This window comes from Streptomyces sp. NPDC059534 (assembly GCF_042743475.1).
GTDB lineage: Bacteria > Actinomycetota > Actinomycetes > Streptomycetales > Streptomycetaceae > Streptomyces.
Map to the genome: position 1 here is coordinate 1 of NZ_JBHWAQ010000002.1, position 55,103 is coordinate 55,103.

General features: G+C 73.4%; 51 protein-coding genes, 2 pseudogenes and 1 riboswitch (1 of these 54 running past the window's edge). Of the genes and pseudogenes, 25 read left to right on the forward strand and 28 right to left on the reverse strand.

The window, feature by feature from the left end; translation table 11 throughout:
* Positions 1-161 precede the first annotated feature (161 nt).
* Genes ACFVZH_RS02095 through ACFVZH_RS02105 form a run of 3 tightly spaced genes read right to left on the reverse strand, consistent with a single transcriptional unit; the run spans position 162 to position 3,242 of the window.
* A complete protein-coding gene (locus tag ACFVZH_RS02095) occupies positions 162-830 on the reverse strand; it encodes an O-methyltransferase (RefSeq protein ID WP_384891742.1) in 669 nt (222 codons plus the stop codon).
* Positions 827-1,936, reverse strand: a complete 1,110-nt coding sequence (locus ACFVZH_RS02100; RefSeq protein WP_384891745.1) for a DUF2330 domain-containing protein — start codon at positions 1,934-1,936, stop codon at positions 827-829. Before ACFVZH_RS02100 ends, ACFVZH_RS02095 begins: the two co-directional genes overlap by 4 nt.
* Positions 1,937-1,994: 58 nt before the next feature.
* Positions 1,995-3,242, reverse strand: coding sequence for a cytochrome P450 (locus ACFVZH_RS02105; RefSeq protein ID WP_384891747.1), 1,248 nt, complete (start codon positions 3,240-3,242; stop codon positions 1,995-1,997).
* Between the two features lie 229 nt (positions 3,243-3,471).
* Here ACFVZH_RS02105 and ACFVZH_RS02110 point away from each other — a divergent pair, with 229 nt between their 5' ends.
* A complete protein-coding gene (locus tag ACFVZH_RS02110; protein WP_384891750.1) occupies positions 3,472-4,650 on the forward strand; it encodes a steroid 3-ketoacyl-CoA thiolase in 1,179 nt (392 codons plus the stop codon).
* Between the two features lie 164 nt (positions 4,651-4,814).
* Here ACFVZH_RS02110 and ACFVZH_RS02115 read toward each other — a convergent pair.
* The 8 genes and pseudogenes from ACFVZH_RS02115 to ACFVZH_RS02150 form a co-directional block, all read right to left on the reverse strand.
* Positions 4,815-5,747 (reverse strand): annotated as a pseudogene (locus ACFVZH_RS02115) (NAD(P)H-dependent flavin oxidoreductase); the annotation flags it as partial.
* A gap of 178 nt (positions 5,748-5,925) precedes the next feature.
* Positions 5,926-6,327 (reverse strand): transglycosylase SLT domain-containing protein, encoded by a 402-nt coding sequence (locus ACFVZH_RS02120; protein ID WP_384891752.1) that lies wholly within the window; start codon positions 6,325-6,327, stop codon positions 5,926-5,928.
* 286 nt (positions 6,328-6,613) lie between these two features.
* Positions 6,614-7,528: an ECF transporter S component gene (locus tag ACFVZH_RS02125; protein ID WP_384892912.1), complete on the reverse strand. Its 915-nt coding sequence runs from the start codon at positions 7,526-7,528 to the stop codon at positions 6,614-6,616.
* A 23-nt stretch (positions 7,529-7,551) separates the two neighbouring features.
* Positions 7,552-9,279: an ABC transporter ATP-binding protein gene (locus ACFVZH_RS02130; protein WP_384891755.1), complete on the reverse strand. Its 1,728-nt coding sequence runs from the start codon at positions 9,277-9,279 to the stop codon at positions 7,552-7,554.
* Positions 9,276-10,487, reverse strand: a complete 1,212-nt coding sequence (locus tag ACFVZH_RS02135) for an energy-coupling factor transporter transmembrane protein EcfT (protein ID WP_384891758.1) — start codon at positions 10,485-10,487, stop codon at positions 9,276-9,278. Before ACFVZH_RS02135 ends, ACFVZH_RS02130 begins: the two co-directional genes overlap by 4 nt.
* The gene (locus ACFVZH_RS02140; RefSeq protein ID WP_384891761.1) at positions 10,484-11,164 is read right to left on the reverse strand and encodes an SCO2322 family protein; all 681 of its coding nucleotides are present in this window, start codon (positions 11,162-11,164) and stop codon (positions 10,484-10,486) included. The genes ACFVZH_RS02135 and ACFVZH_RS02140 overlap by 4 nt, the downstream gene beginning before the upstream one ends.
* Positions 11,161-12,411 (reverse strand): prenyltransferase/squalene oxidase repeat-containing protein, encoded by a 1,251-nt coding sequence (locus ACFVZH_RS02145; protein WP_384891764.1) that lies wholly within the window; start codon positions 12,409-12,411, stop codon positions 11,161-11,163. Before ACFVZH_RS02145 ends, ACFVZH_RS02140 begins: the two co-directional genes overlap by 4 nt.
* A 73-nt stretch (positions 12,412-12,484) precedes the next feature.
* Positions 12,485-12,624, reverse strand: a riboswitch (cobalamin riboswitch).
* Between the two features lie 65 nt (positions 12,625-12,689).
* Positions 12,690-13,772, reverse strand: coding sequence for an MBL fold metallo-hydrolase (locus tag ACFVZH_RS02150; RefSeq protein WP_384891767.1), 1,083 nt, complete (start codon positions 13,770-13,772; stop codon positions 12,690-12,692).
* Positions 13,773-13,898: 126 nt separating this feature from the next.
* On the opposite strand from ACFVZH_RS02150, the gene ACFVZH_RS02155 reads away from it, so the two are divergent.
* The 4 genes from ACFVZH_RS02155 to ACFVZH_RS02170 all read left to right on the forward strand — a co-directional run bounded on the left by ACFVZH_RS02155 (position 13,899) and on the right by ACFVZH_RS02170 (position 17,020).
* A complete protein-coding gene (locus ACFVZH_RS02155) occupies positions 13,899-15,362 on the forward strand; it encodes an aldehyde dehydrogenase (protein WP_384891769.1) in 1,464 nt (487 codons plus the stop codon).
* On the forward strand, positions 15,362-15,595 hold the full coding sequence (locus ACFVZH_RS02160; protein WP_384891772.1) for a ferredoxin: 234 nt from the start codon (positions 15,362-15,364) through the stop codon (positions 15,593-15,595). Before ACFVZH_RS02155 ends, ACFVZH_RS02160 begins: the two co-directional genes overlap by 1 nt.
* Before the next feature lie 195 nt (positions 15,596-15,790).
* Positions 15,791-16,378 carry a hypothetical protein gene (locus tag ACFVZH_RS02165; protein ID WP_384891775.1) on the forward strand — a complete coding sequence of 196 codons (588 nt, stop codon included), beginning with the start codon at positions 15,791-15,793 and terminating at the stop codon, positions 16,376-16,378.
* A gap of 99 nt (positions 16,379-16,477) precedes the next feature.
* Positions 16,478-17,020 carry a hypothetical protein gene (locus tag ACFVZH_RS02170; protein ID WP_384891778.1) on the forward strand — a complete coding sequence of 181 codons (543 nt, stop codon included), beginning with the start codon at positions 16,478-16,480 and terminating at the stop codon, positions 17,018-17,020.
* Between the two features lie 56 nt (positions 17,021-17,076).
* Here ACFVZH_RS02170 and ACFVZH_RS02175 read toward each other — a convergent pair whose 3' ends face one another.
* On the reverse strand, positions 17,077-17,703 hold the full coding sequence (locus ACFVZH_RS02175) for a TetR family transcriptional regulator (RefSeq protein WP_384891781.1): 627 nt from the start codon (positions 17,701-17,703) through the stop codon (positions 17,077-17,079).
* A 238-nt stretch (positions 17,704-17,941) separates the two neighbouring features.
* Here ACFVZH_RS02175 and ACFVZH_RS02180 point away from each other — a divergent pair, with 238 nt between their 5' ends.
* From ACFVZH_RS02180 to ACFVZH_RS02195, 4 genes are all read left to right on the forward strand, one after another.
* Positions 17,942-19,261, forward strand: coding sequence for a glycosyltransferase family 4 protein (locus ACFVZH_RS02180; protein WP_384891784.1), 1,320 nt, complete (start codon positions 17,942-17,944; stop codon positions 19,259-19,261).
* A gap of 64 nt (positions 19,262-19,325) precedes the next feature.
* Positions 19,326-20,072 (forward strand): class I SAM-dependent methyltransferase, encoded by a 747-nt coding sequence (locus tag ACFVZH_RS02185; protein WP_384891787.1) that lies wholly within the window; start codon positions 19,326-19,328, stop codon positions 20,070-20,072.
* Positions 20,069-21,154, forward strand: a complete 1,086-nt coding sequence (locus ACFVZH_RS02190) for a prenyltransferase (RefSeq protein WP_384891790.1) — start codon at positions 20,069-20,071, stop codon at positions 21,152-21,154. The genes ACFVZH_RS02185 and ACFVZH_RS02190 overlap by 4 nt, the downstream gene beginning before the upstream one ends.
* 99 nt (positions 21,155-21,253) lie before the next feature.
* Positions 21,254-22,072: a DUF2613 family protein gene (locus tag ACFVZH_RS02195; RefSeq protein WP_384891793.1), complete on the forward strand. Its 819-nt coding sequence runs from the start codon at positions 21,254-21,256 to the stop codon at positions 22,070-22,072.
* On the opposite strand, the gene ACFVZH_RS02200 is transcribed toward ACFVZH_RS02195, so the two are convergent.
* The 3 genes from ACFVZH_RS02200 to ACFVZH_RS02210 all read right to left on the reverse strand — a co-directional run bounded on the left by ACFVZH_RS02200 (position 22,047) and on the right by ACFVZH_RS02210 (position 24,534).
* A complete protein-coding gene (locus ACFVZH_RS02200) occupies positions 22,047-22,946 on the reverse strand; it encodes a hypothetical protein (protein WP_384891796.1) in 900 nt (299 codons plus the stop codon). The genes ACFVZH_RS02195 and ACFVZH_RS02200 overlap by 26 nt on opposite strands.
* 167 nt (positions 22,947-23,113) lie before the next feature.
* Positions 23,114-23,569, reverse strand: a complete 456-nt coding sequence (locus tag ACFVZH_RS02205; protein ID WP_384891799.1) for a hypothetical protein — start codon at positions 23,567-23,569, stop codon at positions 23,114-23,116.
* Between the two features lie 113 nt (positions 23,570-23,682).
* The gene (locus ACFVZH_RS02210) at positions 23,683-24,534 is read right to left on the reverse strand and encodes a helix-turn-helix domain-containing protein (RefSeq protein ID WP_384891802.1); all 852 of its coding nucleotides are present in this window, start codon (positions 24,532-24,534) and stop codon (positions 23,683-23,685) included.
* 249 nt (positions 24,535-24,783) lie between these two features.
* On the opposite strand from ACFVZH_RS02210, the gene ACFVZH_RS02215 reads away from it, so the two are divergent.
* A complete protein-coding gene (locus ACFVZH_RS02215; protein ID WP_384891805.1) occupies positions 24,784-25,332 on the forward strand; it encodes a hypothetical protein in 549 nt (182 codons plus the stop codon).
* A 56-nt stretch (positions 25,333-25,388) separates the two neighbouring features.
* On the opposite strand, the gene ACFVZH_RS02220 is transcribed toward ACFVZH_RS02215, so the two are convergent.
* The 3 genes from ACFVZH_RS02220 to ACFVZH_RS02230 form a co-directional block, all read right to left on the reverse strand.
* Positions 25,389-26,399 carry an LLM class F420-dependent oxidoreductase gene (locus ACFVZH_RS02220; protein WP_384891806.1) on the reverse strand — a complete coding sequence of 337 codons (1,011 nt, stop codon included), beginning with the start codon at positions 26,397-26,399 and terminating at the stop codon, positions 25,389-25,391.
* A 153-nt stretch (positions 26,400-26,552) separates the two neighbouring features.
* On the reverse strand, positions 26,553-27,410 hold the full coding sequence (locus ACFVZH_RS02225) for a hypothetical protein (RefSeq protein WP_384891808.1): 858 nt from the start codon (positions 27,408-27,410) through the stop codon (positions 26,553-26,555).
* 106 nt (positions 27,411-27,516) lie between these two features.
* On the reverse strand, positions 27,517-28,443 hold the full coding sequence (locus ACFVZH_RS02230) for an N-acetylmuramoyl-L-alanine amidase (protein WP_384891811.1): 927 nt from the start codon (positions 28,441-28,443) through the stop codon (positions 27,517-27,519).
* A 402-nt stretch (positions 28,444-28,845) separates the two neighbouring features.
* Here ACFVZH_RS02230 and ACFVZH_RS02235 point away from each other — a divergent pair, with 402 nt between their 5' ends.
* Positions 28,846-30,702 carry a hypothetical protein gene (locus ACFVZH_RS02235; protein ID WP_384891814.1) on the forward strand — a complete coding sequence of 619 codons (1,857 nt, stop codon included), beginning with the start codon at positions 28,846-28,848 and terminating at the stop codon, positions 30,700-30,702.
* A 67-nt stretch (positions 30,703-30,769) separates the two neighbouring features.
* Here the strand turns inward: ACFVZH_RS02235 and ACFVZH_RS02240 are convergent, their stop codons facing one another.
* Together ACFVZH_RS02240 and ACFVZH_RS02245 are read right to left on the reverse strand one after the other, a co-directional pair.
* Positions 30,770-31,405, reverse strand: a complete 636-nt coding sequence (locus ACFVZH_RS02240) for a class I SAM-dependent methyltransferase (protein ID WP_384891817.1) — start codon at positions 31,403-31,405, stop codon at positions 30,770-30,772.
* Positions 31,406-31,454: 49 nt separating this feature from the next.
* Positions 31,455-31,862, reverse strand: a complete 408-nt coding sequence (locus ACFVZH_RS02245; protein WP_384891820.1) for an ATP-binding protein — start codon at positions 31,860-31,862, stop codon at positions 31,455-31,457.
* Between the two features lie 84 nt (positions 31,863-31,946).
* Between ACFVZH_RS02245 and ACFVZH_RS02250 the strand changes: the two genes are divergently transcribed.
* Both ACFVZH_RS02250 and ACFVZH_RS02255 read left to right on the forward strand, forming a co-directional pair.
* Positions 31,947-32,795, forward strand: a complete 849-nt coding sequence (locus tag ACFVZH_RS02250) for a Scr1 family TA system antitoxin-like transcriptional regulator (protein ID WP_384891823.1) — start codon at positions 31,947-31,949, stop codon at positions 32,793-32,795.
* Positions 32,755-32,964: a DUF397 domain-containing protein gene (locus tag ACFVZH_RS02255; protein ID WP_384891826.1), complete on the forward strand. Its 210-nt coding sequence runs from the start codon at positions 32,755-32,757 to the stop codon at positions 32,962-32,964. The genes ACFVZH_RS02250 and ACFVZH_RS02255 overlap by 41 nt, the downstream gene beginning before the upstream one ends.
* A gap of 93 nt (positions 32,965-33,057) precedes the next feature.
* Here the strand turns inward: ACFVZH_RS02255 and ACFVZH_RS02260 are convergent, their stop codons facing one another.
* On the reverse strand, positions 33,058-33,462 hold the full coding sequence (locus ACFVZH_RS02260; protein WP_384891828.1) for a DUF4259 domain-containing protein: 405 nt from the start codon (positions 33,460-33,462) through the stop codon (positions 33,058-33,060).
* A gap of 154 nt (positions 33,463-33,616) precedes the next feature.
* Between ACFVZH_RS02260 and ACFVZH_RS02265 the strand changes: the two genes are divergently transcribed.
* Positions 33,617-34,852 (forward strand): hypothetical protein, encoded by a 1,236-nt coding sequence (locus ACFVZH_RS02265; RefSeq protein ID WP_384891830.1) that lies wholly within the window; start codon positions 33,617-33,619, stop codon positions 34,850-34,852.
* Between the two features lie 29 nt (positions 34,853-34,881).
* Here the strand turns inward: ACFVZH_RS02265 and ACFVZH_RS02270 are convergent, their stop codons facing one another.
* Both ACFVZH_RS02270 and ACFVZH_RS02275 read right to left on the reverse strand, forming a co-directional pair.
* A complete protein-coding gene (locus ACFVZH_RS02270) occupies positions 34,882-35,331 on the reverse strand; it encodes a MarR family winged helix-turn-helix transcriptional regulator (RefSeq protein WP_384891833.1) in 450 nt (149 codons plus the stop codon).
* A gap of 38 nt (positions 35,332-35,369) precedes the next feature.
* Positions 35,370-36,296, reverse strand: a complete 927-nt coding sequence (locus ACFVZH_RS02275; RefSeq protein ID WP_384891836.1) for an NmrA/HSCARG family protein — start codon at positions 36,294-36,296, stop codon at positions 35,370-35,372.
* 144 nt (positions 36,297-36,440) lie between these two features.
* On the opposite strand from ACFVZH_RS02275, the gene ACFVZH_RS02280 reads away from it, so the two are divergent.
* From ACFVZH_RS02280 to ACFVZH_RS02295, 4 genes are all read left to right on the forward strand, one after another.
* The gene (locus ACFVZH_RS02280) at positions 36,441-38,693 is read left to right on the forward strand and encodes an acyl-CoA dehydrogenase (protein ID WP_384891839.1); all 2,253 of its coding nucleotides are present in this window, start codon (positions 36,441-36,443) and stop codon (positions 38,691-38,693) included.
* A 26-nt stretch (positions 38,694-38,719) separates the two neighbouring features.
* Positions 38,720-39,931 carry a lipid-transfer protein gene (locus ACFVZH_RS02285; RefSeq protein ID WP_384891841.1) on the forward strand — a complete coding sequence of 404 codons (1,212 nt, stop codon included), beginning with the start codon at positions 38,720-38,722 and terminating at the stop codon, positions 39,929-39,931.
* Positions 39,932-40,014: 83 nt separating this feature from the next.
* Positions 40,015-41,562, forward strand: a complete 1,548-nt coding sequence (locus tag ACFVZH_RS02290; RefSeq protein WP_384891844.1) for an MFS transporter — start codon at positions 40,015-40,017, stop codon at positions 41,560-41,562.
* 10 nt (positions 41,563-41,572) lie between these two features.
* Positions 41,573-42,862 carry a phospholipase D-like domain-containing protein gene (locus ACFVZH_RS02295; RefSeq protein WP_384891847.1) on the forward strand — a complete coding sequence of 430 codons (1,290 nt, stop codon included), beginning with the start codon at positions 41,573-41,575 and terminating at the stop codon, positions 42,860-42,862.
* A 52-nt stretch (positions 42,863-42,914) separates the two neighbouring features.
* Here the strand turns inward: ACFVZH_RS02295 and ACFVZH_RS02300 are convergent, their stop codons facing one another.
* The 4 genes and pseudogenes from ACFVZH_RS02300 to ACFVZH_RS02315 form a co-directional block, all read right to left on the reverse strand.
* Positions 42,915-43,520 (reverse strand): response regulator, encoded by a 606-nt coding sequence (locus ACFVZH_RS02300; protein WP_384891850.1) that lies wholly within the window; start codon positions 43,518-43,520, stop codon positions 42,915-42,917.
* Positions 43,517-44,685, reverse strand: a pseudogene (locus ACFVZH_RS02305) (sensor histidine kinase). Before ACFVZH_RS02305 ends, ACFVZH_RS02300 begins: the two are co-directional and overlap by 4 nt.
* Before the next feature lie 9 nt (positions 44,686-44,694).
* On the reverse strand, positions 44,695-45,414 hold the full coding sequence (locus ACFVZH_RS02310; RefSeq protein WP_384891853.1) for an ABC transporter permease: 720 nt from the start codon (positions 45,412-45,414) through the stop codon (positions 44,695-44,697).
* Positions 45,411-46,343 carry an ATP-binding cassette domain-containing protein gene (locus tag ACFVZH_RS02315; RefSeq protein WP_384891856.1) on the reverse strand — a complete coding sequence of 311 codons (933 nt, stop codon included), beginning with the start codon at positions 46,341-46,343 and terminating at the stop codon, positions 45,411-45,413. Before ACFVZH_RS02315 ends, ACFVZH_RS02310 begins: the two co-directional genes overlap by 4 nt.
* A 289-nt stretch (positions 46,344-46,632) precedes the next feature.
* Between ACFVZH_RS02315 and ACFVZH_RS02320 the strand changes: the two genes are divergently transcribed.
* From ACFVZH_RS02320 to ACFVZH_RS02330, 3 genes are read left to right on the forward strand one after another with little or no spacing between them, the layout of a single operon-like run.
* Complete coding sequence (locus tag ACFVZH_RS02320) at positions 46,633-47,505, forward strand: MaoC/PaaZ C-terminal domain-containing protein (RefSeq protein WP_384891859.1); 873 nt, start codon at positions 46,633-46,635, stop codon at positions 47,503-47,505.
* 51 nt (positions 47,506-47,556) lie between these two features.
* A complete protein-coding gene (locus ACFVZH_RS02325; protein WP_384891862.1) occupies positions 47,557-48,633 on the forward strand; it encodes a Zn-dependent alcohol dehydrogenase in 1,077 nt (358 codons plus the stop codon).
* A gap of 47 nt (positions 48,634-48,680) precedes the next feature.
* The gene (locus ACFVZH_RS02330; RefSeq protein WP_384891865.1) at positions 48,681-49,622 is read left to right on the forward strand and encodes a 3-oxoacyl-ACP reductase; all 942 of its coding nucleotides are present in this window, start codon (positions 48,681-48,683) and stop codon (positions 49,620-49,622) included.
* A 301-nt stretch (positions 49,623-49,923) separates the two neighbouring features.
* On the opposite strand, the gene ACFVZH_RS02335 is transcribed toward ACFVZH_RS02330, so the two are convergent.
* The gene (locus tag ACFVZH_RS02335) at positions 49,924-51,069 is read right to left on the reverse strand and encodes a hypothetical protein (protein WP_384891868.1); all 1,146 of its coding nucleotides are present in this window, start codon (positions 51,067-51,069) and stop codon (positions 49,924-49,926) included.
* 230 nt (positions 51,070-51,299) lie between these two features.
* Between ACFVZH_RS02335 and ACFVZH_RS02340 the strand changes: the two genes are divergently transcribed.
* The 4 genes in view from ACFVZH_RS02340 to ACFVZH_RS02355 are tightly spaced (at most 58 nt apart) and all read left to right on the forward strand, a layout consistent with a single transcriptional unit that may run on beyond the window.
* Complete coding sequence (locus ACFVZH_RS02340) at positions 51,300-52,334, forward strand: ABC transporter substrate-binding protein (protein WP_384891871.1); 1,035 nt, start codon at positions 51,300-51,302, stop codon at positions 52,332-52,334.
* A gap of 58 nt (positions 52,335-52,392) precedes the next feature.
* A complete protein-coding gene (locus ACFVZH_RS02345; RefSeq protein WP_384891873.1) occupies positions 52,393-53,226 on the forward strand; it encodes a Nif3-like dinuclear metal center hexameric protein in 834 nt (277 codons plus the stop codon).
* The gene (locus ACFVZH_RS02350) at positions 53,223-53,966 is read left to right on the forward strand and encodes a zinc ribbon domain-containing protein (protein WP_384892915.1); all 744 of its coding nucleotides are present in this window, start codon (positions 53,223-53,225) and stop codon (positions 53,964-53,966) included. The genes ACFVZH_RS02345 and ACFVZH_RS02350 overlap by 4 nt, the downstream gene beginning before the upstream one ends.
* On the forward strand, positions 53,966-55,103 hold the 5' portion of the coding sequence (locus ACFVZH_RS02355) for a bifunctional RNase H/acid phosphatase (protein ID WP_384891876.1). Its footprint extends 311 nt past the window's final position; 1,138 of the gene's 1,449 nt are visible here — the first part of the coding sequence; its start codon is at positions 53,966-53,968; its stop codon lies off the right edge, out of view. Before ACFVZH_RS02350 ends, ACFVZH_RS02355 begins: the two co-directional genes overlap by 1 nt.

A 55,103-nucleotide genomic window follows, 5' to 3' on the forward strand; every position in this document is an offset into this window, starting at 1 on the left:
GGCCTGACGGTCCCGCTGCTGTTCCAGCGAAGGGGGCATGGCAGATCTCCGTCTGTTCGGAGACCCATGTGTAACCAACGTCCGGCAGTTTTATACCTAGGGCCTGTCGTCACCTTCCCGTCGCCGCCCTTCGGGCGACGACGGGAATCTGACGACAGGCCCTAGCTCACCACGCGGGCCAGGAGCAGGCCGTCGTAGCCCTTGGTGCCGACGGTCTGGAAGGCGGTGGCGTCGAGGCGGGGTTCGCGGGCGACGAGGTCGAACATCGCGCGGGTGCCGGTGATGGCGGGGTCGTCGGGGTGGGCGGTGGCGATCCTGCCGTTGCGCACCACGTTGTCGACGATGATGACCGTGCCGGGGCGGGAGAGCTTGAGGGCCCAGGCCACGTAGTGCGGGTTGTTGACCTTGTCGGCGTCGATGAAGACGAGGTCGAAGGGGCCGGCGCCCTCCTCCTCCAGCCGCGGCAGGGTGTCGAGGGCGGCGCCCGTGCGGACCTCGACGATCTTGTCGAGGCCGGCGTGGGCGAGGTTGGCGCGGGCGACGTCCGCGTGGGCGGGGTCGTATTCGAGGGTGATCAGCCGGCCGTCGGCGGGCAGGGCGCGGGCCAGCCAGATGGTGCTGTAGCCGCCGAGGGTGCCGATCTCCAGGATGTTCCGGGCGCCCTGCATCAGGGCGAGCAGGTGGAGCAGCTTGCCCTGGTTGGGGGCGACGGCGATCTCGGGCAGGCCGGCCGCCGTGGAGGCGGTGAGCGCGGCGGTGAGCGCCTCGTCGGCGGGGGTGATCGTCTCGGCGAAGTAGTGGTCCACTTGGGACCATCGAGGGTTCGTCATGCGGCCGAACGTACACCGGGGTCGCGTCGTGACCGGCGCCTTGTCGCCCGTACGGCCAGGAGCGTCGCGACCGCCGTGAGCAGCAGTCCGCCGCCCACCGTCAGGAGCCAGGCGGGGGTGCCGTCGCCGACCGTCAGCAGGCGGTCGGTGTAGACGACTCGGCGGTACGGGGTGTCGGCGACGGTCCGCAGGTGGTGGTCGTCGTCGATGCGTTCGGGGTGCGGGAAGCTCTGCTCCAGGGCGGTCAGGTGGACGGGGGTGCCGCCGGTGAGCCCGGCGAGGGCGAAGCTCTCGTCGCCGTCGATCCGGCCCGAGAAGGTGATCTCGGGGCGGTCGCCGCCGATGGGGGAGCGGGGCTCCATCCGGTGGTCGGCGAGGATGTACAGGCCGAGTGTCTGCGGCGTCTGCGCGAGGCGGGAGAGCCGCATGGGGTAGACGAGTTCGGCGGAGGCGAAGCTGATCCGCAGCGGGGTGAGCTTGCCGTCGAGGGACGCGCCCTTCTCCAGGGGGGCGAGGCGGACGGCGACGTACTCCCACTTCCGGTCGACGTACGGCCGGAGCGCGCCGGGGAGCCGCTCGGGCAGCTCGAAGCCGTTGGCGTGCAGCCAGTCGCCGAGCGCCTCGGGGTCGGTCGCGGTCAGCCGGGCCACGTCGAAGGGGCCGAGCCGCTCGCGGCCGACGACGCCGACGCCGGAGCCCGTACCGGGCGGGGCGGCGCCGGCCGCCCCGTCCCCCCACGGGTTGTCGAACGGCCAGTCGCCCTCGCGCGGCCAGAAGTGGTACCGGTCGCGCTCCTCGGGCTCGGTGAGGGATTCGAGCGCTTCGAAGAGGGCGGGCTCACCGAGGGTGACCTCGGCCCGGCCCGGCACCGGCATGATCCAGGCGGCCCGCCGGGCGTTCCCGTGGACGTTGAAGCGCATGACGACGGTCTCGGTGCGGCCGTCCCAGCGGACGGCCGACTCCTCGCGGTCGACACCGATGCGCTCGGACCTGGACGGGATCATCGCGCCGCAGCCGCAGGCGTACGCCGGTGCGACGAGCGAGCCGAGCTGGAGCGCCAGCAGCGCGATGACGATGGTCAGGATGTTTCTGTGTGTCCCCCGCATGTGGGGTCGGACGCGCCGGGCGGTGATCCGGTTCCGGTTCCGGTCCCGGGCGCCCGGCTCAGAGGGAGGTCCGGACCCGGAGTTCCTTCACCCCGTTCAGCCAGGCGGCGCGCAGGCGGCGCGGTTCGCCGACGAGCGTGAGGTCGGGCAGGGTGTCGGCGATGGCGTTGAAGATCAGTTCGATCTCCTTGATCGCGAGGGACTTGCCCAGGCAGAAGTGGGGTCCGCCGCCGCCGAAGCCGAGGTGCGGGTTGGGGTCACGGGTGATGTCGAAGCGTTCGGGGTCGGTGAAGACCTCGGGGTCGTTGTTGGCGGAGGAGTAGAAGAGGCCGACCCGGTCGCCCTTGCGGATCTTCTGGCCGCCGATCTCGGTGTCCTGGGTCGCGGTCCGCTGGAAGGAGACGACGGGGGTGGCCCAGCGGACGATCTCCTCGGCGGCGGTCGCGGGGCGCTCGCGTTTGAAGAGCTCCCACTCGTCGGGGTGGGTGAGGAAGGCGTGCATGCCGTGGCTGATGGCGTTGCGGGTGGTCTCGTTGCCGGCGACGGCGAGCAGCAGGACGAAGAAGCCGAACTCGTCGGAGGAGAGGTTGCCCTGTCCTTCGGCGGCGACGAGCTGGCTGACGATGTCGGCGGCGGGGCACTCCTTGCGGGCGGCGGCCATGTTCATCGAGTAGCCGATGAGTTCCATGGCGGCCTCGGCGCCGATCTCCTCGGTGATGGCGTACTCGGGGTCGTCGTACGCGACCATCTTGTTCGACCAGTCGAAGATCCGGGAGCGGTCCTCCTGGGGGACGCCGATGAGTTCGGCGATGGCCTGGAGGGGCAGTTCGACGGCGACGCGGGTGACGAAGTCGAAGGTGCCGTCGGCGTCCACGGAGCGCCCGGCCTCCTCGACGATGGCGCGGGCGCGGTCGCGGAGCGCGGTCTCCAGGTTCCGTATCGCGCGGGGGGTGAAGCCGCGCTGGACGATCTGGCGGACCCGGGTGTGCTCGGGCGGGTCCATGTTGAGCATGATCAGTTTCTGGACCTCGATCTGGTCCCGGGTGATGTGCTCGTTGAAGCGGATGACCGCCGTGTTCTCGTTCGAGGAGAACAACTCGGGGTGGGTCGAGACGTACTTGACGTCCGCGTGGCGCGTGACGGCCCAGTACCCCTCGTCGCCGAAGCCGGTGACGCCGGCCGGCTGGGGGCACCACCAGACGGGCGCGGTCTGCCGCAGGCGGGCGAACTCCGGGAAGGGAATGCGGTCGCGGAGCAGATCGGGGTCGGTGGCGTCGAACCCTTCGGGGAGATGGGGGCAGGGCATCGGCAACACTCTCCATATCTGATGGGCCATCAGAAGTTGCCGGGAAAGTTAGTAACGAGTTCTACAAGTAGCAAGGGGCGGGGCGGGAACTGTTGCGTCCCGGACCCTTGCGTACCGGCGGTAGCAGTCATAAGACTGCTCTCAGAACTAGAACGCGTACTAGTTCCCCCGTGACGCCGACCGACCGGGGTGCCGGGACACCCCGTCCGGTCGAGGAGAGGACGAGCTCATGGCCGCGGAACCCGTCATCGTCGAAGCCGTACGCACCCCCATCGGCAAGCGCGGAGGCGCGCTCGCCAACCTCCATCCCGCCTACCTCCTGGGCGAGACCTACCGTGAACTCCTCGGCCGCACCGGCATCCACGCCGACTGCGTCGAACAGGTCGTCGGCGGCACCGTCACCCACGCCGGCGAACAGTCCATGAACCCCGCCCGCACCGCCTGGCTCGCCATGGGGCTGCCGTACGAGACGGCCGCCACCACCGTCGACTGTCAGTGCGGCTCCTCGCAGCAGGCCAGCCACATGGTCGCCAACATGGTCGCGGCCGGTGTCATCGACATCGGCATCAGCTGCGGCGTCGAGGCCATGTCGCGCGTCCCGCTCGGCTCCGGCTCCAAGCACGGCCCCGGCAAGCCGTTCCCCGACGAGTGGAACGTCGACCTGCCCAACCAGTTCGAGGCCGCCGAGCGCATCGCCCGCCGCCGCGGTCTCAGCCGCGAACGCGTCGACTCCCTCGGCCTGCTCTCCCAGGAACGCGCCGCGATCGCCTGGTCCGAGGAGCGCTTCAAGCGCGAGACCTTCGCCGTCCAGGTCCCCACCACCGAGGCGGAACAGGCCGCGGGCCAGGGCATGTGGCGGCTCGTCGACCGCGACGAGGGCCTCCGCGACACCACCATGGAGGGCCTGGCGCGGCTCAAGCCCGTCATGCCGACCGCCGTGCACACCGCCGGGAACTCCTCCCAGATCTCCGACGGCGCCTCCGCGATCATGTGGGCCTCCAAGCGCATGGCCCGCGCCCTCAAGCTCCGCCCGCGCGCCCGGATCGTCGCCCAGGCGCTCGTCGGCGCCGACCCGCACTACCACCTCGACGGCCCGATCGACGCGACCCGCGCGGTCCTCGGCAAGGCCGGGATGAGCCTCCGGGACATCGATCTCGTCGAGATCAACGAGGCGTTCGCGTCCGTGGTGCTGAGCTGGGCGCAGGAGTTCGAGCGGGACCTGGACGGTCTCGAGAAGGTCAACGTCAACGGCGGAGCCATCGCGCTCGGCCACCCCGTCGGCGCCACCGGCGCCCGGCTCATCACCACCGCCCTGCACGAGCTGGAGCGCACCGACAAGGAGTTCGCGCTGATCACCATGTGCGCCGGCGGGGCGCTCGCCACCGGGACGATCATCCAGCGGCTCTGACCGCCTCCTCGGCGAGGTCCGAGAGGTACGCGGCGGCCGCCGGCGACTCCTGGACGAGCGCGGCCGCCTGGCCGGCCCAGAGGTTCACGTACTCGGGCCGGCCCTGCTCGGCGGATCGGCCGCATCAGCGCGTTCTGCACGGGGTACGGGGGCACGTGCTCCTCGTGGGCCGCCATCTCCCGGACGAAGCCGTTCGGGATGCCCCGCGCCGTGCGTCCCGAGAACAGCCGGGTCAGCACGGTCGTGCGGGCCCCCGGGGTGCCCAGCGTCCGCCGGTGCGCCTCGCTCGCCCCCGACTCGCGCGCGGCGAGGAACCCGGTGCCGACCTGGACGGCGTCCGCGCCGAGCGCGAGCGCGGCGGCGACGCCGCGCCCGTCGGCGATCCCGCCCGCCGCGACGACGGGCACCGACACCGCGTCCGCCACCTGCGGGACCAGGGAGAAGGTGCCCACCAGGGACTCGCGCACCGGCCGCAGGAACGCGCCCCGATGGCCGCCCGCGTCGCTGCCGGAGGCGACGACGGCGTCCACCCCGGCCCGTTCCAGGGCCACCGCCTCGTCGACGGTGGTCGCCGTGCCGACCAGGACGATCCCGCGCCGCCGTGCCTCGGCGACCAGCCGGGGCGGCGGCGGGCCCATGACCAGGCTGATCACCGGCGGGGCCGCCGCGAGCAGGGCGTCGAGCTGCTCGTCGAAGTCCGGCCGCGCCCGTACGTCCGCGTCGTCCGGCGCCGAGACGCCCAGCTCTTCGTAGTACGGCCGCAGGCGCTCGACGTGCCCGGCGAGCGCGGTGGCGGAGAGTTCGCGCTCCTCGCCCTCCTGCGGCACCCAGAGGTTCACGGCGAACGGGCGGCCGGTGGCCGCGCGCAGCCGGGCCACCAGACCGGTGATCTCCTCGGGGGTGTGGTGGTGCGCGCCGTACGAGCCGAGGCCGCCGCCCTCGGACACGGCGGCCGCCAGCTCGACGGAGGACAGGCCGCCGCCGAAGGGGCCCTGCACGATCGGGAGCGCGGTGCCGACCAGCGCGCCGAACCGGCCGGGGGAGAGCGGGGCGGGTGCGGGGGGTGTGGTGCCGGGTGTGCTGGGCGCTGCGGGCATGGGCGGCCTCCGGGATCGCGGCGGGGTCTGTCGCGGCGGGGTCTTCCGTGCGCCCGCCGACGACCGGAAGACTAGACGACCGGTCTACTAAAAATCCAGAGCCGGAAAACGCCGCAGGCCCCGCCCCTCCGGAGGGAGGGCGGGGCCTTGCGGATGCGCTGTGCGGCGGCAGGTTCTCTTAGTACCAGCCGTTGGCCTGCCAGAACGCCCAGGCGGCGTTCGGGGAGCCGTAGCGCTCGTTCATGTAGTCCAGGCCCCACTTGATCTGGGTGGCCGGGTTGGTCTTCCAGTCGGAACCCGCGGAGGACATCTTCGAGGCCGGGAGGGCCTGGACCAGGCCGTAGGCGCCGCTGGACGAGTTGGTCGCGGTGTGGTTCCAGTGCGACTCGTGCTCGACGATCTTGCTGAAGGACGCGTACTGCGAGGCGGGGACGATGTCGCGAGCGAGCTCCTGCGGGCTGGCGGCCGAAGCCGAGCCCGTCGTGCCGAGCACCGCACCCGATGCGCCCAGCAGCACGGCTGCGGTGGCGGCGATCTTCTTGTTGCGGGCAGAGGCACGAGAGGTGAGCGAGCGGATCAACGTATCTACCTAACGTCGGGAACAAGGGCTGCGTCAGGCGATTTCGGCAAGCCGGAACCAGAGCCCGGGAGACCCGGGAACTGGGGGAACCGGCCGTCCGAGGCGCTGTGGTGAGCACCGGCTGCCTGGCGACGTCCACCAGACAAACAGGCCCGGCGGGGGTGGGGCAACCACCCCATGTACGAGGCAGGTTCGGACCCGGGCGGAACGTCCCGGGGATGGGTGTGCCACGTTTCCGCAGCTCATGCCGGGGTCTGGAGTGGTTTGGGTGGGTAGCGCCGGTCTACTATTCCGGCTCGTACGTGACGTAGGTCCTGTGGGCCGCCTCACCCGGGGCGGGCACTTCCGGGGCCCCGAATGTGACCTGGGCCTCGAAGTTGGCGCGTCGCGTGGCCCGCCGAAGCGCCCGCAGGAGCGCGCCGCCGACGGTCAGGGTGAGGACGACGGTCAGCGCGGCGCGGCCCAGGTCCCATCCGAGGGAGGTGGCCACGAGGAAGGCGAGGAACCGGACGAGGTTCTCGTGCGCCGGAGCACCCGGGACGAAGAAGATCCCGCCGCTCCCGCCACCCGCGTCGACCGCGCCGCCGCCGAGCGTCACCCAGCCGTACAGATTGGTGACCGTGCCGTACGCGAACGCCGCCACGAAGCCGTACACGGAGAGCATCGCCAGCTCGGCCCGCCCCCGCAGCGCCGTCGGGCCCGGCAGCAGCCCGGCGCCCATCGTGAACCAGCCCATCGCGAGCATCTGCGTCGGCATCCACGGCCCCACACCCCCCGTGAGCAGGGCCGACGCGAACATCGTCACCGCACCGAGGACGAAACCGAACCCCGGCCCCAGAACCCGGCCGCTCAGCACCATCAGGAAGAACATCGGCTCCAGGCCGGCCGTCCCCGCCCCGAGCGGCCGCAGGGCGGCCCCCACCGCGGCGAGCACCCCCAGCATCGCGACGGCCTTCGCGTCCATCCCGGAGTCGGCGATCGTGGCGACGACCACCGCGATCAGCAGCGGCAGCAGGGCGGCGAAGAGCCACGGCGCGTCCGCCGCGTGCGTCGTGACGGCCGAGCCCGCGTCGGCGAACAGCGGCCAGCAGATGCCGAAGAGCCCGATCACGGAGACCAGGACCAGCGCCGCCACCGAACGCGGCCCGAGCCGGACCGGACGGGTGCGTGCGGCCCGGGGGCCCGGCGCCGGGCCCTTCACGGGACGGGTGCGGGGACGGGTGCTCACAGGGCCGCCTCCACCTGCTCGACCGTGAGCCAGGGCTGCGGGGCGAGGATCTTCGCCACCTGCGGCGAGAACGCCGGGGAGGAGACGACGACCTCGGCCGTCGGGCCGTCCGCCACCACCTCGCCGTCCGCGACGATCACCACCCGGTGCGCCAGCTCCGCCGCCAGCTCCACGTCGTGCGTGGCCAGCACGATGGCGTGCCCCGCCGCGGCGAGCCCGCGCAGATGGGCCACGAGCCGGGCCTTGGCCGCGTAGTCCAGGCCCCGCGTCGGCTCGTCGAGCAGCAGCAGCGGCGGCCGGCCCGTCAGCACCACGGCCAGCGCGAGCGCCAGCCGCTGCCCCTCGGACAGGTCCCGGGGATGCGTCCCGTCCGCCACCCCCGGCAGCAGCTCCTCCACCAGCGCCCGGCAGGTCCCGGGCGCCGCGCCCGCGTCCCCGTCCGCCGCCGCGCACTCCGCGGCGACCGTGTCCGCGTACAAGAGGTCACGCGGCTCCTGCGGGACCAGGCCGACCTGGCGGATCAGCTCGCGGGGAGCCGTCGTGTGCGGGGGCAGGCCCGCGACCCGGACCGTGCCGACGGTCGGCTCGATCATCCCCACGAGGGTGGAGAGCAGGGTGGACTTCCCCGCGCCGTTGCGGCCCATGAGCGCGACGGTCTCGCCGGCGTCGACGCGGAGGTCGACCCGGCGCAGGGCCTCCACCCGGCCGCGCCGGACGCCGAGGCCGTCGGCGAGCACGAGAGGGGCCCCGGTGGGGCCGGCCGGTCGGGTACGGCGCCGCCGGAACGGAAGGAATCCCCCGCCCCGGGACTCTGCGGCACCAGTGGCTCCCGGTCCGTCCGGCGTACCGGGACCGGAGTCCGGGACGGACCCGGGGAGAGGGGACGGCGCGAGGCGGGGCAGCGGCCCCGCGGGGACCCGCCCCTCCAGCCGCGCCTTCAGCGGAGCCGACCTCCGGCGCGCGTCCCGCACCGTCAGCGGCAGCGGCTCCCACCCCGCGAGCCGCCCGAGCGCCACCACCGGGGGATGCACCGGCGAGACCGCCATGACCTCCGCGGGCGGCCCCATCACGCCGTCCGGCAGCAGCAGTACCTGGTCCGCGTACTGGACGACCCGTTCGAGGCGGTGCTCCGCGAGGAGAACGGTCGTTCCCAGGTCGTGGACGAGGCGCTGGAGCACCGCGAGGACGTCCTCGGCGGCGGACGGGTCGAGCGCGGAGGTGGGCTCGTCGAGGACGAGGACCTTGGGGTGGGGGGTGAGGACGGAGCCGATCGCGACGCGCTGGCGCTGCCCGCCGGAGAGGGTGGCCAGGGGACGGTCGCGGAGCTCGGCGAGACCGAGGAGGTCGAGCGTCTCCTCGACACGGCGGCGCATGACGGCCGGGGAGAGACCGAGGGACTCCATGCCGTAGGCGAGCTCGTCCTCGACGGTGTCGGTGACGAAGTGGGCGGACGGGTCCTGGCCGACCGTGCCCACGAGGTCCGCGAGCTCGCGCGGCGGGTGGGTGCGGGTGTCGCGGCCGTCGACGGTGACACGGCCGGTGAGGGTGCCGCCCGTGAAGTGCGGGACGAGGCCGGAGACGGCGCCGAGCAGAGTGGACTTGCCGACGCCGGAGGGACCCACGAGGAGCACGAGTTCGCCCTCGGGGACGGTGAGGCGCACATCCCGGAGGGTGGGTTCGGCCTCGTCCTCGTACGTCACCGAGACGTTCTCGAAGCGGATCACGTGCTCTCCTTGGGGACGGGCGCGACGAAGGCCGGCAGCAGGCCGACGAGGACCGACAGGGCCGGCCAGAGCGGCAGCTCGGGCGCTTCCAGCGGTACGACGCCGGGGTGCAGCGCGTCGGGTGCGATGGTGTTCGCCCAGATCATGAGGACGGCCACCGCCACACCGGAGCCGGCGACGAGCCAGGCCCGCGCGCCCCAGTGATCGGGCCGGTAGCGGGTGCGGAGCGTCCTGCGGCCGCCGAGGCGGAGGCCGGCCAGGGCGGCGAGGAGTCCGGCGCCGAGCAGCGGGAGCCCGTATCCGGCGCCCTCCGCGGCCAGGAGTCCGTACGAGCCGGCGCAGACGCCGAGCAGCCCGCCGAGGGTCAGCACGTTCGTGGTGCGCCGCACGGAGGCGGGGACCCGCGCCGTCCGCCCGTAACCGCGCGCGTCCATCGAGGCCGCCACGGCGATCGACCGCTCCAGGGCCCCTTCGAGGACCGGCAGGCCGATCTGGAGCACGGCCCGCACCCCGCCCGTCGGGCGGCCCCGGAGGCGGCGGGCGGTCCGCAACCGGACCACGTCGGCGACCATGTTCGGCGCGAAGGTCATCGCCACGACGACGGCGACCCCGGCCTCGTACAGCGCGCCCGGCAGCGACTTCAGCAGCCGCGCCGGGTTGGCGAGGGAGTTCGCGGCGCCCACGCAGATCAGCAGGGTCGCCAGTTTGGCGCCGTCGTACAGCGCGAAGACCAGTTGCTCGGCCGTCACCCGCCCCCCGATCCGTACGCCCTGCGCCCAGTCGGGCAGCGGCACCTCGGGCAGCGTGAACAGCGGATGCGTGCCGGGGATGGGGGAGCCCAGCAGCAGCGAGAACACCACCCGCAGGAAGACGACGAACAGGCCGAGCTTCACGAAGGCGCCGTACGAACGGGCCCAGGGCGCGTCCGTACGGCGGGCCGCCACGACGTATCCGGCGACTCCCACGAGCAGCCCGAGCAGCAGCGGATTGGTGGTGCGGGAGGCGGCGACGGCCAGGCCCAGGGCCCATAGCCACCAGGCTCCGGCGTGCAGCGCGTTGGCCCGGGTCGCCACCGGGGCCGCGAACCGGGAGCCCGGACCGGGCCGGGACCCCGACGCGGGCCGGGACCCCGGCGCGGGCCGGGACCCCGGCGCGGGCCGGTCCGTGTGCGGGGCCGTGAACGTGCCGCGGCTACGGGCGGGGCTCATCCGCGACGGCGGGCCTTCCAGATCGCGGCGCCGCCGAGCGCCAGGACGGCCGCCCCGCCGGCGAGCACGCCGAAGGACGGACCGCCGCTGCCGTGCCCGGGGGCGGCGGCCGCGGGAGCGGTGGGCGCGGGGGACGCCGGGGCGTTCTCCGCGACCTGCTCGCCGCAGCCCCGCGCCGGATAGCCGGCGATCCCGCACAGCATGGCCGCGCTGTCGTACCGCAGCGGCTTCGCCACCGCGGCCAGCGCCTCCGCGCCCGTCGCGTCCTCGCGGACCTCCGCGCAGCCGACCTTGATCAGCTTCTCCGGCGGGTGCTCGCCGGGCGGGGCGTCCGCGGGGCCGCCGAAGTCGACGACGACGGCGATCCGCTTGCTGCCGTCCTTCTTCTCCACGCCCCCGCAGATCCCCGCGAAGTCGGGGGCCAGGGCCGGCTGGGAGGTGTCGCTCGTGCCCTGGCTGATCGCGAAACGGAAGCCGATCGCGTCGCCGTCGGCGGGCCGGGCGGTCGCCGGGCCCTGGGTGGCGTACGCCCAGGGCTTGCCGCCGTCGCTCTCCCAGAACGACCAGTAGCGGTAGCCGGCGGCCTGCGCCGGGGCGGCCGCGACGGCGGTCAGGGTCAGCAGCGCCCCGGCCGCGGCGCCCGCGATCCGGGCGCCCGCCCTGCGGGTGGCTCTCACTTCTTGCGGCCGCTCACGAGGAAGCCGATGCCGACGCCGACGACCGTGCCGATGCCGATGATCCACCAGATGTCGAAGCCGGACTCCTCGTCGTCGCTGGTGGAGGAGGCGGAGGTGTCGGGGGTCTTGGGCGCGGGGCCGGTGGCGTTGAGCTGCTCGACCAGGTCCGCCGTACCGAACTCGCGCGGGTCGGTCTCGGTGGCGCGGGCGGCCAGGATCAGCTGCGCGTACGCGGCCGGTCCGCTCTCCTTCGCCCAGGCGGCGGAGTTCTTCTCCAGCCACACGAGGGCGGGCTCCGCCTCCTGGGCGGCGCCGGCCGCGGCGAGGGCCACGACCGCGTCGGCGGTGTTGCCGATGTCCGGCTTCTCGGTCGTGTCGGTGGCGCCCGGCATCGGCGGGGTGGTGAGGTGGCCGGTCTTCGCGAGGGCCTTCGCCAGGTAGGAGGCGCCGTTGAGGGCGGCCCGCTCGGCGGTCGGCTTCGTGAGGTCGGTGCAGACCGGCGGCTGCTCGGGGGACGCCTTGGTGGCGGCGATGCTCTTGCCGAGTCCGGCGAGGGTGGCCGCGGCGGTGGCGTCGGCGTTCGCGAGGAGCGTGCCAGCCTTGTCCGGCTGGTACGCGAAGGCCCCGGCGCCGTCCTTGTCCGAGCAGGGCAGGGCGAAGGAGAGGAGCGCGTCGTACGGGGTGCGGCCGTCGGCGGAGGTGTACGAGCCGGGCTTCTCCCCGGTCGCGGCGAGCGCGCCGACGACGATCGAGGTGGAGTTGGCGTCGCTGGCGCCGCCGGCGCCGTAGCCCCAGCCGCCGTCCTTGTTCTGCACGGTCTTCAGCCAGGCGCTGCCGGCCTTGACGGCCTGGTCGACCTTCTCGGGCGCGGCGGCCTGGCGGCGGACGGCGCCGAGCGCCTGGACGGCGACGGCGGTGGCGTTGGTGTCCCGCATCGTCTTGGCGTCACAGGGCGTCGCCGCGTCCGCGCGGTACGAGGCGAACGAGCCGTCGGCGCACTGCTGGCCGAGGAGCCAGCCCACGGCCTGGTCGGCGGGCTGGTAGCCGGTGCTCCGCTGGGCGAGGAAGGCGAGCGACTGGCGCCAGACGCCGTCGTACGTCGGGTCCTTCGTGCCGTACAGGCCGGTCGCGGGGGTGCCGGTCGAGGGGGTCGGAGAGGGCGCGGCGGCGGCCGGGACGGCGGCTGCGGCGCCGAGTGCGACGGCGGCGGCGGCGAGCGCGGCGGCGCTGCGGCGGACGGTGTTCATGGGGCCCTCTCCTGCGGCCGGGCACCGGCACGCCTCAAGGGCACCAGGCTCCGGCTCCGTATTCCTCGACGGTGCCGGCGGTCACGTCCCGGGCGGGGCATTCCGACTTGCCGGTCCTTGCGGGGACCGGCTCACGGTTGCGGGTCAGTGCCGGATTCGCACCGGTCTTCCCCCCGTACGGGCATGATGACGACCCGCTCACTGTACCGGCCCGTACGCCCTCCGCTCCGGCGGTGCGAGACGCCTCACACCGCACCGACTCAGGGGGAGGCGGCAGGTCACCGCGGGGGGCGCGCCGCCGGCCGGGCGGGGAGCGCGACCGGCTCCACGGCGATGTAGGTGACCGGGTCCGTGCCGGTCACGGCCTCCGCGCGGCCCAGTTTCACGAGGCGGCGCACATGGGCCTCGGCCTCGCTGACGGCGATGTTGCGGGAGCCGTGGGGGATCTGGTCCCAGGGCCGGTTCCACTCCATCCGTTCGGCGAGCTGCCAGGGGGTGAGCGGGGCGGCGAGGAGGCCGAGGAGCCCGGTGAGGCGTTCCTCGTGGTGGTCGAGGAGTTCGCGGACCCGGCCGGCGGCGTCGGCGAAGGCGTACTGGTGGGCGGGGAGGACCTCGGCGACGCCGAGGCGGCCGATCCGTTCGAGGGAGTCGAGGTAGTCGCCGAGGGGATCGGCCCCGGTGGCGTCGTCGGGGTCCTCGTACAGACCGATGTGCGGGGAGATCCCGGGCAGCAGGTGGTCGCCGGAGAAGAGCCGGCCGTGGCCGGGCAGCCGCGCGGGGTGCTCCTCCTCCAGGTGGAGGCAGACGTGACCGGGGGTGTGGCCGGGCGTCCAGATGGCGCGCAGCCGCCGGCCGGCCAGGTCGAGCAGCTCGCCGGGGACGATCTCGCGGTCGGGGAGCGCGGAGCGCAGGCCCGGCAGCGTCCGCATCCGGCCGGACGCGCGGGCCGCCCGCAGCGGCGCGATGTGGTCCTCGGGGGCGCCGACGGTGGCGAGCTTGCGGGCGAGGTAGTCCAGCCAGGTGCCGGGTTCGGCGCTCCGCGTCCGGCGCACGACGGCGGTGTCGGCGGCGTGCATGGCGATCCACGCCCCGGACTCCTCGCGGACCCGGCCGGAGAGGCCGTGGTGGTCGGGGTGGTGGTGGGTGATGACGACCCCGTGGACGTCCCGCACCGAAAGACCCAACACCTCCAGGCCGCCCGCGAGTTCGGCCCACGACGCGGGGTCGTCCCACCCGGTGTCGACGAGCACCGCACCCCGGTCGGTGTCGAGCACGTGGACCAGGGTGTGGCCGAGCGGGTTGTCCGGGATGGGCACCCGGAGCGACCAGACGCCTCCGCCGTGCTCGGTCACCTGGGTCATGTGCCCTCATCTCTACGAGACCGTACGGAGCTTGCTCGACCATTGCCCACTATAACTAGAACTGGTATCAGTTCTGAGGCATCGTCAGGAAGTCCAGGGAATCCATCTCCTCGGGAGGCAGCGGTCATGACCGAGCTTGTGGAGCACGGAAAGCTGTTCATCGGCGGGGAGTTGACCGATCCGCTGGGCACCGGAGTGATCGAGGTGATCTCCCCGCACACGGAGGAGGTCATCGGACGCGTCCCGCACGCCTCCGAGGCGGATGTCGACCGGGCGGTCGCGGTCGCCCGCCGGGCCTTCGACGAGGGGCCGTGGCCCCGGATGACGGTCGGGGAGCGGATCGAGGTCGTCAGCCGCATCAAGGACGCGATCGCGGTGCGGTACGAGGAGATCGGCCGCTCCATCAGCGCGCAGAACGGCTCCCCGTACTCGTGGTCCGTCCTCGCCCAGGCGCTCGGCGCGATGATGGTGTGGGACGCGGCGATCACCGTCGCCCGGGACTTCCCGTACGAGGAGCGGCGCGGCGGTGTCCTCGGCCCGCTGCTGGTCCGGCGCGAGCCGGTCGGCGTGGTCGCGGCCGTCATCCCGTGGAACGTCCCGCAGTTCACCGCCGCCGCCAAGCTGGGGCCCGCCCTGCTCGCCGGCTGCACGGTGGTCCTCAAGCCGTCCCCGGAGTCGCCCCTCGACTCGTACATCCTGGCCGAGATCGCCACCGAGGCCGGGCTGCCCGAGGGCGTCCTCAGCATCCTGCCCGCCGACCGCGAGGTCAGCGAGTACCTCGTCGGGCACCCCGGCGTCGACAAGGTGTCCTTCACCGGATCGGTCGCCGCCGGCCGCCGGGTCATGGAGGTCGCCTCCCGCAACCTCACCCGCGTCACCCTCGAACTCGGCGGGAAGTCGGCCGCCGTGATCCTGCCGGACGCGGACCTGGAGACCGCCGTCGCCGGGATCGTCCCGGCCGCCTGGATGAACAACGGCCAGGCGTGCGTCGCCCAGACCCGCATCCTCGCCCCCCGTTCGCGGTACGAGGAGATCGCCGAGGCCCTCGCCGCGGCGGCGGGCGCCCTCGTCGTCGGCGACCCGCTCGACCCGGCCACCCAGGTCGGCCCGCTCGTCGCCCGCCGCCAGCAGCAGCGCTCCCTCGACTACATCGGCATCGGCCAGCAGGAGGGCGCCAAGGTCCTCGCGGGCGGCGGCCGCCCGGCCGGACTCGACCGCGGCTGGTACGTCGAGCCGACCCTCTTCGGCGGCGTCGACAACTCCATGCGGATCGCCCGCGAGGAGATCTTCGGCCCGGTCATCTGCCTCCTGCCGTACGGGGACGAGGCCGAGGCCCTCCGGATCGCCAACGACTCCGACTTCGGCCTCAGCGGCAGCGTCTGGACCGGCGACGTCGAGCACGGCATCGACTTCGCCCGGGGGGTGCGCACCGGCACCTTCAACGTCAACACCTTCAGCCTCGACATGCTCGGCCCCTTCGGCGGCTACAAGAACTCCGGCCTGGGACGCGAGTTCGGCCCCGAGGGCTTCGGCGAGTACCTGGAGCACAAGATGATCCACCTTCCGGCCGGCTACGAGGGCGGCGCGTGATGGGCGACCGCTGGCGCGTCGAGGTCGACCGCGGCGTCTGCATCGGCTCCGGCATGTGCGTCGACCACGCCCCGCACGGCTTCCGTCTCGACACGGCCCGCCAGTCCCACCCGGCGGAGGCGGAGACGGACGCGGGCGAGGCACTGCTCGCCGCGGCCGAGGGCTGCCCGGTGGAGGCGATCCTGATCACCGTCGCGGACGGCGGGGAGCCGGTGTTCCCGCCGGAGGAATAGCCGGGGAAGCGGCGGGGGCTCGGCGGGGAGGCGGTGGGCAAGCGGCGGGGGCTCCGCCGCTTCCCGGCCCCGCCCCGCCCCGGCCCGGCGCCGGCCCCGCCCGCCCCGCCGTCCGCCGGACAACGCCCGTGACCTGCGCGTACCGCGTGTGTGACACTCCCTCGGCACAGCGGACACACAGGGAGTGGGGCAGGTATGCGGGGTCGGGGTACACGGTGGGCGGCGGTCGCGGGCGCGACGGCGGTGGTGCTTCTCGGGGCGGGATGCGGGACGGGCGCGGGCGCCGGGGGAGGGGGTTCCGCCTTCGGCCGGGAGACGGTGCACGCCGAGATCGTGGGCGCCGTCGAGAAGGCGGGGCTGCCGAAGTCCGACCTGGCGGGGCCGGGCGGGGCGGGCGGCACGGGCTCCACGCCGCGGCCCGCCCCGTCCACGGAGCGGGAGCGGCTCGAGGAGCGTGTCACCGCTTGCACGGCCGGATGGCAGTACGTCGGCCCTCCCGTCGACGGGTCGCGCCGCGACTTCGAGGAGGCGGTCGACGCGCTGGTCGGCCAGGCGTGGACCGAGGGGAACCGGCAGGTCGAGAAGGTCGGCGAGGAGGGCGACACCATGGTCGGGGTCACGCTCAAGAAGCGGGGCTGGACGCTGTTGGCCCGCCATCACGACGTGAAGCAGGGGCTGGTCGTGGACATGATCTCCCTGCAGGCGACGGAGGACGCGTGCATGAACAAGTTCACCGAACAGGAGTTGGACTCCTTGTTCGGGAAGGACCGCGAACGGCCTTGACCGAAGGCGCCTTTGCGTACGTCGCCCGTTCCCACGTGCAAAACTATGCCCTTGGTCACGGGGGCGACGGGCCTTCGTATGAGCGTATTCGGGAGTGTCGTGCGCAAGGCGAGGTTGGTGGCCGCGGCCGCCGGTGTGGTGCTGCTGGTCGCGGGTTGCGGAAGCGAGGGCGGTGCGGACAAGGGCGGTTCGGCGTCCGGGGGTTCGTCCTCGGCCGGTTCCTCCGCGGCGGGCGGCTCGGGCGGTTCGAGCGACGAGAAGCTGGACGCGGCCGCGGTCACCAAGGAGCTGACGGACGCGGCGACGGGGGCCGGCTTCGCGCAGGACGCCTCGGGCGAGCAGGTGCCGGCCGAGGCCAAGGACTGCATGGTCAGCTGGACGGCGGACGCCGAGAAGGCCGCCGACCCGGCGAAGTCGTACACGGACACGGTCGCGACCCTGACGAAGGGCGGCTGGAGCGAGGAGCGGAGCTCCGGCGCGGGCGGCTCGGTGATCAAGTCGCTGAAGAAGAGCAGCTGGCAGCTCCAGGCCAGCAACCACTCGGCGGGCCCGCTGAAGCTGGTGATGTTCGTGGCCGTCGACGGCGGCCCGGACTGCGCGGCGGCCCTCGCGGCGAGCAACGCCAAGCCCGCGGGTTCCTGATCGGGCGCCGCCCGCGCCTCCGGCCGGTGGACCGTCGGGGGCGCGGGCGGGACGTGTCAGACCGTTCCGGGCTGCGGGGCCGTGAGGTCGATCAGCCGGCAGACCGTCTCGATGTCGATCTTCACCTGTGCGATCGAGGCGCGTCCGGACAGCCAGGTGATCAGGGCCGAGTGCCAGGTGTGCTCGATCACCCGGACCGCCGAGAGCTGGCTCGGGGTCGGGTGCTCGGCGCCCATCGCGTCCAGGATGATCGCGGTCGTCAGCCGCGAGACCGTGTCGACCTCCGGGCTCACGCTGCGGTCGGCGAACGTGAGGGCCCGCACCATCGCGTCGGCCAGCTGCGGTTCCCGCTGGAGCGCGCGGAAGGCCCGCATCAGGGTCTCCGCGACCCGCTCGGCCGGGTCCGCGCCGGCGGGCGGCCGCTTCCGCAGGGTGGTGTGCATGTGCTGGAGCTGGTCCTGCATGGTCGCGACCAGCAGATGGATCTTGGACGGGAAGTAGCGGTACAGCGTGCCCAGGGCCACGCCGGCCGCCTCGGCGACCTCCCGCATCTGCACGGCGTCGAAGCCGCCCCGCGCCGCGAGCTGGGCGCTGGCGTTCAGGATGCGGCGGCGCCGCGCCTCCTGGCGCTCCGTGAGGGCCGGCGACGCGGGTCTGTGGTCCGCTCTGTTCTCTGCGGTCATGAGGTCCCGTTCCGTGCGGTGGGGAGCGACAGTATGGCGGCGTGGCCGCCGTGGCGCGAATCACCTGTTCCGGCTCTCACGGCGGAGCTACCTGCCGGTAGATTCTGTCCTCCTTGAAGGATCAAGGAGTGGGCAGGAAGACAGGCGAGAAGATCCAGAACGATCAAGTCTGTAACTTGTTCTAGATTAGCGCGAGCGGTTACGCTCCGGCGAAACGCACGCTCGAAGGGGGTCGCGCATGACCGCTGAGGCCATAGAGGCAAGCCCCCGACAGGGCGTCACCGCAGCCGGTGACGCACCGTTGCGGATCGCTCTCCTCACGTACAAGGGGAACCCCTTCTGCGGTGGGCAGGGCGTCTACGTCCGGCACCTCTCCCGCGAGCTCGCCCGCCTCGGCCACCACGTCGAGGTCGTCGGCTCCCAGCCGTACCCCACGCTCGACGAAGGGGTGCCGCTCACCGAGATCGCCAGCCTCGACCTCTACCGCTCGCCGGACCCGTTCCGGACCCCGAAGCGCGAGGAGTACCGGGACTGGATCGACGCGCTGGAAGTCGCCACCATGTGGACCGGCGGCTTCCCCGAGCCGCTCACCTTCTCCCTGCGGGCCCGCCGCATGCTCGCCGCCCGCCGCGGCGACTTCGACGTCGTCCACGACAACCAGACCCTCGGCTACGGGCTCCTCGGCGGCCCCCGCGCCCTCGGCGCGCCGCTCGTCACCACGATCCACCACCCGATCACCGTCGACCGGCAGCTCGAACTCGACGCCGCCGCCGACTGGAAGCGCCGCGCCTCCGTCCGCCGCTGGTACGCCTTCACCCGCATGCAGAAGCGCGTCGCCCGCCGGACCGAGTCCGTCCTCACCGTCTCCGGCACCTCGCGCCAGGAGATCGTCCAGCACCTCGGCGTCCGCGAGGACCGCATCAGGGTCGTCCACATCGGCGCCGACACCGACCTCTGGTCGCCCGACCCGTCCGTCGCCGAGATCCCCGGCCGGATCGTCACCACCTCCAGCGCCGACGTCCCCCTCAAGGGCCTGATCCACCTGATCGAGGCGCTCGCCAAGCTCCGCACCGAGAACCCCGACGCGCACCTCGTCGTCGTCGGCAAGCGCGCCGAGGACGGCCCCGTCGCCGCCGCCATCGAGCGGTACGGGCTCGACGGCGCCGTCGAGTTCGTCAAGGGCATCAGCGACGCCGAGCTCGTCGACCTCGTGCGCTCCGCGCAGGTCTCCTGCGTGCCCTCCCTGTACGAGGGCTTCTCGCTGCCCGCCGCCGAGGCCATGGCCACCGGCACCCCCCTGGTCGCCACCACCGGCGGCGCGATCCCCGAGGTCGCCGGCCCCGACGGCGAGACGTGTCTGGCGGTGCCGCCGGGCGACGCCGGGGCGCTGGCCGCCGCGCTGGGGCGGGTGCTCGGCGACCCGGAGCTGCGGGCCCGGCTCGGCGCGGCCGGGCGTGAACGCGTGCTGTCCCGGTTCACCTGGGCGCGTGCCGCGCAGGGAACGGCCGAGCTGTACCGCGAGGCGATCGCCCTCCAAGGCGCCGGGTCCCGCCGGTGACGCGACCGGCCGCCCTCAGGGACGCCTGCCCACCACTTCCCCCCAACCGCGAAAGCAGGACTTCGTGCTGACCGTCGACTTCACCCGCTTCCCGCTCGCCCCCGGCGACCGTGTGCTCGATCTGGGCTGCGGTGCGGGTCGGCACGCGTTCGAGTGCTACCGGCGCGGCGCGCAGGTCGTGGCCCTCGACCAGAACGGCGAGGAGATCCGCGAGGTCGCCAAGTGGTTCGCGGCGATGAAGGAGGCCGGGGAGGCCCCCGCCGGGGCGACCGCCACCGCGATGGAGGGCGACGCCCTCAACCTGCCGTTCCCCGACGAGTCCTTCGACGTCGTCATCATCTCCGAGGTCATGGAGCACATCCCGGACGACAAGGGTGTGCTCGCCGAGATGGTCCGCGTGCTCAAGCCCGGCGGCCGGATCGCGATCACCGTGCCCCGCTACGGCCCCGAGAAGGTCTGCTGGGCGCTCTCCGACGCGTACCACGAGGTCGAGGGCGGCCACATCCGGATCTACAAGGCCGACGAGCTCCTCGCCAAGATCCGGCAGGCCGGCCTCAAGCCGTACGGCACCCACCACGCGCACGCGCTGCACTCGCCGTACTGGTGGCTGAAGTGCGCGTTCGGCGTGGACAACGACAAGGCGCTGCCGGTCCGCGCGTACCACAAGCTGCTGGTCTGGGACATCATGAAGAAGCCCGCGCTGACCCGGGTCGCCGAGCAGCTGCTCAACCCGGTCGTCGGCAAGAGCTTCGTGGCGTACGCGACCAAGCCGCACCTGCCGAAGTCCGACACCGCGGACGCGGCCAAGTGACCTCTCCCGAGCGGATCGCCGAGCACCTCGTCCTGCCCGGGGTGCTCACCGCCGAACAGGCCGCCGAGACCGTCACCGGGATACTCGCCGTGCAGCGCGAGGACGGCGCCGTCCCGTGGTTCCGGGGCCACCACCTCGACCCGTGGGACCACATCGAGGCCGCCATGGCCCTGGACGCGGCCGGCGAGCACGCCGCCGCCGCCCTCGCCTACGCGTGGCTCGCCCGCCACCAGAACGGCGACGGCTCCTGGTACGCGGCCTACCACGACGGCGAGGCGGACCGGGTCACCGACCGGAGCCGGGAGTCGAACTTCGTCGCGTACATCGCCGTCGGCGTCTGGCACCACTACCTGTCCACCGGCGACGACGCCTTCCTGGACCGGATGTGGCCCGTCGTCTACGCGGCCGTCGAGTTCGTCCTCGGACTCCAGCAGCCCGGCGGCCAGATCGGCTGGAAGCGGGAGGACGACGGCACCCCGGTGAACGACGCCCTGCTCACCGGCAGTTCGTCGATCCACCAGGCCCTGCGCTGCGCCCTCGCCATCGCCGAGGCCCGCGAGGAACCACAGCCCGACTGGGAGCTGGCGGCCGGCGCGCTCGGCCACGCGATCCGCCGGCACCCCGAGCGCTTCCTCGACAAGTCCCGCTACTCGATGGACTGGTACTACCCGGTCCTCGGCGGCGCGATCACCGGACCCGAGGCCCAGGCCCGTATCGACGCCGACTGGGACACGTTCGTCGTGCCCGGCCTCGGCGTGCGGTGCGTCGTCCCGAACCCGTGGGTCACCGGCGGCGAGTCCTGCGAGCTCGCCCTCACCCTCTGGGCGATGGGCGAGTCGGACCGGGCCCTCACGATCCTCCAGGACATCGGACACCTGCGCGCCGGGAACGGCATGTACTGGACGGGGTACGTCTTCGAGGGCGACCAGGAGACCGACAGGGCCGTCTGGCCGGAGGAGCAGACCAGCTGGACCGCCGGCTCCCTGCTGCTCGCGGTCGCGGCCCTCGGCGGCGAGGAGGCCACGGTCGCGGTCTTCGGCGGCGAGCGCCTCCCGGCCGGCCTGGAACCGGACTGCTGCTGAGGCCGATTTCCCGCGCTCTAGGATGTGCGTCGCGTTCATGAGTGGCATGAACATGAGCACGGTGCGGGAGAGCAGAGTCAAGTGGACCGTCAAGGGTCTGTGAGTGAGAGATCCCCGGCCGCGGCCGCGGCCGGGGAACTGGCGAGTGAACTGCTCGCCCTGAAGAAGGCGTCGGGGCTGAGCTTCGCCCAGCTCGGCGAGAAGACCCACTACGCCAAGTCGTCGTGGGAGCGGTGGGTCAACGGGAAGCAGTTCCCGCCCCGGGCCGCCGTGGAGAGCATCGTCCGGCTCGACGGGAAGGACCCGGCGGTCCTGCTCGCCCTCTGGGACCGAGCGGACGAGGAACGGGCGTCGGGCGACGAGGAGCAGGCGTCCGCGGGCGCCGACGGCCCCGGCGACGGCGCGGACGGGGAGCGGACCGGGGCCGCGCGGCCGAAGCGCCGGCGCACGCCGTGGATCGCGGCCGTGGCCGGACTCGTCCTCGTCGCGGGAGCCGTCCTCGGCTACACCCTGATGTCCTCCGACGAGGAGCGGCCGCCCGCGAAGGTCGCCGGCCCGGCGACCGGCTGCCAGGGCAGCGCGTGCGAGGGCCGGGACCCCAAGAAGATGAACTGCGGAGCCGACGCCGTCACGGTCCGCACCGGCTCCATCCCCAAGGACCTGGTGATCGAGCTCCGTTACAGCAAGGCGTGCCAGGCGGCGTGGGGCCGGATCTCCTTCGCCCAGGTCGGCGCCACCGTCGTCGTCAACAACTCCGACGGCGCCGCGCAGGCCGACGTCGTGCACTACGACAGGGACGTCTACACGCCCCTGATCGCGGCCCCGGACGACGGCTCGGTGTGGGTCTGCGCGGCCCTGCCGAAGGACGGCGCGCGCAGCTGCACCGGCCGCTTCATCCCGAGCGAGGAGCAGCAGTAGCGCCCAGGACCTCGCGCGAGGCCCGTTCCTGGCGGGCCGTCAGGGTCCGCCAGTCCTCGGCGATCGACGGGTTCCGGTCCAGCCACCCCTGCTGGACGGCGGCGAGCCGGGTGTAGGCCGCGTCGAGGTAGCCCGTCTCGTCCTTGCAGCGCAGATCCGCGTTCAGCGCCGGGCTGCCCGTGCGGGCGTCGGCGGTGCGCAAGGACGCGAGGAGCTGTGCGGGGCCGGGTCCGGCGAACCCGGACCGGTCCATGCACGCCCGCCAGCGCGCCGTCACGGCCTGGAACGCGGGGTCCTTCTCCACGTCGTCGCGCGCCTGCTCCTGCGCCTCGAAGAGCATGATCCGCACCTGGAGCCAGCGCATCCGGCCGTCGCCGAGGACCCGCGTCTCGGCCTCGGCGAGACAGCCCTCGCCCGGCCGGGACACGCTCATCCGGATGCCCTTGGCGGTGACCCGCTTGTCCTGGTGCCCGAACAGCGCCAGCCCGTACGCCTCCGTGGACTCCGGGCTGCCCGGCTTCGGCGGCGTGTCGGGCACCGGCTCCGCGGCGGCCGGGGACGGCGTGGTCGACTCCAGGCCGAAGGGCTGAGGCAGCTGGTCGCCCGACTCCGCCGCCTCGGCGCCGGCGACGGGGGCGTACCGGAACCCCCGCTTCGCCATGCACGCGACGGCGAACCGCCGCTGCGCCTCGTGGCTGCGGGTGTTCGGGGTGAACAGGAACTCGGTGACCGGGGGCCGCCGGTGCAGCTCTTTCAGGTCGATCCGGGTGGCGGCGGCGGTCCGGTGGTCCGGTTCCGGCGTGGCGCCGCACCCGGAGAGCGCCGCCGCGCCGATGGCCGCACCGAGCACGAGTACGAGCGCGTTCTTCCGCATCAGAAGCAGGGAACGGAGGTCGTGGAGCGGACCCGCAGGGAGCTCGCCTCGTTGCGTCCGCTGTTCCGGCCGTTCTTCGTCATGGACGAGCTGCCTTTCCGATGGAGGGAGGGGGAGGGGCCCGGCACACCCCCGTGTCGCCGGGCCCCGGGTCGATCGGGTGAGGGCTAGAAGCAGGGGACGGAGGTCGTGGAGCGGACCTTCAGGGAGCTGGCCTCGCCGCCCTGGCTCCGGCCGTCGCCGTCGACGGCGTCGTCCGTCAGCTGCCAGCTGTCGACGGAGCTGCCGGGGTTGACGCAGAACAGCAGGCCGCCGCCGTAGTTGATGTCGCGGTAGTAGTGGCTCTCGTAGCCGCTGTCGCTGGAGTTGCTGGCGGCGTGCACCTCGTCGTTCACGACGCGGTTGTAGACGTCGAAGTAGTCGTTGGTGAAGTCGGCGTCGCTGTTGAAGAACGCGTGCTTGTTGTTGTTCGCGATGGAGGCCGAGAAGACACAGTGGTAGCCGGAGGGGCAGTTGGGGCCGGCCGACGCGGGAAGGGCCGTCGCCACGCCGCCCGCGACGATCAGCGCCGTCGCACCGAGGACGGCCGCGGCCCGCTTGCGGAACCCAGTGGTGCTGCTCATTCTCTGATTCACCTTCGTGTCGTGGGCGACCCGGCGGGTCGCGCGCGCAGACAGGCTGACATCCGCCGCACGGAGCCGTATTGGACAAAATCGCACCGGGCGGAGCCGGCCGTTCACCCGGCCAGCCACGGGCTCGCCCCGTTCCTGGCCGCCAGGAAGCGGCCCGGCGACCGTCCCGTCATCGCCGTGAACTCCCGGCTGAGATGGGACTGGTCGTAGAACCCGCAGTCGGCCGCGACGCCGGCGGCCGCGCCGCCCGCGGCCAGCAGCCTGATCGCCCGGTTCAGCCGCAGGACGCGGCCCAGGCGCTTGGGGGTGAGGCCGATCTGCTCGCGGAAGCCGTTCTCCAGGTGCCGCAGGCTCACACCGGTCCTGGCGGCCAGCTCCCCGATCGGGAGGGCGCCCGCCGTGCGGTCGAGGAGCCGCCACGCCTCCAGCACGGCCGGGGACGGCTCGCGGGACGGCGCCGCTCCGGCCGTCCAGCGCAGCAGGGCCTCGTCGACCAGGGCGAACCGCTCCGGCCACCCCGGGGCCGCCTCCAGGGCCTCGCCGAGGTCGCGGACCCGGCCGCCCAGGACGTCCACGGGGTCCGTGACCGTGTCCGCGAGGTCCCCGAGGGCCGTGCCGAAGAGGCGGTACGCCGCCCAGGGGGCGAGGGTGACCTCCATGCCGTGGAGGTCACCCTGGTGCCCCAGCACCCTGGCCCGGGTGTGCAGACCGGACACCACCGACGTGTGGGCGGGTGCCACGGCCCCCGCCGCCCCGCGCCCCGTCCGGCCGAGCCGCATCTCGCTGCCGAACCCGATGAGCAGCGACACCCTTCCGCTCGGAACCACCAGCCGCTCCTGCGGCACCCCCGCCGTCGACCGGAACCCGCGGTACGCGCCGACGCCCGGCCGGAGCCGGGCATCGGGGCTCGCGTAGAACCACTGGCAGTTTCCGGCCGCGCACACCCGGCGTCTCAACGTCGCACCCTTCTGAGTCCGGAACGGTCCCGGACCGGCTTTCACCACCACTGTCGGATCGGGCCGGACGGGGGGCCAGAGACGTCGGCATCCCAGGGACACGGAGGGATGTCCCACGGCGCTGACCTGCGAGGACGTGGACGCAAAGGGATGTGCGCACCGGGTGCGGAACCCGTTCGGTGCCACTCGGGTGGCGGGTCCCGGGGGCCCGGGCGAGGCTGGCGCCACTGTCCCCAGGGAGGTCTCGTCGTGCCCAGAACCGTTTCGCGTGGCGTCGTGGCGCTGCTGCTGTCCTGCACCCTGCTCCTGACCACGGCCGCCTGCAGCGGAGACGACGAGACCCAGAGCGCGAGCACCACCGCGACCCCGTCGGGCACGAGCACCGTCGAGCAGCAGAAGCTCGCCAAGACCCGGTTCGTGGCGAACGCGGGCCTGGCCGCGGGGGCCACGTACCAGTGGATCGTGAAGCCGTACCGCGCGGGCAAGTTCAAGAAGGGGGCCGACGGCCGCACCTTCGCGCTGGTGAAGGCCGGGCTCGCGGGCGCGTTCACCTACAACCGGCTGAAGGCCGCCGTGAACAACGCCAAGGGCGACCCGCTGCTCTCGAAGGCGGTCGCGCCGCTCACGGCCGGGATCGAGTCGCTGAAGGAACTCGGGACCAAGCTCCGCAAGGGCGAGGCGGGCGACGCGGACGTCGGCGCCTTCGAGAGCGTCATCAACAGCATCAAGGACGCGGGCAAGAGCGCCGGCGCCGAGGTCGTCGAGAAGGTGCCCAGCGCCTCGCAACTGGGCGGGTAGGGCCGGGGGGCCTGCCGGTCGGGTGTCGCGGGCGCGGTCCGGCCGACGGGGCGCCCCTACGTGTTGAGCTCCGCCAGGACGCGGAGTGTGGCGGGGTCCGGCGACGTGACGAGGAGGTCCGTCACCGGGCCCCGCCGCCATGCCGCGAGCCGTTCGGCGATCCGGCGGCGGGGGCCGACGAGCGAGATCTCGTCCGCGAAGGCGTCCGGGACGGCGAGTACGGCCTCCTCGCGCCGCCCGGCGGCGAACAGCTCCTGGATGCGGCGGGCCTCCTTCTCGTACCCCATCCGCCCCATGAGGTCCGCGTGGAAGTTGCGGGCCGCGTGCCCCATGCCGCCGATGTAGAAGCCGAGCATCGCCTTGACCGGCAGCAGCCCGGCCGTCACGTCCTCGCAGAGCTGGGCCCTGACCATCGGCGCGACCAGGAAGCCGTCCGGGAGGCGCTCGGGGAGCGCGTACACCTGCGCCCAGCGGTCGGGCGTCCAGTAGAGGGGCAGCCAGCCGTCGGCGATCGTGAGGGTCTGCGCGATGTTCCGGGGCCCCTCGGCGCCGAGCAGGACGGGCAGGCCGGCCCGCAGCGGGTGGGTGATCGGCTTGAGGGCCTTGCCGAGTCCGGTGCCGTCCTCGCCGGAGTACGGGTGGGAGTGGTGCCGGCCGTCGAGCCGGACGGGACCCTCGCGGCGCAGGACCTGCCGGACCACGTCCACGTACTCGCGGGTCGCGGTCAGCGGCGAGCGGGGGAAGGGGCGCCCGTACCAGCCCTCGACGACCTGCGGTCCGGACAGGCCGAGCCCCAGGAGCATCCGCCCGCCGGAGAGGTGGTCCAGTGTGAGCGCGTGCATCGCCGTCGTCGTCGGGGCGCGCGCGGCCATCTGCGCGACGGCCGTGCCCAGCTTGATCCGGCTGGTGTGCGCGGCGATCCATGTCAGCGCCGTGAAGGCGTCCGAGCCCCATGCCTCCGCCGTCCACACGGAGTCGTAGCCGAGCCGCTCGGCCTCGCGGGCGAGGTCGAGGTGGGTGGGGGAGGGGCCGCGGCCCCAGTAGCCGAGGGCGAGTCCGAGTCGCATGCCCCGCAACCTTTCTGACGATCCGTCAGGTAATGCGGGCACTGTACGGCAACGGCCCCCCACCCGGAAGGGATTCCGGGCGGGGGGCCGTCGGGTGGGCTGTCACGCCCGGTGCCCCCGCGGGGGAGGCGAACCGGGCCTGAGCGGCGGGTGCTAGCCGCGCTGGATGCCGGTGGTGTCCTGGAGGACGCCGCGGCGGCCGTCCTGCGTCTGGGCCACCAGGGCCGGACCGCGCTGCTCGACCGCCAGGTACCAGGTACCCGGGGCCAGTTCGGCGATCGGCGCCTGCGAGCCGTCCTCCGCGTACAGCGGACGGGCGACCGGGACCGCGAACCAGAACGGCGCGAAGTCCGCGCCCGGCGCGGCCGCCTGCGGGGCGTGCGCCTGCGGCTCCGGCTGCTGCGGGGCCTGCGGCTGCGGGGCGGCGGCCTGCGCGCCGAACGGCTGGCCACCCTGCGACGGGTCCTGCGGCCCGCCGTACTGCGGGTGCTGCGCGCCCGGGTAGCCGTAGCCGCCGGGGACGCCCGGCTGACCCGGCTGTCCCGGCTGCATCCCGTACGGCTGCGGGGTCTGCGGACGCGGCGCGCCCATCAGCGGCGCCTTGAGCGCGGGGACCAGCGGACCGGCCACCGCGGCACCGGCCGCGACCAGGGCGGCGATCAGGCCGAGGACCAGGCCCGCGCCCGCGCTCGTCGACTCGAAGACCCACATCAGCAGGGTCCACGCGGCGGCGACGGTGAACGCCGTGCCGACCTGGCCCAGCTCCAGGCCGACGACCTTGCGCTGCTGCGGCAGGCCGTGGGAGACGACGACCAGCGCGACGCCCGCGATGCCGAGGAAGAACGAACCCCAGCCGAGCGGCGACAGTTCCCACGAGTTCGGGAGGTCGACGGCGTCGCAGACGGCCGCCGGGCCGTCGCAGCCGGCGTAGCTGAGGAACGAGGCGATGAACAGCACCACCGCTGCACCGATCAGCACGCCATCGCCTCGGGTGAGGGAGCGGATATTCACGTAAGAGTCCTTCGTCGGTCGTCGGTCGTCGCGTCGGGGGTGGCACTCGGGGCTTCACGGCACGGGGCGGCCCCATCGTACGGAGCGAATCTATCGCCCGCGGGTTCTACCCCTTGAGGTAGGTCGCGATGCCGTCCGCGATCCCCTGTGCCGCCTTCTGCCGCCACGTCGACGACGTGAGCAGCCGTGCGTCCTTCGGATCACGCATATTGCCGCATTCGACGAAGACCTTGGGCACGGTTGAGAGATTGAGTCCGCCGAGATCGTCGCGCACATCCAACCCGGTACCCCCGCCGAGGTAGTTGGCGGGGTTGGTTCCGGTCGCGCGGGCGAACCGGTCGGCGATCCGCTCGCCGAGCGCGCGGGAGGGTCCGACGATCGCGGCGGTGTCCGCCGCTCCGCCCCGCACCCGTGCGGGCAGGATCACATGGAAGCCCCGGTTGCCGACGGCCGAACCGTCCGCGTGGACGGAGACGACGGCGTCGGCCCGGGCGGCGTTGCCGATGCGGGCCCGCTCGTCGATGCAGGGACCCCAGGGGCGGTCGCCGTCATGGGTGAGGATCACCTTCGCGCCGCGCGCGGTGAGGAGGTCCCGCAGCCGGTGGGAGACGTCGAGGGTGAACGACGCCTCCGTGTACCCGCCATTGGTGGAGGTGCCCGTGGTGTCGCATTCCTTACGGGTCGTCCCGATGTTCACCTTTTTGTTGATTTCCGTGGAATGGCGGAAATTTCCCGAGTTGTGGCCGGGGTCGATGACGACGGTGCGCCCGACGAGCGACCGGCTCTGGGAGAGCGGAAGCGGCGAGCGGCTCCGCGTCGGTCCGGAGGCGAGCGGCGGCCGGGCCTGCGTCCCGCTCTCCCCCTGTGTCTCCGGGGCCTGCGGGGACTGCTGCGACTGCCGGGCCTCCTGCGCCTTCGCGGAGGGCGGCGCGGCCTGGGAGGCCCCGCATCCGGCGAGTACGGCGCAGCAGCCCGTGGCGGCCAGGGCGAGGGCGAGAGTACGGCGGGCGGTGTTCCGGTGGTCGTACGGCACTCAGCGACTCTAGGCCCTGCGCGGGGCGAATTCCCGCAGGGCGTACGTCGCAGGTTGGTCACCGCTTCCCGGATCGGTGGACGCGTGTGCGCGGACCGTGAAGGGTAGGTGAGAAGAGGCGACGGTGGGGTGTCACCGCGCATGGACCCACGAGGGGGAACCGTGGTGGGGGAAGAACCGAACGACGCACGTCCCGAGCCGTCCGACCGTGTCCCGGGCGGCGGCGCGTTAGATCCGCGAGACCCGGCCGCCGGGAGAGGCGCCGAAGCGCCCCGCGACCCGGCGCCTCCGGGAGCCACCGAGCCGCCGTGGACGGCTCCGAGCCTGACGAAACCGCCGACGCCGGGAGCCGCTCCCGCCGCGCCGACGCCACCCGCGCCGCCGACGCTGCCGCTGACCCCGGTGGCACCGGCTCCGGCGGATCCCGCCGCCCCGGCCGGCCCTCCGGCGCCCGCCGTTCCCACGGCTCCGGCCCCGCCCGCGGCGCCCGCCGCTCCGGCCACGCCCACGCTCGCCTTCGGGCCGCCGCCCGGCGGGGCACCGGGCCCGCAGCCGCACGGCGGGTCCCCCGACCCGTACGGCGCGGCCGCCCCGCCCCCGCCCGGCGCGGGGACCGGTCCCGAGGCCGTGCCGGGGTGGGCGGGCGCCGGGGCCGTACCGCCGCAGGCACCGCCGCCCGGATACGGCCCGCCGCCGGGATACGGATCGTTCGGCTACGGCCCGCCGTCCGGCCACGGCCCGCAGCCGCCCGCGCAGCCGCCGGGGGAGGCGAACGGGGCGCAGGCCGCGATGATCGGCCTGCTCAACCTCTCCTGCCTGGGCCTCGGTTACGTCCTGCTGCGCAACTGGGTCGGCGCGGCGGTCTGCTGGCTCGCCACCGCCGCCCTGCTCGTGCTCGCGCTCCCCGCCGACGTCGACGGCGTGCCCGTCGGTGTCCTCGCCGGCTACGGCGTCTTCCTGCTCGCCGCGGCCGCCGACGGCGCCCGGCGCGGACTGCGCGCCAGGCTCCAGGTCGGCGCCTCCGTCCGGCGCCTGGCACTGCCGCTCGCGCTCGTGCTGCTCGCCGTGCCCGCGGGCGGTTCGCTCGCGTACGGGGCGGCCCGCGACGAGGCGAAGGAGCAGGCGCTGCTCGACCTGCTCTCCGCGGCGGACGCGCTCGTGAAGTCAGCCGACGGCCTCGCCTTCGACAAGGCCGAACCGACCTTCGCCAAGGCTCTCTCCGCCTACCAGGACCTCGGCACGCGGCACGCCGGGTCGCGGGCCGGGAAGCTGGTCCCCGACCGGCTCGACGCCTACTACGCGACGGTCTCCGCCCCGTACGGGAAGAAGCGGTACTGCGAGGCCATCGCGCCGCTGAAGTACCTGCGGGGGCTGCCCGGCACGGTCGACAAGGACCTCCTGGGCTCCAGGCCCGCCAAGACCGACGAGCCGCTCGCCGACTCCCTCTACGAGTGCGGTACGGCGGCGCTCGGCGTCCAGACCGCGGACCCGACCGCCAGCGAGAGCCTCAACTACCTCCTCGACACCTTCCCGAAGTCCGACCAGGCGACCCGCGTCGAGCCGGCCGTCCGCGCGGCGATCAAGACCCGGACCACCGCCCTCACCGGCGGCGCCGCGCCCTGCGACACCACCGAGGAGCTGCGCGCCCTCCGCTCCTCCCTCTCCAACATGACGGACCCGTCCCTCCAGGGCGCCTCGAAGGAAGCCGCCGACGCGGTCCAGAAGGGCGACTTCACCTGCGGGACCTCCCAGTTCAAGAACAAGGACTTCACCGCCGCCGCCAAGACCATGACCGAGTACGCCAAGGCGTACCCGAGCAGCCCGCAGGCGGCACACGCCCGCTCGATCGCCATCGCCGCCGAGATCGCCGACGAGGAACCCGCGGCCGGCAACCGGCTGCCCCCGGCGGAGGTCCCCGGCGGCACCCGCATGGTCATGGTGGTCAGCAACGACGGCCCGGGCGAGGTCGAGCTGCTCTACACCGGCCCGATGACCGGCAAGGTCACCCTCAAGGCGTGCGGCACCTGCACCAAGTACCCCGGCCCGATCTTCTCGAACGGCAAGAAGACCAAGGCGTGCACCGGGCCCTCCTCCAAGTACCCGAAGGCGACCCTGCTGCTGCCCGCCGGCGACTACCACTTCCTCCAGAAGCGCGCCTCCACCGGCACCTCGACCGCCGGGGACACCAAGTCCAGCAAGGCGAACATCGAACCCGGCTACAGCTACACCAACTGCCTCTACGTGACCTCCGGGTTCTGACCCGGCACCACGACGAGCACTCCCTCCCGGCGGCCGCCACCCCTCACGGTGGCGGCCGTCGGCCCGCTCAGCCCAGGCGGCGGAGCACCCGCAGCGAGTCGGTGACCGAGATCTCCTCGAAGTCGCCCGACTCCAGGGCGCGGAGGTAGATCCGGTACGGGGCCTGACCGCCGTCCTCCGGGTTCGGGAAGACGTCGTGGATGACGAGCAGACCGCCGGGGGCGACCTTCGGCGCCCAGCCCTCGTAGTCGTTCGTCGCGTGCTCGTCGGTGTGCCCGCCGTCGATGAACACCAGGCCGAGCTGCCCGCCCCACGCCTTCGCCACCAGCGGCGAACGGCCGACGACCGCCACGACATGCTCCTCCAGGCCCGCCTTGTGCAGCGTCCTGCGGAAGGTCGGCAGCGTGTCCATCAGCCCCACCTCCGGGTCGACCACCGTCGGGTCGTGGTACTCCCACCCCGGCTGCTGCTCCTCGCTGCCCCGGTGGTGGTCCACCGTCACCGCGACCGTCCCCGCCTGCCGCGCCACGTCGGCCAGCAGGATCGTCGACCGTCCGCAGTACGTCCCGACCTCCAGCAGCGGCAGCCCCAGCTTCCCGGCCTCGGCAGCGGCGTCGTACAGCGCCAGCCCCTCCACCACGGGCATGAAGCCCTTCGCCGCCTCGAAGGCGGCAAGGATCTCGGGAGTCGGCTCGGCGGCCATGGGCGGGTCCTCCTACTGGCGGGTACGCGGTACGAGCGCCCATGGTGCCCTACGCGTCGCACGCGAACCACACCGTCTTCCCGTCGGCCCGCTCGTCCACCCCCCACCGGTCCGTCACCGTCTCCACCAGGACCAGCCCCCGCCCGCCCTCGTCCAGCGGCCCCGCCGCCCTCGCGCGGACGGCCCCGGCCACCCCGTCCGTCACCTCGACCCTCAGCCCCTCCGGCTCCCGCAGGATGAGAAGGGCGCAGCGGCGCCCCGGCACGTGCCGCACGACGTTCGCGACGAGCTCGGTGAGCGCGAGCGTGGCGGCATCGGCCAGATGGTCCAGTTCCCAACGCGTGAGGAACATGCGCAGGATGCGGCGCATGTGACCCGCCGAATGCTCACCCACGGTGAAGGACATGCGGTAGCTCGTCGCAAGTACCGCAGGGTAGAGGTCTGTTGCCTGATTCATGCCACCAGCCTGAGCCGCCTTCGTTACGCTCGGCTACGGCCTGAACACAACGCCTCACCATGTGAGCTTGGGGGTGACCACTCCATGGTCAACATCCGCAGCCTCGATCCCAGCGCCTCACCGCTGGACTACTACGGATCGGAACTCCGCCGCCTGAGGGAAGAAGCCGGCCTCAGCCAGCCCCAGCTGGGCAAGATCCTCTACTGCACGGGTTCGCTCGTGGGCCAGATCGAAACAGCCAAGAAGGTCCCGACGAGACGGTTCTCGGAACAACTCGACGCGGCGTTGATGACGGGCGGGCTGTTCTCACGACTGGTGGGCCTGGTACTGCGCAGCCAACTGCCGACGTGGTTCCAGGCGTACGCGGAGATGGAGGCGAGGGCGACGTACATCTACTCCTATCAGGAGCAGCTGATCGACGGTCTCCTTCAGACGGAGAGGTACGCCCGAGCCGTGCTGGGTGTCAGGACGGTGGAGGAACTCGACGCCAAGGTGGCTGCCCGTATGGAGCGGCAGCGGATCCTGGAGCGGGAGACCCCACCCCTGACCTGGGTCGTGCTCAGCGAGGCGGTGCTCCGCCAGGAGATCGGCGGTCGGGAGGTGATGGCGGCCCAACTCGCCCGCCTGTTGCGTATGAAGGAGGACCAGTGGGCGAAGGTCCAGATTCTGCCCTTCAAGTCCGGGGCTCATACGGGACTGATGGGTTCGTTCAACCTGCTGCGGTTCGACGACGATCCGGATCTCGTCTACACGGAGGACTTTGTCCAGGGCCATATGACGGCCAATCCGGCCGCCTTCAGGGAGGGTTCGCTCCGTTACGATCACCTCAGGGCCGCTGCCCTCTCCGTGGAGGACTCGGCCGCATTGATCGCCCGCGTCATGGAGGAACAGTATGGGGACCGACCAGAAGCTGACGGGTGCGCGCTGGCGTAAGTCCTCCTACAGCGGCGACACCGGCGGGCAGTGCATCGAGGTCGCCGACCTCGCCGCTCATATCGCCGTCCGCGACTCCAAGAACCCCGAGGGCCCCGTCTTCCTCGCCACCCCCGTCGCCTTCACGGCCTTCGTGGTCGCCGCAGCCGAGGGCCGTATCGGCCGCTGACCGTGGCGACCCTCATAGGGATCGTGATCCTGGCCGTCCGGGCACGGCGGGCGCGGAGGGCCCGGCCGTCCCCGTCGGCGTAGGGCGCGGGGGTCAGGTCGTCGTGAGGACGGCCCGCAGGTTTCGTACGCCCGTCTTCCACTCCTCGCCGTCCGACTCCTCCCAGAGTTCGAGCAGTTCGGAGGGTTCGGCGAGGATCCGGTCGAGCGCGGCGACGGCCTCGGGGCGCAGCTCGGGCGGGAGGTCGGGCAGGGGGTTTTTCGGGCCGTACGAGGTGGTGACCGGCTCGCCGCCCGGGCACTGTGCCGCGACCAGGGCCGCCGACGCGATCGCCTCCACGGCCAGGTCGGCGTCCAGGTACTCCTCGCCGGTCTCGATCACCTCGCGGAAGGAGGCCCGCAGTACCTCCGCCTTCTTCTCCGCCGGGGATTCGTCCACCCGGTACGAGAAGTCGGCGGCGGTGTCGTTGTCGAAGGGGCCGATGTCCCACGTACCCATGGCGTGCTCGCTCTCTCTGTCAGGTGCTCTGCTGTCCCGACAGCCTGGCACCCCCCACTGACAACGCCTCCACGACAACCCCACTGACGACAGGCCCTAGGCTCGTCCGGGCCGCCGGCGTGCGTGGTTTCGGCCGGGGCAGGACAGGCAGGGCGTGGACGAGCGGGGCAAGGTGACGGGGGTGTCGCGGGTGACGGACGGTGTGGGTGTGGTCGGCGTCGTGGACGGAACGGAAGGCGGGGGCGGAGCCGGGGCGGCGGCCGGAGCGCGGGTGTCGCCGCTGCGGCGAGCGCTGCGGAACCGTACGGCGCGGGTGTCGGTGATCGCCGGGCTCGTCGGCGTGCTGCTGGGCGCCGGGACCGTCGCGTGGCGGACGGACACGCTGCCTCTCGTGGGTGGTTCGGCCCCGTGCTGGGACTCGCTCGGCGAAGGGACCGTGAGCGCGCTCTTCGGCGAGGACGCCGAGGTCAGGTCCGAGGAGGCGCGGCTGGAGCGGGCCCAGCGCACGAGCGACCTCTCCTATGGAGAGTGCAGGGTGTCGAGCGTCCGGGACGGCGCCGTGCGCCTCCAGGTCCGGATCCGGGTCCACGAACTCGACGGCCTGTACGGCATGGACGCCCACCGCTGGCCCGCCGAGTTCCTGGACGCGGACATGGTGCCGCTCGGCGAGGGGCTGCCGGGCATGGCGAACGCGTCCCGTGCCTGGCTGGCGCTGCCCGAGAGCTGCGCCGGCAAGCATCGCGACTTCACCGCCGCGACGGTCGTCGACGTGGCCGTGGGCCGGGCCGGCATCGACCGGTCCCCCGAGGGCAGCGGCTGGAAGGAGGACCGCGCCGCGCTGGCGCGGGCCACCGTGGACGCCGCCAACGGGGCGATGCGCGCCTTGGGCTGCACCGCGTCCTATCCGGCGGCCGGGGACCTTCCCGAGGTGACGGGCTGGGAGGAGAGGCCGACGGAGACGCTCTGCGGGATCAAGGGCTTCACCCTGCCCGCCGGCTTCTCCGCCCAGCGGCGCGAACTGCTCTCCCGGGAGCGGGCCGGTGGCTTCGGCGGCCCTGCCAGGGTCTGCGAGGTGGGCGGCCAGCAGCCCAACACCTACCTGAGGTTCACGACGGTGGTCGATCCCGGACTCGCCGACGTCTTCGCGCGGTCCGTCATGCGGGGCGGTGCCCACGTCAAGGGCCTCAAGGGCTACGGCTCGGTCGGCGAGACCCGGGCCGCCTACCGGGCGACCTGCGCGACGGGCTCGGTGGTCTTCCTCGTCGAACAGCAGCGGGCGATCGACGACAAGGCGTTCGACCTCACCCGACAGCTGCTTCCCGGCTATGTGGCGGCGGAGGCGGAGCGGATTGGCTGCGGACCGGAGAAGCTGACCGTGATGCACGCCTGACGGTCCGGGCTGCCCGGCCGCCGTGCCGCTCATGGCCGGCCGGGCCCTTCGAGGTTCTCGATCATGCGCTCCAGGACGCGGACGGCGGTCCCGTACTCGTCCGGGGTGATGCCCTCGACGGACCGGGTGCGGAACTCGGCGACGTGCGACCCCACTTCGGCCAGCCGGCGTCCGCCGTCGGCGGTGAGGCGGAGTCTCCCCGGGGCCGGGCGGGTCGCCCAGCCGTCGGCGAGGACGGTGTCGACGGCGGCGGTCAGCGTGGAGGCGTCGGCGTTCGCCGACAGGACGGCCAGGACCTCGGCGTCCGCGGTCCCGTCACCGGTCTCGCCACCGGTCCCGTCACCGTCCTTGATCACGTTGAGGACCTGCCAGGCGACACGGCTGAGGCCGAACTCCCCGAGCGTGCCGTCCATGACACGGGTGAGGGCTTCGTCCGTGCGGTTGAGCAGATAGCCGATGGGCTTCGGCCTGGGCGTCATGCGGGACTCTCCGTTCGTGTGCGTCGGCGTCGGCGTCGTCAGCGACGAGCCGCCGCGGGCTCGGGCTCGGTGCCAGTGCCAGTGCCAGTGCCGGTCTCGGTCTCTGGCGCGAGTATGGCCGTCCAGTCCTGGGTCCGGGCCCAGTCGTCGAAACCCTGCCACCCGACCTCGGGGAACGCGCGGCGCAGCCCGGTGACGTCGACGTCGAGGCCGGACGTGGTGAAGTACGAGAACATCGCGGCCAGGTCCGTGGACCGGGTGCGCACATAGGCGAGCGGGACCTCCTGATAGGCGACCGGGCGTCCCAGGGCGGCGGCGAGGACGCCGGTCATCTCGCCGGGGGTCCGTTCGTCCGAGGCGATGTCGATGCGCCGTCCCGTGAAGTCCTCGCGGCGCCGGAGGGCGAGGGCGGCGAAGGCGCCGATGTCCCGCGAGGAGATGAGGGCGAGCGGGCGGTCGGCCGGCATCGGCCAGGCGAAGGTGCCCTCGCGCAGTCCGTCGGCGGTCCAACCGCCGGCGTAGTTGTCCATGAACGCGGCGGGGCCGATCACCGTCCAGGGCGTGCCGGAGGCGCGCAGGTGGTGCTCGATCGTCCGCTTGCTCTCGTAGTGCGGGACGCCGGTGTCGCGGTCGGCGTGGGCGACGGAGGTGAGGACGACGTGCCCGAGGCGGGCGGCGGCCGCCGCGTCGACGAGGGCCGTGCCCTGCCGGACCTCGGTCGCGGCACCGGCCTCGAAGGTGGTGACGGCGAAGAGGGAGTCGGCGCCCGCGAGGGCGGCGTCCAGCGAGGGGCGGTCGTCGAAGTCCGCGTAGCGCACGTCTGCGCCGAGGGCGCGCAGCGTGTCGGCGGCGGGGGAGTCGGTGCGGCGGGTGAGGGCGCGCACCCGGTGCCCGGCGGCGAGCAGGCTGCGGGCGGTGGCTCCGCCCTGGGCTCCGGTGGCCCCGGTGACGGCGACGGTGAGCATGGGATTCCCCGTTCATAGTGACTGCGCAACGCATTCTCTGCGCCACGCAGAAGACTCTACCTCGGATTCCCCTGCGTCATGCAGACTTTTCCCGACTCGTTTCTGACCTTCCGTCAGAATGGAACGTGTTCTAGTCTGCGCGGCATGGGCATCGCCATCACGCACGAAGAGCGGGAGCTCGCCCGATCCGTCCGGGGCCGGCTCACCCGCGCCGTACCGCCCGAGGAGGTCCGCAAGCACCTGGACGTCCCCGACACCGCCACCGGCCGGCCCGTGTACTGGGACGTCGCCGCCGACCAGGGGCTCCTCGGGCTGCACCTCCCCGAGGAGCACGGGGGCGGGGGCGGCGGGCTCGGGGACCTCGTCGTCGTCGTGGAGGAGGCGGCGCGGGCGCTGCTGCCGGGGCCGTACCTGCCCTCCGTGCTCGCCGCCGAGATCCTCCACCGGGCCGCCCAGGGGGAGCGGGCCGGGGAGATCGCGCGCGGGGAGCGGATCGGGGCCGTCGCCCTCGGGGGGACCGGGACCCTGACCGCCGTACGGACCGCGAGCGGGTACCTCCTCGACGGCACCGCGCCACCCGTCCTCGGAGGCGCCCAGGCGGATCTGGTGATCCTGCGGGCGGCCACCGCCGACGGCAGCGTCTGGCTCGCCGTGGACACCGGCGGGCTCGCCGTCCGGCCCCACGAGAGCGCCGACCCGACCCGTCCCACCGCCGAGGTCACCGCCTGCGCCACCCACGTCCCCGCCGCCCGCGAACTCACCTTCGGTCCCGGCACCGGCACCGGCACCGGCACCGAGACCGGGGCCACGGCCGACGCCCCCGCGCGAACCAGCCCGAGCGCCAGCACCGCCACCGCCCTCGTCCACGACCTCGCCGCCGTCCTCTTCGCCGCCGACGCCTGCGGCACCGCCGCCCGCGCCGTCGAGACGGCCGCCGAACACGCCCGTACACGCGAACAGTTCGGGCGCCCCATCGGACAGTTCCAGGGCGTCAAACACCTCTGTGCCGACATGCTCGTCCGGCTCGAACAGGCCCGCGCGCTCACCTGGGACGCCGCCCGCGCCGCCGCAGGCCACGACGAAGCCCTGCCGCTCACCGCCGCGCTCGCCGCCGCCACCGCCCTCGACGCCGCGTACACCTGCGCCAAGGACTGCATCCAGATCCTCGGCGGCACCGGCTTCACCTGGGAGCACGACGCCCACCTCCTGCTGCGGCGCGCCCTCGTCGCCCGTCAGCTCCTCGGCACCGGCGACGGGTACCGCCTCGCCGCCCTGCGCCACGCGGCCGCGGGCGTCCGGCGGGGCCTGCGCCTCGATCTGCCGCCCGAGGCCGACGCGTACCGCAGGGAGGCCCGCGAGGCCGTCGCCCCCGCCGCCGGGCTCGACCCGTCCGCCGCCCGGCGCGTCCTCGCCCCCACCGGCTACGCGGCCCCGCACCTCCCGGAGCCGTACGGACTCGGCGCCGGACCCCTGCGGCAGCTCGCCGTCCAGCGGGAGCTCGACGAGGCCGGGATCACGGTCGCCGGACTCGGGATCGCCACCTGGGTGGTGCCGTCCCTGCTCGCCCACGGCACCCCGGAACAGCAGGCCGAGCACCTCGCCCCGACCCTGCGCGGCGAACGCCTCTGGTGCCAGCTCTTCTCCGAGCCCGGGGCGGGCTCCGACCTCGCCTCCCTCCGGACCCGCGCCGAGCGCACCGAGGACGGCCGCTGGCGGATCAACGGACAGAAGGTGTGGACGAGCGCCGCCCAGTGGGCCCACCACGGCATCCTGCTCGCCCGCACCGACCCCGCCGCCCCCAAGCACCAGGGGCTCACGTACTTCCTCGTCGACATGCGGAACACCCCCGGGATCGACGTCCGGCCGCTGAAGGAGATCACCGGGGACTCCCTCTTCAACGAGGTCTGGTTCGACGACGTGATCCTCCCGGCCGACGCCGTCGTCGGCGAGGTGAACGACGGCTGGCGGGTCGCCCGCAACACCCTCGGCAACGAACGCGTCCACATGGCCGACCAGGTCGCCTTCGACACCGGCCTCGAAGCGCTCATCGACCGGGCCGCGCGGGAGGACAGCTCCGTACGCGCACGGGTCGGGGGCCTCCTCGCCGAGGCGCACGCGCTCGCGTGCATCGGCCTGCGGACCACCCTCCTCCAGGTGTCCGGCCTCGAACCCGGCGCCGGCGCCAGCGTCCGCAAGCTCGTCCAGACCCTCCACCAGCAGAAACTCGCCGAACTCACCCTCGAACTCCTGGGCCCCGAAGGCGCCGTGCGCGAGGGCCCCGGCGAACGGGCCGTCCACGGCCTGCTCATGTCCCGCTGCCTCACGATCGCGGGCGGCACCACCCAAGTACAGCTCAATGTCGTCGCCGAGCGCCTGCTCGGACTGCCGAGAGACTGAGACCGAGAGACCGGGAGAAACCCGCGATGACCACCAAGGCGTACGTCGTCGGTGTCGGGATGACGAAGTTCGAGAAGCCCGAGACCCGCGACTGGCAGTACTGGGACATGGTCCGGGAGGCCGGAACGGCGGCCCTCGCGGACGCCGGCGTCCCCTACGCGCGCGTGGAGCAGGCCGCCGTCGGCTACTGCTTCCAGGCATCCACCGCCGGGCAGCGCGCCGTGTACGAACTCGGCCTCACCGGCATCCCCGTCTACAACCTCAACAACAACTGCGCGACCGGCTCCACCGCCCTCATGACCGCCCGCCAGTTCGTCGAGGGCGGCATCGCCGACTGCGTCCTCGCCGTCGGCTTCGAGAAGATGACCCGGGGCGCCCTCGGCGGCGGATCGGGCGCGGGCGACTTCAGCACCTCGCCCGTCGCCCGCCACTACGGGATCATGGCCGCCGGCCACGGCTTCGAGATGTCCCCGCCCACCGCCCAGATCTTCGGCAACGCGGCCCGCGAACACATGGAGCGGTACGGGACGACGGAGGTGCAGCTCGCGGCCGTCGGCGCGAAGAACCACCGGCACTCGTCGAACAACCCCTACGCCCAGTTCCAGGACGTCTACACCGTCGACGAGATCCTCGCCGCGAAGACCGTCCACCGCCCGCTCACCAGACTCCAGTGCTCGCCCACCTCCGACGGCGCCGCGGCCGCCCTCGTCGTCTCCGAGCGCTTCGTCGACGAACACGGGCTGCGGGGGAAGGCGGTGGAGATCGCCGCCCAGGCGATGACCACCGACACCGAGGAGTCCTTCGCCTCCGGCTCCTGCATCGACGCCGTCGGCCTCCCCATGTCCCGGGCCGCCGCCCGCCAGGTGTACGAACGCTCCGGGCTCGGCATCGAGGACGTCGACGTCGTCGAACTCCACGACTGCTTCTCCATCAACGAGCTGCTCACCTACGAGGCGCTCGGCATGTGCGAGGAGGGAGCCTCCGGCAAGCTCGTCGAGTCCGGGGCCACCACCTACGGCGGCCGCTGGGTCGTGAACCCCTCCGGCGGCCTCATCTCCAAGGGCCACCCCCTCGGCGCGACCGGCCTCGCCCAGACCGCCGAACTGGTCTGGCAGCTCCGGGGCGAGGCGGGCGCCCGGCAGGTGACCGGCGCGCGGGTCGGGCTCGCGCACAACATCGGCCTCGGCGGCGCCGCGGTCGTCACCCTCCTGCGGAAGGCCGCGGACCCGGCGCCCTAGGCCCTCGGCGTCCTGGGACCCCCGGCGTCCCAGGCCGGCCGGCGTATGTACGGGGGCGAAGCCGGTCGGCGACCATGACACCCATGCCGCAGACCGACTCCGCCCCCGACTCCGCCCCCGACTCCGTGCCCGGCTCCGGCTTCGCGTCCGCCGCCGACCCCGCCCCGGACCCGGCTCCCGACCCCGCTTCCGGGGCCGCTGCCGGATCCGCCGCGGGAAGCTCCCGCGCCCCGGCGCGTGCCACGGCCCGCCCCTGGGCGGTCGTCCTGACCGCCTGCGCGGGGCAGTTCCTCGTCGTCCTGGACGTGTCGGTCGTGAACGTGGCCCTGCCGTCGATGCGGGCCGACCTGGGACTCACGGAGCTCGCGCTCCAGTGGGTGCTCAACGCGTACGCGATCGCCTTCGCCGGCTTCATGCTGCTGGGCGGGCGGGCCGCCGACCTGTACGGGCGGAAGGCGATGTTCCTGCTCGGGCTCGGGCTGTTCACCGCCGCCTCGGTGGCGGGCGGGCTCGCCCAGGAGGGCTGGCAGCTGGTCCTCTCCCGCGCCGTGCAGGGCCTCGGCGCCGCCGTCCTCGCGCCGGCCACCCTGACCCTGGTCACGGACGCCGTCCCGGCCGGGTCCGCCCGGACCAGGGCCATCGGCACCTGGACGGCGGTCGGGGCGGCGGGCGGCGCCGCGGGCGGTTTCGTCGGCGGCCTCCTCGTCGACCTGCTCTCGTGGCGCTGGGTCCTCCTCGTCAACGTCCCCATCGGCGTCCTCGTCCTCGCCGGCGCGCTCCTCTGGCTCCGCGAGGGCCGCACCGGCACCGGGCGCCGGCTCGACCTGCCGGGCGCCGTCCTCGTCACCGCCGGGCTCGCCACCCTCGCGTACGGCATCGTCCAGACCGAGGAAGCGGGCTGGACCGCCCCGGCGACCCTGCTGACCCTCCTCGGCGGCCTCGCCCTCCTCGGCGTCTTCGTCACCGTCGAGGCGCGCACGGCCGCCCCGCTGATGCCACTGAAGATCTTCCGTACGCGGACGGTGTCGGCGGCCAACGCGGCGATCCTGCTGTGCGGTTCGAGCTCCTTCGGCATGTGGTTCTTCATGACCGTGTACGCGCAGAACGTCCTCGGCCACACCCCGCTCCAGGCGGGCCTCGCCCTCGTGCCCAGCTCCCTCAGCGTCGTCCTGGGCTCCAAGCTCGCCCCGCGCCTGATGCCGGCCGTCGGGGCCCGGAACCTCGCCGTGCTCGGCGCCCTCATCGGCGCCGCCGGCTTCGCCTGGCAGTCGACGATGACCGCCGACGGCACCTTCCTGGGGACGATCCTCGGCCCCGGCGTCCTGATGATGGCCGGCATCGGCCTGGCCACCACTCCGCTGGCCACCCTCGCCACGTCGAGTGCCTCCCCGGACGACGCCGGTCTCGTCGCCGGCCTCGTCAACACCTCCCGCACGATGGGCGGCGCCGTCGGTCTCGCCGCCCTCTCCACCGTCGCCGCGGCCGTCACCGGCCCCACCCACGGCACCCCGGACCCCGAGGCCCTCACCGCCGGCTACGCGGTCGCCTTCCGCGTCTCGACGGCGATCCTGATCGGGGCGGCGGTGCTGATGCATGTCTGGCTCCCGAAGCCCACGGGGCGCCGTGGGTGAGAATGCCCAAGTGATATCGATCAAGAGCAAGTTCAGAACGGGCGTGACCGCACTCGCCGTGGGTGCCGCACTGACGATCGCCCCCTCGGCCTCGGCGGAACCGGTCCTGGCCGTGACCACCGGAGCCGTGTTCAACGACCCGTCGAGCACGGACGCGGCCGCCCGGGGCCGGATCCTCTTCCACCTGGCGGACCTCGTCGACGGCGCGGAGCCGGGCTCGTCCGTAAGGATCTCCCTGTACCTGTTCCAGTCGCAGTACCTGGCCGACAAGCTGGGCGCCGCCCACCGCAGGGGCGTCACCGTCCAGGTGGTCCTGGACCACGACAGCAAGTCCACCGGGGCCGACAGCCTGGCGAGCCAACTGGCGGCGCCGGGTGCCGCGGACTCCTGGGTACGGAGCTGCAGGAACCAGGAGGCATGTCTGGCCCTGGACCCGGGCACCACGGCGACCGACCCGGACGGCTGGTACGACAACGTCAACCACAACAAGTTCTTCCTGTTCTCCCGCACCAGGGGCAAGGGCACCGTCCCCGTGGACAACGTGGTGGTGCAGTCCTCCGGCAACCTCACCGGCCAGGACTTCGGCTGGTGGAACGACGCGCTGACCGTCGCCGGCAACAGGGAACTGTCCGACGCGTACACCACGTACTTCACGGCGCAGGCCGCCGCGGCGGCCGGGCAGGCGCCGCAGGTCGCGGACTACGGGGACACCCAGGCCGGCAAGGCCAAGGTCTACTTCTTCCCGAAGTCGGGCAGTGACACGGTCGTCAACATCCTCAAGACGGTGGCGCCGGCCGGCACCGCGAACCCCTGCCAGGGCAACGGCCCGGGATTCGGCACGTCGGACGGCCGGACGAGGATCCGCATCGCCCAGGGCCACATCACCCGCCCCGAGGTGGCCAGGCAGCTGTGGGAACTCGCCCAGGCGGGCTGCCACGTCGAGATCGTCTACCGGTCGCTCGACAACTGGTCGGCCGACGGCCAGCCCATGTCGCAGGTGGCCAACTGGCTGACCAGGCCGGTGACCGGCAAGGGCCGCGTCGTCCTGCACCAGCTCGACAACGACGGCCGCGGCGGCACCGACTCCCACACGAAGTACCTGCTGATCGAGGGCACGTACCTGGGCGGCGTCGACAAGAAGATCGTCTTCACCGGTAGTCACACCTACACGGTGACGGCGCTCAAGTACAACGACGAGGCGCTGCTCAAGTACGAGGACAACCAGGACACGTCGGTCTTCGACGCGTACGTGCGGAACTTCGAGGCGCAGCGCGCGGCGGCCCTGTCCGAGGGCCTGTAGCGCCGGCCCAGGGCCTGTCGTCACCTTCCCGTCCGCCCCACGACGCCTGGCCCTAGAGCCACCCCTGCCGACGGGCCGCCCGGACGGCCTCCATGCGGTTGCGCGTGCCCGTCTTGCCGATCGCCGACGAGAGGTAGTTGCGGACGGTCGACTCCGAGAGGTGGAGGCCCGCCGCGATGTCCGCGATCGTCGCGCCGTCCACCGAGGCGGCCAGGGCGTCCCGTTCGCGGGCGGTCAGGGGGTTCGGGCCCGCGCCCAGGGCCGCCGCGGCCAGCGCCGGGTCGATGACGGTCTCGCCCCGCAGGGCCTTGCGGACCGCCTCGGCCAGCTCCTCGACGGGCCCGTCCTTGACCAGGAACCCGACCGCGCCCGCCTCCATCGCCCGGCGCAGATAGCCGGGTCGGCCGAACGTCGTGAGGATCAGCACCCGGCAGTCCGGCGCCTCGTCGCGCAGGTCCGCCGCCGCGTCGAGCCCGGAGCGCCCCGGCAGCTCGATGTCGAGCAGCGCCACGTCCGGCCGGGACAGCAGCGCCGCGTCGACGATCTCGTCCCCCCGTCCGACCTGCGCCACGACCTCGATGTCCGGCTCCATCCCGAGCAGCAGCGCCAGGGCCCCGCGCATCATGCCCTGGTCCTCCGCGAGCAGGACTCTGATCATCGCGTCGGCTCTCCCTGGTGCGGGTCGGGGGTCTCCGCGGGGAGTTCCGCGGTGACCTGGAAGCCGCCCCGGGGGCCGGTCCCGAGTCAAGAGTGCCGCCTGCGGCGGCGACCCGCTCGCGCAGGCCGCGCAGTCCGCTGCCCTGGCCGCCGGTGGCTCCGGGGCCGCGGCCGTCGTCGGTGACGGTGAGGCGGACGCGGTCGGGGGTGCCGTCGACGGCGATGACACAGCGGGAGGCGCCGCTGTGGCGGACGGCGTTGGTGGCGGACTCGCGGACGACCCAGCTGAGGAGGGCCTCGGTCTGCGAAGCGAGGAGGGGGCCGGAGCGGCGGACGACGGGTTCGATGCCGGCGGAGGTGAGGGCGTCGCGGGCGCGGTCGAGTTCGGTGGCGAGGCTTCCCTCGCGGTAGCCGGTGACGGCCTCCCGGATCTCGGTGAGGGCCTGGCGGCCCACCGACTCGATGTCGCGGACCTGGTCGAGGGCGGCGTCGAGGTCGTGCGGGGCGAGCCGGCGGACGACCTCGGACTTGACCACGATCACCGAGAGGGTGTGTCCGAGCAGGTCGTGCAGGTCGCGGGAGAACCGCAGCCGCTCCTTCTCGACGGCCGTCCTGGCCAGCTCCTCGCGGGTCGACCGCAGCTCCCGGACCGTCTGGTCGAGGGCGAGGATCGTCGCGGTGACCATGATGGAGATGAACGTGCCGTACACGATGCCGAAGGAGTTCCAGCCGTCCCGCCAGAAGGTCACCAGCCCGGCCGCGACGACCAGCGGGAAGGCGATCACGGTCAGGAGTCTGCCGCGGCGGACCACGGCCCCGACGGCGAGGCCCAGGAGGGGGAAGAACAGCAGCCACTCCCGGCCGTAGCCGATGGCGAGCGCGAAGGTGAGCGCGCCGAGGAGGCCGAGGAGGACCCAGGTCAGCGGGGCCTCCCTGGTGCGGGCGTGGAAGGCCCGGAGGACGACCGCGATGTACAGCGTGTTGAAGGCGAGCAGTCCGAGGCCGCCGATCCACGGGTTCGGGGCCTCGCCGCCGACGAGGTGGGAGAGCGCGCCGAGCCCCATGAGCAGCCAGGGCAGGAGGCTCATGCCGGTCGGTCCCCGGTCCGCCCGCGCTCGTCTCCGCTCCCGCAGGCCCACGCGCCGCGGGCGCCTCCCGTTCGTCATGCTCATTTCCTACACCGTCCTCGCCGCACGGCGGTACGAGACCGCCGCGTACGCACCGAACAGCAGGGCCCACGCGACGATCACCGTCAGGGCCGCCGCCCCCGGCGCCGTCCCCTCCGTTACGGAGACGCCCAGCTCGGCGAAGCGGTTGGTGGGGGTGTACGAGGAGAGCGTCCGGAGCCAGTCGGGGAAGAGGACGACCGGGAACCAGAGGCCGCCGACGACGGCGAGGCCGAGGTTGCAGGCGACGTTGACGACGCCGGTGGTCTGGGCGGTGAGCCGGTAACCGTTGCCGATGCCGAGCAGGGTGAAGGGGAGGGAGCCCAGCCAGAGGGTGAGGGCGACCACCGGCCACTGCCAGACCTCCATCCGTACGCCGTTGGCGAGGCCGCCGGCGAGGAGGACGCCGCCGATGGCGGGGAGGACGACGACCGATCCGGTCAGGGCGCGGCCGGTGACGACCTGGCGGGGGGTCATCGGGGTGATCCGCAGCTGCCGCAGCCAGCCGGTGGACTTGTCCTCGGCGACGCCGGTGCCGAGGGAGAGGGCGGCGCCGAGCGCCCCGTACGCCGCCATGCCGACCATGGCGGCCGTCTTGTACCCGCTGTCGCCCCCGCCGAGGTTGGTGAAGAGGAGGTACATCATCACCGGGACGCCGATCGTCGAGATCGTGAAGCCGGGGTCGCGCAGGGTGCGGCGGACTTCGAGGCGTACGTACGAGGTGATCATCGCGTGGTCTCCAGGGTCCTGGCCGCGGTCCGCGGCTTGTGGGTGAGGGCGAGGAAGGCATCGTTCAGGGTGACCGGGGAGACCTCGAGGGAGCGGATCGCGTCCCGCTCCGCCAGGGCGCGGACGGTGGCGTCGGAGTCCTCGGTGCGCAGCCGGGCGCGGTCGCCGCGGATCTCGTGGGACGTGACGCCGGGCAGCAGGGCGAGCCAGTCGCTCGGGCCGCCGGCCAGGTCGAAGGAGACGAGGCTGCCGCCGGCGGCCCGTTTGAGCTCCTCGCTCGTGCCGTCGGCGAGGACGCGGCCGGAGTCGAGGACGACGATCCGGTCGGCGTAGGCGTCGGCCTCCTCCAGGTAGTGGGTGGAGAACAGGACGGTGTTGCCGCGGCGCGCGTAGCCGCGCATGGAGTCCCAGAACTCCTGGCGGGCCTCGACGTCGAGGGCGGCCGTCGGCTCGTCCAGGACGAGCAGCTCGGGGTTGCCCGAGAGGGCGACGGCGAAGCGGACCCGCTGGACCTGGCCGCCGGAGAGCCGGTCGACGCGGCGGCCGGCGAGTCCGGTCAGGCCGGCGAGCGCCAGGGCCTCGGCGACCGGCATCGGGGAGGGGTAGGTCCGGGCGACGAAGCCGACGAGTTCACTCACGGTGACCCGGGGGACGGGCCGTCCCTCCTGGAGCATCGCGCCGACCCGGCCGGCGGCCACGGCGTGGGCGGGGGTCCCGCCGAAGAGGGAGACCCGGCCGCTGTCGGGCTCGTCGAGGCCGAGGAGCAGGCCGATGGCGGTGGACTTGCCGGCGCCGTTGCGGCCGAGCAGGGCCACGGTCTCGCCCCGCCGGACGGCGAGGTCGAGACCGTCGACGGCGCGGACGGCGCCGAACGTCTTGGTCGCCGCCTCGAAGGCGACCGCCGGGTCGTGCGGGGTGTCTGTCGTCATGGGTACGACGCTACGAATCCGGGGCGGGTGCGCGGCAGGCGTGGATGTACGGACCCGGCGGTGACAAATGTCCCGGGTCCGCGGGGGCACCCCTTTTCTGACGCAGCGTCAGGAGTCTGCCGCCGGGAGGGTTCCCAACTTCTGTCGCCTGGGCTATACATGGGGTCCACCGACCTAGAACGCGTTCTAGAACGGCCGCGTTCCGGGACGGTCCCGCACGGCCTCGGTGCGACCGACGGTGCGGACGGTCGCGCCGAGGTCTTTCACCGCCACGAGGAGCAGCAGCCCGATGCCCATCGACCCCGCCAAGGCCGTCGCCGCCGAACCCCGCAGCGCCGAGATCGCCTGGGACCACAAGGACGTCCAGCTCTACCACCTCGGGCTCGGCGCCGGATCGTTCCAGGGCAAGCCCAGCCCGGCCACCGATCCCGACGAGCTCCGCTACACCCTGGAGTCCCGCCTCCACGTCCTGCCCAGCTTCGCCACCGTCGCGGGCGCCGGCATGGGCGTCGTCGGCGGGCTGTCCGCCCCCGGCATCGACATCGACCTGGCCGCCGTCCTGCACGGAGGCCAGTCCGTCACCCTCCACCGCCCCGTCCCCACCGGCGGCCGGGCCGTCTCCACCTCCCGCGTCGCCGCCGTCTACGACAAGGGCAAGGCCGCCGTCCTCGTGCTGCGCACCGAGGCCGCCGACGACGACGGCCCGCTCTGGACCAGCGACGCCCAGATCTTCGTCCGCGGCGAGGGCGGCTGGGGCGGCGACCGCGGCCCCTCCGAACGCCTCCCCGTCCCGGAGCGGGCGCCCGACGCCACCGTCGAACGCCCCATCCGCGAGGAACAGGCCCTGCTCTACCGGCTCTCCGGCGACTGGAACCCGCTCCACGCCGACCCCGAGTTCGCCAAGCTCGCCGGCTTCGACCGGCCGATCCTGCACGGGCTGTGCTCGTACGGCATGACCCTCAAGGCCGTCGTCGACACCCTGCTCGACGGGGACGTCACCCGGGTCCGCGCCTACCGCACCCGCTTCGCCGGCGTGGTCTTCCCCGGCGAGACCCTGCGGGTCCGGATGTGGGCCGGCGAGGGCACCGTCCAGGTGACCGTCACCGCCGTGGAGCGCGACGACGCACCCGTACTCGCCGACACCGTCGTCGAGCACTCCTGAGACAACCCACGCTCTCCCGCTCCTTTCCGTACTCCTGAGGGGATCCGCACCATGCGCGCAGCCGTACTGCACGAGATCGGCCAGGACAAACTCGAAGTCCTCGACGACGTCGAGGCGGTGGGCTTCGGCCCCGGCAAGGTGCGGATCCGCGTCCGGGCCACCGGCCTCTGCCACTCCGACGTCTCGGCGATGAGCGGCGTCCTGCCGCAGCCCGCCCCCTTCATCCCCGGCCACGAGGGCGCGGGCGAGATCCTCGACGTCGGCGACGGCGTCACCGGCCTCTCCCAGGGGCAGCGGGTCCTGCTCTGCTGGCTGCCCGCCTGCGGCAGCTGTCCCTCCTGCAAGCGCGGCCAGACCCACCTGTGCCTGGCCGGATTCATGAACGCCGGCGTGCCCAACTTCAAGCGCCCCGGCGGCGACGTCTTCGGCTTCGCCGGCACCGGCACCTTCACCGAGGAGGTCGTCGTCGACGCGGGCTGCGCCGTGCCCATCCCCGACGACGTGCCCTTCGACATCGCCGCCCTCATCGGCTGCGGCGTCACCACCGGCCTCGGCGCCGCCATCAACACCGCCAAGGTGGAGGCCGGTTCGTCCGTCGCCGTCATCGGCTGCGGCGGCGTCGGCATCTCCGCCATCCAGGGGGCCAAGCTCCAGGGCGCCGCCCAGATCGTCGCCGTCGACCCGGTCGAGTCCCGGCGCGAGGCCGCGCTGCGCTTCGGCGCCACCGAGGCGGTCGCCCCGGACGCGCTCGCCGACGCCAAGCAGCGCATCACCGGCGGAGAGGGCTTCGACTACGTCTTCGAGGTCGTCGGCCGGTCCGCAACCGCCCGCACCGCGTACGAGACGACCCGGCGGGGCGGCACCCTCTGCGTCGTCGGCGCGGGCGCCCTCGACGACCACCTCCAGCTCAGCATGTTCGAGCTGTTCTTCGACGAGAAGCGCATCCTGCCCTCCATGTACGGCGGCGGGGACGTGCTCCGGTCGTACGAGCGGGCCATCGCGCTCTGGCGGGCGGGCCGCATCGACCTGGAGTCGCTCATCACCCACCGCGTACCGCTCGCGGGCATCAACGAGGCCCTGGAGCAGATGCGCACCGGCGTCGCCCTCCGCACGTGCATCGAGATCTGACCGCTTCGAGGCCCGACCGCTTCGAGATCTGAGAGGACCCCCGCGAGATGTCACTCCCTCTGGAAGGGCTGAGCGCGATCGTCACCGGCGCCGGGCGCGGTCTCGGCCGCGCCGAGGCGCTGGAACTGGCCCGGCTCGGCGCGGCCGTCGTCGTCAACGACTACGGGCAGCCCGGCCGGGACGGCTCGGGCGCGGCCTCCGCCGCGCCCGCCGAGGAGGTCGCGGCGGAGATCCGCGCGGCCGGCGGGCGGGCGGTCGCCCACCTCGGCGACGTCTCCGACTTCGAGACGGCACGGTCCCTGGTGGACCTGGCGGTGACCGAGTTCGGCAAGCTGGACGTCCTGGTCAACAACGCGGGCATCCTGCGCGACCGGATGGTCTTCTCGATGACCGAGGACGAGTGGGACTCCGTCGTACGGGTCCACCTCAAGGGCCACTTCAACACGACCCACTTCGCCGCGGTGCACTGGCGGGGCCGCGCCAAGGCGGGGGAGACCGGCGTGTACGGCCGGATCGTCAACACCTCCTCCGAGGCGTTCCTCGCCGGCTCGGCCGGTCAGCCCAACTATGCGGCGGCGAAGGGCGGCATCGTCGGCCTCACCACCTCGACGGCCCTCGCCCTCGCCCGGTACGGGGTGACCGCGAACGCCATCTGCCCGCGGGCCAGGACCCGGATGACGGAGGACGTCTTCGCGGGCTTCGGGGAGCCGGGGGAGGGCGAGCTCGACCCGCTGTCGCCGGAGCACGTGGCCCCGCTCGTCGGCTATCTGGCCTCGCCGGCCGCGGCCGGGGTCAACGGCCAGCTGCTCGTCGTGCACGGCGGGATGGTGGCGGTCGTGGACCGGCCGCGCGTCTCGGCCAAGTTCGACACGGCCAAGGAGGCGTTCACGTACGAGGAACTGGACGCCGTCCTGACCCCGCACTACGCCTCCCGCCCGGCCGGCGAGACCTTCGCGGCGGCGGAGGTGCTGGGGCTGAGGAAGGACTGACCCGGCCCGGGGGCGGGGAAGGACCGACGCCGGTCGCCCGGTGGGGGCGGGGCGGCGGAGGTGGGGACGGCGAAGGGCCCCGGGGGAGACCCCGGGGCCCTTCGTCATCCCGTGTGCGAACCGGTCACTTCGCGTCGGGTTCGCGGCGGTGACGCCCGTGCGGCGAGGACGCGGAGTCCTCCGCCGGCGACGCCTCGCCACGATGCCTGCCGGAGCCGTTCGGCTCCTGCCCCTGCGTGCTTGCTTCCGCCATGATGGAACTCACCCCGTACGAATCGATCTGGTCGTGCGGCGGGTGATTCTAGTCAGCGGGCCTGCGGTCCGTGAGCGGTGCCTGCTGGAGCGGCACGGGTCGGCATGCCCGCGGCGTGTCGGCGGCCACGGCCACCGGCTCGGGTTCCGGCGGCGGTTCCAGGCCGGCGAGACCGCACGGCACCTCGGCCGTCGCGTACGGCAGCCGCAGCAGCCCGTCGGCCGTCCACAGGCCCGCACCGGCCAGCCAGCCGACGGGGGCGGCCAGTTGGCCCATCCGGCGGGAGGAGGGCCGCCAGGTGCCCACCCAGCTCCCGGCCGCCGCGTCGATCCGCAGCGCCACCGAGCAGCTCTCCGGCACGAGCACCTGGCCGGGCTGCGCCGCGAACGGCGTCACCGCCGCGTCGTCGAGCCGCAGGCACTCCGGGAACCGCACCGGCAGCAGACTCCCCAGCACGCCCCAGCCCAGCCGGTCGTGGCCCGGTGACGGGGCGTCGGAGCGGATCAGGAGCAGTCCGCTGTCGGGGTCCGCGAGGAGCAGCCGGTCGTCGCTCTCCTCGGTGATCTGGAGCAGCGGCGTGACCTCACCGCCCCGTTCCAGGTCGACGGCGACGGCCTTCACCGGCCCGCCGTCGATCCGCCGGTCGAGCGCGAGCATCCGGCCCGCGCGGTCGAGCCACACCCCGCCCGTGCAGCCGCCCTTGACCTCGGCGACCTGCTCGGGGCCGAAGGCGCCGCCCGCCACCAGCCACAGCGTGGTCGTGTCGGGGCCCACGCACAGGGCGTACGCGCGGACGCCGTCGGGGGCGGGCGGCAGGAGGACCAGGTGCTCGGAGCCGGGTGCCTCCACCGCGCCGAGCGGGAGTTCGCCGGTGGCGGGGCCGGTGGGGTAGAGCAGCGAGAAGGTGTTCCGCCGCCCGTCCACCCGGCGGGCGACGAGGACCCGGCCGTCGGCGAGGGGCAGCAGCTGGGTGCCCGGCTCCTCCGGCTGGCCGAGGGGGAGCGGCACGGCGTACGGCTCCGGGCCGTCGAGGGTCCACCGCTCCACGTACAGGGCGCTGCCGGCCCCCGCGAGCCGGGCCGCGTACGCGCCGTTCGCCGTGATCGTGAACCCCGTCGGCCACGCGGTGTCCCCGCCGCGTTCCCGGTCGCGGCCGTCGTCCTCGGCCGCGGTCTCGATGGCACACGCTGTCATCGACTCGTCACCTCCGGCCACGAAGCTAGTTTTCGCACTTCCAGCCGAACAACACGAGCCGGGTCACTTCACACATAAGGGTGGTCGTGCGGCGGTTCGGCTGAGGGTGAGGGGGCGGTTGTGCTGGAGTGACCCAAGGTGAGTAAGGTAAGGCGACCCTAAGCGGAGCCTGCGGCTCCGCCAGGACGCGCCCGTGTCCCCGCCAGGACGACCCGTACAGGAGCCTTCTCATGTCCCTCCGCCGCCGCGGCACCGCCGCCGCCCTCGCCGCCGCGCTCTCGCTCGCGGCCTGCGGAGGAGGCGGAAGCTCCGACACGGGGGCCTCCCCCGCCAAGGAGGACACGGCCAAGAAGAAGGACGTCGCCACCGGCGGCAAGGACTTCGGCGACGCCGCCGCCAAGACCGCGGCCATGGGCACCGACGCGCAGCCCGGCCAGTTCCCGCGCACCCTCACCCACGCGCTCGGCAGGACCGAGCTCAAGGCCGCCCCCAAGCGGGTCGTCGTGCTCGACGTCGGCGAGCTCGACAACGTCGTCTCCCTCGGCATCCGGCCCGTCGGCTACGCCCCCTCCGAGGGCGACGACGGCATCCCCGGCTACCTCGCGAAGGACGCCGGCACCCCGAAGTCCGTCGGCACCATCAACAACCTCAACCTGGAGGCCATCGCCAACCTCCAGCCCGACCTGATCCTCGGCAGCCAGCTCCGCGCCGCGGACAAGTACGACGAGCTGTCGAAGATCGCGCCGACCGTGTTCTCCATCCGCCCGGGCTTCACCTGGAAGGAGAACTACCTCCTCAACGCCGCCGCGCTCGACAGGACCGCCGAGGCGAAGGCGAAGCTCGCCGCGTACGAGACCAAGGCGAAGCAGCTCGGCACGGACATCGGCCCGGACAAGCCGACCGTCTCGATGGTCCGCTACCTCCCCGGCAAGATCCGCCTGTACGCCAAGGCGTCCTTCATCGGCACCATCCTGGAGGACACCGGCCTGCCCCGGCCCGAGAACCAGCGGATCGACGAGCTCGCGGCCGAGATCAGCCCCGAGAAGATCGACGAGGCCGACGCCGACTGGATCTTCACCGGCGTGTACGGCGACGCCAAGGCCACCAAGAAGGACACCGCCCAGGCCAACCCGCTCTGGAAGAGCCTCAAGGCCGTCAAGGCCGGCCAGGCCAAGGACGTCCCGGACGAGACCTGGTACCTCGGCCTCGGCGTGACGGCCGCGAACAGCGTCCTCGACGACCTGCGCGCCGACCTGGTCAAGTAAGGCGGGGTTGTCCACAGGCCAGGACGACGGGGCACGGGGGCCAGGTAGCCTTTCCCTCGTGCCCCGTCTGTCTGAAGTCATCGCCGAGCTCGACGCCCTCTGGCCACCAGAGCGAGCCGAGTCGTGGGACGCCGTCGGCACGGTCTGCGGCGACCCCGACGCCGAGGTCGCCCGCGTGCTCTTCGCCGTCGACCCCGTCCAGGAGATCGCCGACGAGGCGATCGCCCTCGGCGCCGACCTGATCGTCACCCACCACCCGCTCTACCTGCGCGGGACGACGACCGTCGCGGCCGGCCACTTCAAGGGCCGCGTCGTGCACCGCCTCATCAAGCACGACATCGCCCTCCACGTCGCGCACACCAACGCCGACACCGCCGACCCCGGCGTCTCCGACGCCCTCGCCGGCGCGCTCGACCTCCGGGTCACCGGCCCCCTCGTGCCCGAGAGCAACCTCGGCCGCATCTGCGAGCTCGACCACCCCGAGACCCTCGCCGAGTTCGCCGCCCGCGCCGCCAAGCGGCTGCCCGCCACCGCGCAGGGCATCCGGGTCGCCGGCGACCCGGCCATGATCCTGCGCCGGGTCGCCGTCAGCGGCGGCTCGGGCGACAGCCTCTTCGACGCCGTACGGGCCGCGGGCGTGGACGCCTTCCTCACCGCCGACCTGCGCCACCACCCGGTCTCCGAGGCCACCCAGGCCGCGCACACGTCGTCCGGCCCGCTGGGCCTGGTCGACGCCGCCCACTGGGCCACCGAATGGCCCTGGTGCGAGCAGGCCGCCGCCCAGCTCGACGAGATTTCCGACCGCCACGGCTGGGACCTGCGCGTCCACGTCTCGAAGACGGTCACCGACCCCTGGTCCTCCCACCACACCTCCCCTGGAGCCCCCAACTGAACGCCGCGCCCGCCGACCAGATCCGCCTCCTCGACGTCCAGGGCCTGGACGTGCGACTCCAGCAGCTCGCCCACAAGCGCCGCTCGCTGCCCGAGCACGCCGAGATCGAGTCGCTGACCAAGGACCTCACCCAGCTGCGTGACCTGCTCGTCGCCGCGCAGACCGAGGAGAGCGACTGCGGCCGCGAGCAGACCAAGGCCGAGCAGGACGTCGACCAGGTCCGCCAGCGTGCCGCCCGCGACCAGCAGCGGCTCGACTCCGGCGCCGTGTCCTCCCCGAAGGACCTGGAGAACCTCCAGCGCGAGATCGTCTCGCTCGCCAAGCGCCAGGGCGACCTCGAGGAGATCGTCCTGGAGGTCATGGAGCGCCGCGAGTCCCTCCAGGAGCGCGTCGGCGAGCTCACCGAGCGCGTCTCCGCCGTGCAGGCCAAGAGCGACGACGCCACCACCCGCCGCGACGCCGCCGAGGGCGAGCTGGACGCCGAGGCCGCCACGGTCACCAAGGAGCGCGCGCTCGTCGCGGGCTCCGTCCCGGCCGACCTCCTGAAGCTGTACGAGAAGCTCCGCGAGCAGCAGGGCGGCGTCGGCGCGGCCCGGCTGTACCAGCGCAAGTGCGAGGGCTGCCACATCGAGCTCAACATCACCGAGCTCAACGAGGTCCGCGCCGCGGCCAAGGACACGGTCGTCCGGTGCGAGAACTGCCGCCGCATCCTCGTCCGCACCTCGGAGTCCGGTCTGTAATGACGTCTTCGCGTGAGCTGATCGTCGAGGCGGACGGCGGCTCCCGGGGCAACCCGGGGCCCGCCGGATACGGGGCGGTCGTCCTCGACCCGGTGACGGGCGAGACGCTCGCGGAGGCGGCCGAGTACATCGGCGTGGCGACGAACAACGTCGCCGAGTACAAGGGCCTGGTGGCGGGCCTGAAGGCGGCCCGGGAACTCTTCCCGGACGCCGCCGTCCACGTCCGCATGGACTCCAAGCTGGTCGTCGAGCAGATGTCCGGCCGCTGGAAGATCAAGCACCCGGACATGAAGCCGCTGGCGGCCGAGGCCGGCCGGGTCTTCCCGGCGGGCCGGGTCCGCTACGAGTGGATCCCCCGCGAGCGCAACAAGCACGCCGACCGCCTCGCCAACGAGGCGATGGACGCGGGCAAGCGCGGCCGCCAGTGGGAACCCTCCGGGTCGACGGCCGGCCTCGACGCCTCCGCCGCCCGCAACGCCGCGGCCCCGCCCCCGGCGGGACCCCCCGGCGATGCCACGGCGGGCGCGGCCCGGGCGCGCGCGGCGCTGGCGACGGCCTCCGCGCCGACGACTTCCGCGCCGACGGCTTCCGGGACCGCCGGGCGAGCCGACGACGGCCTGTTCGCCCCCGACGAGGTACTGGCGGCCCAGGCCCGCGCCTCCCTGGCCTCGGCCGCGCACGCGGAGGCGACCGGCGACTTCGAGGCCGAGGCGTCCGCCGTGGTCCACTCGGAGCCCGCCGCGCCGACGACCGGCGCCGCCGCCGAGCCGCCGCAGGCCGCCGCTCCCGCCGCCCGGCAGGGCTGGGCCGGGCCCGACATGGGGGCTCCGGCGACGTTCGTGCTGCTGCGGCACGGCGAGACGGCGCTCACGCCCGAGAAGCGGTTCTCGGGAAGCGGGGGCAGCGATCCGGAACTGTCGGCGGCCGGGCTGCGGCAGGCGGAGGCCGTCGCCGAGGCGCTCGCCGCGCGGGGCACGATCCAGGAGATCGTCAGCTCGCCGCTCACCCGCTGCCGCCAGACGGCGGCCGCCGTGGCCGCCCGGCTCGGGCTCGACGTACGGATCGAGCAGGGGTTGCGGGAGACGGACTTCGGCGCCTGGGAGGGGCTGACGTTCGGAGAGGCCCGCGAGCGGTACC

Excerpts from the sequence above, each read along its gene's own strand:
- ACFVZH_RS02250 (WP_384891823.1), top strand. The coding sequence starts at position 31,947 with ATGGTCAACATCCGCAGCCTCGATCCCAGCGCCTCACCGCTGGACTAC.
- ACFVZH_RS02180 (WP_384891784.1), top strand. The coding sequence starts at position 17,942 with ATGACCGCTGAGGCCATAGAGGCAAGCCCCCGACAGGGCGTCACCGCA.
- ACFVZH_RS02095 (WP_384891742.1), bottom strand. The coding sequence starts at position 830 with ATGACGAACCCTCGATGGTCCCAAGTGGACCACTACTTCGCCGAGACG.
- ACFVZH_RS02290 (WP_384891844.1), top strand. The coding sequence starts at position 40,015 with ATGCCGCAGACCGACTCCGCCCCCGACTCCGCCCCCGACTCCGTGCCC.
- ACFVZH_RS02275 (WP_384891836.1), bottom strand. The coding sequence starts at position 36,296 with ATGCTCACCGTCGCCGTCACCGGGGCCACCGGAGCCCAGGGCGGAGCC.
- ACFVZH_RS02320 (WP_384891859.1), top strand. The coding sequence starts at position 46,633 with ATGCCCATCGACCCCGCCAAGGCCGTCGCCGCCGAACCCCGCAGCGCC.
- ACFVZH_RS02285 (WP_384891841.1), top strand. The coding sequence starts at position 38,720 with ATGACCACCAAGGCGTACGTCGTCGGTGTCGGGATGACGAAGTTCGAG.
- ACFVZH_RS02325 (WP_384891862.1), top strand. The coding sequence starts at position 47,557 with ATGCGCGCAGCCGTACTGCACGAGATCGGCCAGGACAAACTCGAAGTC.
- ACFVZH_RS02330 (WP_384891865.1), top strand. The coding sequence starts at position 48,681 with ATGTCACTCCCTCTGGAAGGGCTGAGCGCGATCGTCACCGGCGCCGGG.
- ACFVZH_RS02245 (WP_384891820.1), bottom strand. The coding sequence starts at position 31,862 with ATGAATCAGGCAACAGACCTCTACCCTGCGGTACTTGCGACGAGCTAC.
- ACFVZH_RS02310 (WP_384891853.1), bottom strand. The coding sequence starts at position 45,414 with ATGATCACCTCGTACGTACGCCTCGAAGTCCGCCGCACCCTGCGCGAC.
- ACFVZH_RS02135 (WP_384891758.1), bottom strand. The coding sequence starts at position 10,487 with ATGAGCCCCGCCCGTAGCCGCGGCACGTTCACGGCCCCGCACACGGAC.
- ACFVZH_RS02240 (WP_384891817.1), bottom strand. The coding sequence starts at position 31,405 with ATGGCCGCCGAGCCGACTCCCGAGATCCTTGCCGCCTTCGAGGCGGCG.
- ACFVZH_RS02200 (WP_384891796.1), bottom strand. The coding sequence starts at position 22,946 with ATGCGGAAGAACGCGCTCGTACTCGTGCTCGGTGCGGCCATCGGCGCG.
- ACFVZH_RS02175 (WP_384891781.1), bottom strand. The coding sequence starts at position 17,703 with ATGACCGCAGAGAACAGAGCGGACCACAGACCCGCGTCGCCGGCCCTC.
- ACFVZH_RS02110 (WP_384891750.1), top strand. The coding sequence starts at position 3,472 with ATGGCCGCGGAACCCGTCATCGTCGAAGCCGTACGCACCCCCATCGGC.
- ACFVZH_RS02335 (WP_384891868.1), bottom strand. The coding sequence starts at position 51,069 with ATGACAGCGTGTGCCATCGAGACCGCGGCCGAGGACGACGGCCGCGAC.
- ACFVZH_RS02340 (WP_384891871.1), top strand. The coding sequence starts at position 51,300 with ATGTCCCTCCGCCGCCGCGGCACCGCCGCCGCCCTCGCCGCCGCGCTC.
- ACFVZH_RS02270 (WP_384891833.1), bottom strand. The coding sequence starts at position 35,331 with ATGACGCCCAGGCCGAAGCCCATCGGCTATCTGCTCAACCGCACGGAC.
- ACFVZH_RS02155 (WP_384891769.1), top strand. The coding sequence starts at position 13,899 with ATGACCGAGCTTGTGGAGCACGGAAAGCTGTTCATCGGCGGGGAGTTG.
- ACFVZH_RS02280 (WP_384891839.1), top strand. The coding sequence starts at position 36,441 with ATGGGCATCGCCATCACGCACGAAGAGCGGGAGCTCGCCCGATCCGTC.
- ACFVZH_RS02105 (WP_384891747.1), bottom strand. The coding sequence starts at position 3,242 with ATGCCCTGCCCCCATCTCCCCGAAGGGTTCGACGCCACCGACCCCGAT.
- ACFVZH_RS02165 (WP_384891775.1), top strand. The coding sequence starts at position 15,791 with ATGCGGGGTCGGGGTACACGGTGGGCGGCGGTCGCGGGCGCGACGGCG.
- ACFVZH_RS02220 (WP_384891806.1), bottom strand. The coding sequence starts at position 26,399 with ATGCGACTCGGACTCGCCCTCGGCTACTGGGGCCGCGGCCCCTCCCCC.
- ACFVZH_RS02255 (WP_384891826.1), top strand. The coding sequence starts at position 32,755 with ATGGGGACCGACCAGAAGCTGACGGGTGCGCGCTGGCGTAAGTCCTCC.
- ACFVZH_RS02300 (WP_384891850.1), bottom strand. The coding sequence starts at position 43,520 with ATGATCAGAGTCCTGCTCGCGGAGGACCAGGGCATGATGCGCGGGGCC.
- ACFVZH_RS02205 (WP_384891799.1), bottom strand. The coding sequence starts at position 23,569 with ATGAGCAGCACCACTGGGTTCCGCAAGCGGGCCGCGGCCGTCCTCGGT.
- ACFVZH_RS02100 (WP_384891745.1), bottom strand. The coding sequence starts at position 1,936 with ATGCGGGGGACACACAGAAACATCCTGACCATCGTCATCGCGCTGCTG.
- ACFVZH_RS02260 (WP_384891828.1), bottom strand. The coding sequence starts at position 33,462 with ATGGGTACGTGGGACATCGGCCCCTTCGACAACGACACCGCCGCCGAC.
- ACFVZH_RS02160 (WP_384891772.1), top strand. The coding sequence starts at position 15,362 with ATGGGCGACCGCTGGCGCGTCGAGGTCGACCGCGGCGTCTGCATCGGC.
- ACFVZH_RS02315 (WP_384891856.1), bottom strand. The coding sequence starts at position 46,343 with ATGACGACAGACACCCCGCACGACCCGGCGGTCGCCTTCGAGGCGGCG.
- ACFVZH_RS02145 (WP_384891764.1), bottom strand. The coding sequence starts at position 12,411 with ATGAACACCGTCCGCCGCAGCGCCGCCGCGCTCGCCGCCGCCGCCGTC.
- ACFVZH_RS02150 (WP_384891767.1), bottom strand. The coding sequence starts at position 13,772 with ATGACCCAGGTGACCGAGCACGGCGGAGGCGTCTGGTCGCTCCGGGTG.